Annotated in this window: 60 protein-coding genes (2 of these 60 only partly in view); 31 read left to right on the top strand and 29 right to left on the bottom strand. The window is 73.4% G+C overall.

Translation table 11 applies throughout. The features are described 5' to 3' along the window. The 4 genes from BLASA_RS09970 to mraZ form a co-directional block, all read right to left on the bottom strand. Positions 1-673 carry the start of a peptidoglycan D,D-transpeptidase FtsI family protein gene (locus BLASA_RS09970; RefSeq protein WP_231839601.1) on the bottom strand. Its footprint begins 1,094 nt before the window's first position, so the window shows 673 of its 1,767 coding nt (coding positions 1-673); it begins with the start codon at positions 671-673; its stop codon lies beyond the left edge, outside the window. A gap of 87 nt (positions 674-760) precedes the next feature. Continuing rightward, the gene (locus BLASA_RS25390) at positions 761-1,141 is read right to left on the bottom strand and encodes a hypothetical protein (RefSeq protein WP_014376002.1); all 381 of its coding nucleotides are present in this window, start codon (positions 1,139-1,141) and stop codon (positions 761-763) included. A gap of 225 nt (positions 1,142-1,366) precedes the next feature. Continuing rightward, the gene (gene rsmH / locus BLASA_RS09960) at positions 1,367-2,344 is read right to left on the bottom strand and encodes a 16S rRNA (cytosine(1402)-N(4))-methyltransferase RsmH (protein ID WP_014376001.1); all 978 of its coding nucleotides are present in this window, start codon (positions 2,342-2,344) and stop codon (positions 1,367-1,369) included. Between the two features lie 417 nt (positions 2,345-2,761). Next, on the bottom strand, positions 2,762-3,196 hold the full coding sequence (gene mraZ, locus BLASA_RS09955) for a division/cell wall cluster transcriptional repressor MraZ (protein ID WP_014376000.1): 435 nt from the start codon (positions 3,194-3,196) through the stop codon (positions 2,762-2,764). Between the two features lie 219 nt (positions 3,197-3,415). Here mraZ and BLASA_RS09950 point away from each other — a divergent pair, with 219 nt between their 5' ends. The 3 genes from BLASA_RS09950 to BLASA_RS09940 are packed head-to-tail and all read left to right on the top strand — an operon-like array spanning position 3,416 to position 8,058. Further along, positions 3,416-4,399 carry an AAA family ATPase gene (locus BLASA_RS09950; protein ID WP_014375999.1) on the top strand — a complete coding sequence of 328 codons (984 nt, stop codon included), beginning with the start codon at positions 3,416-3,418 and terminating at the stop codon, positions 4,397-4,399. A gap of 3 nt (positions 4,400-4,402) precedes the next feature. Continuing rightward, entirely contained in the window at positions 4,403-5,746 is a 1,344-nt protein-coding gene (locus BLASA_RS09945; RefSeq protein WP_014375998.1) for a DUF58 domain-containing protein, read from the top strand. Beyond that, complete coding sequence (locus tag BLASA_RS09940; protein WP_014375997.1) at positions 5,743-8,058, top strand: transglutaminaseTgpA domain-containing protein; 2,316 nt, start codon at positions 5,743-5,745, stop codon at positions 8,056-8,058. Before BLASA_RS09945 ends, BLASA_RS09940 begins: the two co-directional genes overlap by 4 nt. A 33-nt stretch (positions 8,059-8,091) precedes the next feature. On the opposite strand, the gene BLASA_RS09935 is transcribed toward BLASA_RS09940, so the two are convergent. The 3 genes from BLASA_RS09935 to BLASA_RS09925 all read right to left on the bottom strand — a co-directional run bounded on the left by BLASA_RS09935 (position 8,092) and on the right by BLASA_RS09925 (position 10,671). Next, the gene (locus BLASA_RS09935; RefSeq protein WP_014375996.1) at positions 8,092-8,499 is read right to left on the bottom strand and encodes a DUF3040 domain-containing protein; all 408 of its coding nucleotides are present in this window, start codon (positions 8,497-8,499) and stop codon (positions 8,092-8,094) included. A 154-nt stretch (positions 8,500-8,653) separates the two neighbouring features. Continuing rightward, entirely contained in the window at positions 8,654-9,877 is a 1,224-nt protein-coding gene (dinB, locus tag BLASA_RS09930) for a DNA polymerase IV (protein ID WP_014375995.1), read from the bottom strand. A gap of 92 nt (positions 9,878-9,969) precedes the next feature. Continuing rightward, the gene (locus BLASA_RS09925) at positions 9,970-10,671 is read right to left on the bottom strand and encodes a hypothetical protein (RefSeq protein WP_014375994.1); all 702 of its coding nucleotides are present in this window, start codon (positions 10,669-10,671) and stop codon (positions 9,970-9,972) included. 160 nt (positions 10,672-10,831) lie between these two features. On the opposite strand from BLASA_RS09925, the gene BLASA_RS09920 reads away from it, so the two are divergent. From BLASA_RS09920 to BLASA_RS09910, 3 genes are all read left to right on the top strand, one after another. Beyond that, entirely contained in the window at positions 10,832-11,164 is a 333-nt protein-coding gene (locus tag BLASA_RS09920) for a BatC protein (protein WP_231839675.1), read from the top strand. 68 nt (positions 11,165-11,232) lie between these two features. After that, a complete protein-coding gene (locus BLASA_RS09915; protein WP_231839600.1) occupies positions 11,233-12,510 on the top strand; it encodes a cupin domain-containing protein in 1,278 nt (425 codons plus the stop codon). Between the two features lie 25 nt (positions 12,511-12,535). Beyond that, on the top strand, positions 12,536-13,513 hold the full coding sequence (locus BLASA_RS09910; RefSeq protein ID WP_231839599.1) for a sucrase ferredoxin: 978 nt from the start codon (positions 12,536-12,538) through the stop codon (positions 13,511-13,513). Positions 13,514-13,537: 24 nt separating this feature from the next. On the opposite strand, the gene BLASA_RS09905 is transcribed toward BLASA_RS09910, so the two are convergent. Beyond that, positions 13,538-14,728 carry an alkaline phosphatase family protein gene (locus BLASA_RS09905; RefSeq protein WP_014375990.1) on the bottom strand — a complete coding sequence of 397 codons (1,191 nt, stop codon included), beginning with the start codon at positions 14,726-14,728 and terminating at the stop codon, positions 13,538-13,540. Next, on the bottom strand, positions 14,725-15,450 hold the full coding sequence (locus tag BLASA_RS09900; RefSeq protein WP_014375989.1) for a methyltransferase domain-containing protein: 726 nt from the start codon (positions 15,448-15,450) through the stop codon (positions 14,725-14,727). Before BLASA_RS09900 ends, BLASA_RS09905 begins: the two co-directional genes overlap by 4 nt. 80 nt (positions 15,451-15,530) lie before the next feature. On the opposite strand from BLASA_RS09900, the gene BLASA_RS09895 reads away from it, so the two are divergent. Together BLASA_RS09895 and BLASA_RS09890 are read left to right on the top strand one after the other, a co-directional pair. Beyond that, a complete protein-coding gene (locus BLASA_RS09895) occupies positions 15,531-15,851 on the top strand; it encodes a type II toxin-antitoxin system Phd/YefM family antitoxin (protein ID WP_231839598.1) in 321 nt (106 codons plus the stop codon). Continuing rightward, entirely contained in the window at positions 15,848-16,225 is a 378-nt protein-coding gene (locus BLASA_RS09890) for a type II toxin-antitoxin system VapC family toxin (protein ID WP_014375987.1), read from the top strand. Before BLASA_RS09895 ends, BLASA_RS09890 begins: the two co-directional genes overlap by 4 nt. 80 nt (positions 16,226-16,305) lie before the next feature. Here BLASA_RS09890 and BLASA_RS09885 read toward each other — a convergent pair whose 3' ends face one another. Then, positions 16,306-16,743: a VOC family protein gene (locus BLASA_RS09885; protein ID WP_014375986.1), complete on the bottom strand. Its 438-nt coding sequence runs from the start codon at positions 16,741-16,743 to the stop codon at positions 16,306-16,308. A gap of 602 nt (positions 16,744-17,345) precedes the next feature. Further along, on the bottom strand, positions 17,346-17,825 hold the full coding sequence (locus BLASA_RS09880; RefSeq protein ID WP_014375984.1) for a VOC family protein: 480 nt from the start codon (positions 17,823-17,825) through the stop codon (positions 17,346-17,348). A gap of 171 nt (positions 17,826-17,996) precedes the next feature. Between BLASA_RS09880 and BLASA_RS25000 the strand changes: the two genes are divergently transcribed. After that, positions 17,997-18,173, top strand: coding sequence for a hypothetical protein (locus tag BLASA_RS25000; protein WP_014375983.1), 177 nt, complete (start codon positions 17,997-17,999; stop codon positions 18,171-18,173). A gap of 88 nt (positions 18,174-18,261) precedes the next feature. On the opposite strand, the gene BLASA_RS09875 is transcribed toward BLASA_RS25000, so the two are convergent. The 8 genes from BLASA_RS09875 to BLASA_RS24995 form a co-directional block, all read right to left on the bottom strand. Beyond that, the gene (locus BLASA_RS09875) at positions 18,262-22,068 is read right to left on the bottom strand and encodes a DNA polymerase III subunit alpha (RefSeq protein WP_014375982.1); all 3,807 of its coding nucleotides are present in this window, start codon (positions 22,066-22,068) and stop codon (positions 18,262-18,264) included. 97 nt (positions 22,069-22,165) lie between these two features. After that, a complete protein-coding gene (locus BLASA_RS09870) occupies positions 22,166-22,663 on the bottom strand; it encodes an SAV_6107 family HEPN domain-containing protein (RefSeq protein WP_014375981.1) in 498 nt (165 codons plus the stop codon). Then, complete coding sequence (locus BLASA_RS09865; protein WP_014375980.1) at positions 22,663-22,986, bottom strand: DUF6504 family protein; 324 nt, start codon at positions 22,984-22,986, stop codon at positions 22,663-22,665. The genes BLASA_RS09870 and BLASA_RS09865 overlap by 1 nt, the downstream gene beginning before the upstream one ends. A 331-nt stretch (positions 22,987-23,317) precedes the next feature. After that, the gene (locus BLASA_RS09860) at positions 23,318-23,623 is read right to left on the bottom strand and encodes a type II toxin-antitoxin system PemK/MazF family toxin (protein WP_041775705.1); all 306 of its coding nucleotides are present in this window, start codon (positions 23,621-23,623) and stop codon (positions 23,318-23,320) included. Continuing rightward, positions 23,613-23,849: a hypothetical protein gene (locus BLASA_RS09855; RefSeq protein ID WP_014375978.1), complete on the bottom strand. Its 237-nt coding sequence runs from the start codon at positions 23,847-23,849 to the stop codon at positions 23,613-23,615. Before BLASA_RS09855 ends, BLASA_RS09860 begins: the two co-directional genes overlap by 11 nt. Before the next feature lie 215 nt (positions 23,850-24,064). Continuing rightward, entirely contained in the window at positions 24,065-24,433 is a 369-nt protein-coding gene (locus BLASA_RS23435) for a DUF5615 family PIN-like protein (RefSeq protein WP_014375977.1), read from the bottom strand. Further along, on the bottom strand, positions 24,430-24,870 hold the full coding sequence (locus BLASA_RS09845; protein WP_014375976.1) for a hypothetical protein: 441 nt from the start codon (positions 24,868-24,870) through the stop codon (positions 24,430-24,432). The genes BLASA_RS23435 and BLASA_RS09845 overlap by 4 nt, the downstream gene beginning before the upstream one ends. Positions 24,871-25,264: 394 nt before the next feature. After that, positions 25,265-25,477: a hypothetical protein gene (locus tag BLASA_RS24995; RefSeq protein WP_041775704.1), complete on the bottom strand. Its 213-nt coding sequence runs from the start codon at positions 25,475-25,477 to the stop codon at positions 25,265-25,267. Positions 25,478-25,530: 53 nt separating this feature from the next. Between BLASA_RS24995 and BLASA_RS09835 the strand changes: the two genes are divergently transcribed. The 6 genes from BLASA_RS09835 (at position 25,531) to BLASA_RS09810 (ending at position 30,557) form a co-directional block, all read left to right on the top strand. After that, the gene (locus BLASA_RS09835) at positions 25,531-25,791 is read left to right on the top strand and encodes a hypothetical protein (RefSeq protein ID WP_014375974.1); all 261 of its coding nucleotides are present in this window, start codon (positions 25,531-25,533) and stop codon (positions 25,789-25,791) included. Between the two features lie 87 nt (positions 25,792-25,878). Beyond that, a complete protein-coding gene (locus BLASA_RS09830; RefSeq protein WP_014375973.1) occupies positions 25,879-26,391 on the top strand; it encodes a YbaK/EbsC family protein in 513 nt (170 codons plus the stop codon). Then, entirely contained in the window at positions 26,388-26,996 is a 609-nt protein-coding gene (locus BLASA_RS09825) for a GNAT family N-acetyltransferase (RefSeq protein ID WP_014375972.1), read from the top strand. The genes BLASA_RS09830 and BLASA_RS09825 overlap by 4 nt, the downstream gene beginning before the upstream one ends. Continuing rightward, complete coding sequence (locus BLASA_RS26265) at positions 26,993-28,651, top strand: phytoene desaturase family protein (protein ID WP_014375971.1); 1,659 nt, start codon at positions 26,993-26,995, stop codon at positions 28,649-28,651. Before BLASA_RS09825 ends, BLASA_RS26265 begins: the two co-directional genes overlap by 4 nt. After that, positions 28,648-29,466, top strand: coding sequence for a carotenoid biosynthesis protein (locus tag BLASA_RS24555; protein WP_014375970.1), 819 nt, complete (start codon positions 28,648-28,650; stop codon positions 29,464-29,466). Before BLASA_RS26265 ends, BLASA_RS24555 begins: the two co-directional genes overlap by 4 nt. Then, complete coding sequence (locus BLASA_RS09810; protein ID WP_014375969.1) at positions 29,463-30,557, top strand: glycosyltransferase; 1,095 nt, start codon at positions 29,463-29,465, stop codon at positions 30,555-30,557. Before BLASA_RS24555 ends, BLASA_RS09810 begins: the two co-directional genes overlap by 4 nt. Here the strand turns inward: BLASA_RS09810 and BLASA_RS09805 are convergent. Then, positions 30,532-31,452: an alpha/beta hydrolase fold domain-containing protein gene (locus BLASA_RS09805; RefSeq protein WP_014375968.1), complete on the bottom strand. Its 921-nt coding sequence runs from the start codon at positions 31,450-31,452 to the stop codon at positions 30,532-30,534. The two genes, BLASA_RS09810 and BLASA_RS09805, sit on opposite strands and share 26 nt — an antisense overlap. Positions 31,453-31,555: 103 nt before the next feature. On the opposite strand from BLASA_RS09805, the gene BLASA_RS09800 reads away from it, so the two are divergent. Then, positions 31,556-32,215 (top strand): flavin reductase family protein, encoded by a 660-nt coding sequence (locus tag BLASA_RS09800; protein ID WP_014375967.1) that lies wholly within the window; start codon positions 31,556-31,558, stop codon positions 32,213-32,215. 22 nt (positions 32,216-32,237) lie between these two features. On the opposite strand, the gene BLASA_RS09795 is transcribed toward BLASA_RS09800, so the two are convergent. Continuing rightward, positions 32,238-33,215 carry a carbohydrate kinase family protein gene (locus BLASA_RS09795; protein WP_014375966.1) on the bottom strand — a complete coding sequence of 326 codons (978 nt, stop codon included), beginning with the start codon at positions 33,213-33,215 and terminating at the stop codon, positions 32,238-32,240. A 98-nt stretch (positions 33,216-33,313) separates the two neighbouring features. Next, positions 33,314-34,012, bottom strand: a complete 699-nt coding sequence (locus BLASA_RS09790; RefSeq protein ID WP_014375965.1) for a CDP-alcohol phosphatidyltransferase family protein — start codon at positions 34,010-34,012, stop codon at positions 33,314-33,316. A 46-nt stretch (positions 34,013-34,058) separates the two neighbouring features. Between BLASA_RS09790 and BLASA_RS09785 the strand changes: the two genes are divergently transcribed. After that, the gene (locus BLASA_RS09785) at positions 34,059-34,856 is read left to right on the top strand and encodes a lipase family alpha/beta hydrolase (RefSeq protein ID WP_014375964.1); all 798 of its coding nucleotides are present in this window, start codon (positions 34,059-34,061) and stop codon (positions 34,854-34,856) included. A 41-nt stretch (positions 34,857-34,897) separates the two neighbouring features. Here BLASA_RS09785 and BLASA_RS09780 read toward each other — a convergent pair whose 3' ends face one another. Both BLASA_RS09780 and BLASA_RS09775 read right to left on the bottom strand, forming a co-directional pair. Next, entirely contained in the window at positions 34,898-36,388 is a 1,491-nt protein-coding gene (locus BLASA_RS09780) for a carboxylesterase/lipase family protein (RefSeq protein WP_014375963.1), read from the bottom strand. A gap of 62 nt (positions 36,389-36,450) precedes the next feature. After that, positions 36,451-36,672, bottom strand: a complete 222-nt coding sequence (locus BLASA_RS09775; protein WP_014375962.1) for a hypothetical protein — start codon at positions 36,670-36,672, stop codon at positions 36,451-36,453. A 211-nt stretch (positions 36,673-36,883) separates the two neighbouring features. On the opposite strand from BLASA_RS09775, the gene BLASA_RS09770 reads away from it, so the two are divergent. After that, positions 36,884-38,653: a SpoIIE family protein phosphatase gene (locus BLASA_RS09770; protein ID WP_014375961.1), complete on the top strand. Its 1,770-nt coding sequence runs from the start codon at positions 36,884-36,886 to the stop codon at positions 38,651-38,653. A gap of 30 nt (positions 38,654-38,683) precedes the next feature. Here BLASA_RS09770 and BLASA_RS09765 read toward each other — a convergent pair whose 3' ends face one another. Then, positions 38,684-39,001, bottom strand: a complete 318-nt coding sequence (locus BLASA_RS09765; RefSeq protein WP_197536284.1) for a type II toxin-antitoxin system RelE family toxin — start codon at positions 38,999-39,001, stop codon at positions 38,684-38,686. Then, positions 38,952-39,224 (bottom strand): type II toxin-antitoxin system Phd/YefM family antitoxin, encoded by a 273-nt coding sequence (locus BLASA_RS09760; protein WP_014375959.1) that lies wholly within the window; start codon positions 39,222-39,224, stop codon positions 38,952-38,954. The genes BLASA_RS09765 and BLASA_RS09760 overlap by 50 nt, the downstream gene beginning before the upstream one ends. A 207-nt stretch (positions 39,225-39,431) precedes the next feature. Between BLASA_RS09760 and BLASA_RS09755 the strand changes: the two genes are divergently transcribed. The 9 genes from BLASA_RS09755 to BLASA_RS09715 all read left to right on the top strand — a co-directional run bounded on the left by BLASA_RS09755 (position 39,432) and on the right by BLASA_RS09715 (position 49,755). Next, positions 39,432-41,411: a type I restriction-modification system subunit M gene (locus BLASA_RS09755; protein WP_014375958.1), complete on the top strand. Its 1,980-nt coding sequence runs from the start codon at positions 39,432-39,434 to the stop codon at positions 41,409-41,411. After that, positions 41,408-42,613, top strand: a complete 1,206-nt coding sequence (locus BLASA_RS24990) for a putative Restriction modification system DNA specificity domain (protein WP_014375957.1) — start codon at positions 41,408-41,410, stop codon at positions 42,611-42,613. Before BLASA_RS09755 ends, BLASA_RS24990 begins: the two co-directional genes overlap by 4 nt. After that, positions 42,613-43,809: an ATP-binding protein gene (locus BLASA_RS09745; RefSeq protein ID WP_231839634.1), complete on the top strand. Its 1,197-nt coding sequence runs from the start codon at positions 42,613-42,615 to the stop codon at positions 43,807-43,809. Before BLASA_RS24990 ends, BLASA_RS09745 begins: the two co-directional genes overlap by 1 nt. Further along, positions 43,806-44,804 carry a ParA family protein gene (locus BLASA_RS09740; RefSeq protein WP_014375955.1) on the top strand — a complete coding sequence of 333 codons (999 nt, stop codon included), beginning with the start codon at positions 43,806-43,808 and terminating at the stop codon, positions 44,802-44,804. The genes BLASA_RS09745 and BLASA_RS09740 overlap by 4 nt, the downstream gene beginning before the upstream one ends. Before the next feature lie 40 nt (positions 44,805-44,844). After that, complete coding sequence (locus tag BLASA_RS09735) at positions 44,845-45,051, top strand: ribbon-helix-helix protein, CopG family (protein ID WP_014375954.1); 207 nt, start codon at positions 44,845-44,847, stop codon at positions 45,049-45,051. Next, positions 45,048-45,416: a type II toxin-antitoxin system death-on-curing family toxin gene (locus tag BLASA_RS09730; protein ID WP_014375953.1), complete on the top strand. Its 369-nt coding sequence runs from the start codon at positions 45,048-45,050 to the stop codon at positions 45,414-45,416. The genes BLASA_RS09735 and BLASA_RS09730 overlap by 4 nt, the downstream gene beginning before the upstream one ends. Beyond that, positions 45,416-48,517 (top strand): type I restriction endonuclease subunit R, encoded by a 3,102-nt coding sequence (locus BLASA_RS09725; protein ID WP_014375952.1) that lies wholly within the window; start codon positions 45,416-45,418, stop codon positions 48,515-48,517. Before BLASA_RS09730 ends, BLASA_RS09725 begins: the two co-directional genes overlap by 1 nt. A gap of 37 nt (positions 48,518-48,554) precedes the next feature. Continuing rightward, a complete protein-coding gene (locus tag BLASA_RS09720) occupies positions 48,555-49,466 on the top strand; it encodes a hypothetical protein (protein WP_041775702.1) in 912 nt (303 codons plus the stop codon). Between the two features lie 70 nt (positions 49,467-49,536). After that, positions 49,537-49,755: a transporter gene (locus tag BLASA_RS09715; RefSeq protein ID WP_014375950.1), complete on the top strand. Its 219-nt coding sequence runs from the start codon at positions 49,537-49,539 to the stop codon at positions 49,753-49,755. 25 nt (positions 49,756-49,780) lie between these two features. Here the strand turns inward: BLASA_RS09715 and BLASA_RS09710 are convergent, their stop codons facing one another. Next, the gene (locus BLASA_RS09710; RefSeq protein WP_014375949.1) at positions 49,781-50,185 is read right to left on the bottom strand and encodes a type II toxin-antitoxin system VapC family toxin; all 405 of its coding nucleotides are present in this window, start codon (positions 50,183-50,185) and stop codon (positions 49,781-49,783) included. After that, on the bottom strand, positions 50,182-50,448 hold the full coding sequence (locus BLASA_RS09705) for a type II toxin-antitoxin system VapB family antitoxin (RefSeq protein ID WP_014375948.1): 267 nt from the start codon (positions 50,446-50,448) through the stop codon (positions 50,182-50,184). Before BLASA_RS09705 ends, BLASA_RS09710 begins: the two co-directional genes overlap by 4 nt. A gap of 243 nt (positions 50,449-50,691) precedes the next feature. On the opposite strand from BLASA_RS09705, the gene BLASA_RS09700 reads away from it, so the two are divergent. Next, positions 50,692-51,345, top strand: coding sequence for a hypothetical protein (locus tag BLASA_RS09700; protein ID WP_014375947.1), 654 nt, complete (start codon positions 50,692-50,694; stop codon positions 51,343-51,345). Here BLASA_RS09700 and metF read toward each other — a convergent pair. Then, positions 51,317-52,213: a methylenetetrahydrofolate reductase [NAD(P)H] gene (gene metF / locus BLASA_RS09695; RefSeq protein WP_014375946.1), complete on the bottom strand. Its 897-nt coding sequence runs from the start codon at positions 52,211-52,213 to the stop codon at positions 51,317-51,319. The genes BLASA_RS09700 and metF overlap by 29 nt on opposite strands. Before the next feature lie 201 nt (positions 52,214-52,414). On the opposite strand from metF, the gene BLASA_RS09690 reads away from it, so the two are divergent. The 3 genes in view from BLASA_RS09690 to BLASA_RS09680 are tightly spaced (each overlapping or abutting the next) and all read left to right on the top strand, a layout consistent with a single transcriptional unit that may run on beyond the window. Continuing rightward, positions 52,415-53,542 (top strand): polyprenyl synthetase family protein, encoded by a 1,128-nt coding sequence (locus tag BLASA_RS09690; RefSeq protein WP_014375945.1) that lies wholly within the window; start codon positions 52,415-52,417, stop codon positions 53,540-53,542. Beyond that, positions 53,542-55,074 (top strand): phytoene desaturase family protein, encoded by a 1,533-nt coding sequence (gene crtI, locus BLASA_RS09685; RefSeq protein ID WP_014375944.1) that lies wholly within the window; start codon positions 53,542-53,544, stop codon positions 55,072-55,074. Before BLASA_RS09690 ends, crtI begins: the two co-directional genes overlap by 1 nt. Next, on the top strand, positions 55,071-55,568 hold the 5' portion of the coding sequence (locus BLASA_RS09680) for a phytoene/squalene synthase family protein (protein WP_014375943.1). The gene runs 456 nt beyond the window's last position; the window shows 498 of its 954 coding nt (coding positions 1-498); its start codon is at positions 55,071-55,073; the stop codon falls past the right edge of the window. Before crtI ends, BLASA_RS09680 begins: the two co-directional genes overlap by 4 nt.

Genomic DNA, 55,568 nt, shown 5'->3' with positions numbered 1-55,568 from the left:
GGCCGTCGGTCGCCGGGAGGGACTCGTCGATGCCCGACGGGATGGGATTGCCCCCGCTGCCGACCTCCACGGTGCGCCGGCCGGGCGTGCCCGACAACTGCTCCTCGAAGGTCTGCTCGATCCCGGCGAGCCCGGTGCCGTCGCTCCCCACGAAGCCGACCACCTGGCCGCCGACGGCGCCGGAGGGGTACAGCCGGACCGGGTCGTCCTCGAAGAGGATGCCGGACAGCCCGAGGTCGGCGATGGCATCGGTCGTCTCCGGCGTCACCTGGGTCGCCAGGACGACGTACCGGCCGTCCGCGGAGAGCTTCTCCGTGAGCTCGGGAACGGGGACGTCGAGCAGGGTGGTCAGTGCCAGGGCCGTGCGGGCCGGGTCACGGACGACGGTCGGGTCGGCCACCACGCGCGAGGCGTCCACGGTGTAGGCCAGCGGCTTCCCGGACCGGTCGAGGACCTCCCCGCGGATGGCCGCGATCGGGTAGGTGCGCAGCCGGTCCTGCTCCGCGGCGCTGGCGTAGGCGGCGCCGTCGATGCCCTGCAGGACCACCAATCGCCCGACGACGACCAGGAGCAGGGTGATCAGGACGACCAGGCCCACCTTGTTCCGGCGGCCGCGCTGGTCGACCGACAGCCCGGCTCCGCTCCGCCGCGTGCCGGGGGCACGGCGGGACACGAAGGGTCCGGTCCCGCCCCGGCCGGGCGACACGGTGCGCGGGGTGCGGGGGCCGGCGCCGGGTCCGTGGACGCTGCTGGGCACGGGTCAGTTCCCACCCGGGACGGCGGCCGCCGGGGCGGGGGCGGACCCGGGAGCCGGTGCGGGAGCCGGTGCCGGCGCGGGCTCCGGCGCGGGGGGCTGCGGCGCGGGCTCCGGCGTGCCGCGCAGGGTGGTGGTGCCCTCCGCGCCGAGCACCAGGTAGCCGGCGACACCGGCGGGCACCAGGCCGGCGGCCACGGCGGCGGCGGCGACGGCGGCCGGGGTGCTGCCGGAGACGACCAGCTGCTCGAGGCGCTGGACCTCCTGGGCCCGGGCGGCGTTGTCGGCGCGCAGCTGGGTGGCCTTCAGCGAGTCCACCGCGATCGCGGTGTTGAGGACGAGCAGCCCGAGGGTGGTCAGGCCGAGGAGGGCGACGACCAGGAGCACGAACGGTGCCCGGCGCGAGCGGAGCGAACCGCGGGCCGGACGGCGCGGCCGCGCAGCGGTTCCGGTCGGTACCAGCCGCAGGTCGGGCCGCGGTGCGGCACGCCCGGCGCCGCGCGCGCCGGTGACGGCCGTGCGTGGCGTGGTGGCCGTGCGAGCCGTGGTGGTGCCGGCGGGTCGCGCGCGACGAGCCCGTGCGGGGCGTGGTGGCGCGCACGGCGGCCCGGGTCACGTCGCCCGCCGGATGCGCTCGGCGGCCCGCACCCGGGCCGAGGCGGCACGGGGGTTGCCGGCCGTCTCGTCGGCGCCCGGCGCCTCGCCGCCGCGGGTCAGCAGGCGCAGCACCGGCCCGTACTCGGGGAGCGGCACCGGCAGCCCGGGCGGCGTCCGGTCGGCGGCTCCGGCGGCCAGCGTCTGCTTCACGATCCGATCCTCCAGGGAGTGGAAGGTGAGGGCGGCGACGCGACCGCCGACCGCCAGGGCGTCGATCGCGGCCGGAAGAGCCCGCTCGAGGGCGCCCAGCTCGTCGTTGACCTCGATGCGCAGGGCCTGGAAGGTCCGCTTCGCCGGGTGCCCGCCGGTCCGCCGGGTGGCGGCCGGGATGGACTCGCGGACCAGCTCGGCGAGCCGGGCGGTACGGGTGAACGGCTCACGGGCCCGCTCGCGCTGGATCACCGCGGCGATGCGGGAGGCGAAGCGCTCCTCGCCGTAGACGCGGAGCACGCGGGCCAGGTCGGCCGGGGCGTAGGTGTTCACGACGTCGGCGGCGGTCCGCGGCGCACCCGGGTCCATCCGCATGTCGAGGGGGGCGTCGGTCGAGTAGCTGAATCCCCGGTCCGGGCGGTCGAGCTGCAGCGAGGAGACGCCGAGGTCGAACAGGACGCCGTGCACCTCGTCGATGCCGAGGCGGTCGAGCACCTCGGGGAGCTCGTCGAAGACGGCCGGGACGACGGTGACGCGGTCGGCGTGGCCGGCGGCCTCGATCCGGCGGGCCGCCTCGGCGCGCGCGTCGGGGTCCCGGTCCAGCCCGACGACCCGGAGGCCCGGATGCGCCGCCAGCATCGCCAGGGTGTGTCCCGCCAGGCCCAGCGTGGCATCGACGAGGACGGCGCCCTCGGTGGCGCAGGCGGGGCCCAGGAGCTCGGTGACGCGGTCGAGGAGGACGGACACGTGCACCGGGGCCGCGGCGGGACCGGTGCTGCTCATCGTCTGCTGCCTCTCGGACGGTCCGGGGTGGTTCCGCGATGGTGCCGCCCGCCGCTCGGCGTCGGGGGGACGCGGCGCGGGCTGTGTGCGGGATCGGGCGGGTGGGGCGCAGGAGGGCGGTGGGGCGCGGTGGGGCCGGTGGAGCGGAGTGGGGCGGCGGAACGCCGGACCTCGCGTGTGTCCGGCCCCGCGGGATCCGCCTGGCGTCGGGGAAGAGCGTCAGGTGGCGTCCCGCGGGGCCGGGAGGGTTTTCCCCGCCGGCGACGGCCGGCGCCACCCGTTGGTCCGTGCGGTCCTCCGCTGTGGGACCGAGCCGCGGGGAAGGCGGCTGGGGCCCGGTCCGGTCGAGCCGCGGGGAAGGCGGCTCGAACGGTTGCGGCGCGGAGGCCGGTGGGGACGGGTGGGGCGTTCCCGGGATCACGACAGCGTCGGCATCCCCTCGCTCTCCATGTCGGCGAAGGCGGCCTCCTGCTCGGCCACGTAGGCGTCCCAGGTGGCGGAGTCCCAGATCTCGAAGCGCGTGTCCACACCCACCACGACCACATCGCGGTCGAGATGGGCGTACTCGCGCAGGCTCGCGGGGAGAGTGATGCGGCCGGTCTTGTCCGGCTCGAGCTCGACCATCGACCCGAAGCTCATGCGGGCGCGCATGCGCGCCGCGGCGGTGTCGGAGGGGGCCATGGCGGCCATGGCGGCGCTCTGCTCGGCGACCCGGGCCATGGTGAGCCCGTAGATGCAGCGGTCCTGGCCCTTCTTGATCACCATGCCGTCGGCCACCTGGTCGCGGAACCGGACCGGGAGCGCGAGCCGGCCCTTCTCGTCGAGCCGCAACTGGTAGCTGCCGACGAACACCGGATCACCTCCCGCATCGGTCCTCCTATGGCTCTGCAGACCCCCGAACGGCCCTGCCTCCCCACCGGTCGACACAGTAACCCACTAGCCCCCACTCGACACCACCTTGGCCCGTGTCGTGACCCACCGCTTCCCCAGGCCCCGACACGACCGCGGGCGGCCGCCGGACCAGGGAGATCACGCCGCCCTCCCGGCGCCGCGGACACGTACGGTGGAGAGGTGACGGAGGCGACACGGTCCGCCGACGGGACGACCGACGCGTCGGTCGACGTCGCCGCAGAAGGCGCACGGATCGCGGCGGGCGTCAGCCGCGTGGTGCAGGGCAAGGACGGGGTCGTCCGGCTGGCGCTGGTCGTGCTCCTCGCCGAAGGGCACCTGCTCATCGAGGACGTGCCCGGGGTCGGCAAGACCACCCTCGCCAAGGCGCTGGCCGGATCCATCGACGCCAGCGTGCGGCGCATCCAGTTCACGCCCGACCTGCTGCCCAGCGACGTCACCGGCGTCGCGGTGTACGACCAGGAGACCCGGGAGTTCGAGTTCAAGCCCGGGGCGGTCTTCGCCAACGTGGTCGTCGCCGACGAGATCAACCGCGCCTCGCCCAAGACCCAGTCCGCCCTGCTGGAGTGCATGGAGGAGCGGCAGGTGACGGTGGACGGGGTCAGCTACGAGCTGGCCCGTCCCTTCATCGTCATGGCCACGCAGAACCCGCTGGAGATGGAGGGCACCTATCCCCTCCCCGAGGCCCAGCGCGACCGATTCACCGCCCGGGTGTCGATGGGCTACCCCGACCCGGCCGCGGAGCTGGCGATGCTCGACGACCGCGCCACCACCGACCCGCTGGCGGCCCTGCGCCCGGTGGCCGACGCGGCCATGGTGCGTGCCCTGGTCGCCGCGGTCGGCCGGCTGCACGTGTCCGACGCGGTGCGCCGGTACGTGGTGGCGCTGGTGGAGGCCACCCGCCGCTCCTCCGAACTGCGGCTCGGCGCCTCACCACGGGCCGGCCTGCAGCTGCTGCGGGCGGCCCGCGCCTCGGCCGCCCTCGACGGCCGCGACCACGTGCTGCCCGACGACGTCCAGGCCCTCGCCGTCCCGGTGCTCGCCCACCGCCTGCTCCTCAGCAGCGAGGCCACGGTCGGCCGGAGGAGCACCGAGCAGGTGGTCACCTCCCTGCTGGGCTCGGTGCCGGTTCTCCGCGGGCGCTGACGCGTGGGAGCCCGTGGCCGCGCGCTGTCGGCGCTCACCTTCCGCGGTCGCTGCCTGGTCGGCGGCGGACTGGTGCTCGCGCTGACCGGCGCGGTGCTGGGCGAGCGATCGCTGGTGCAGCTGGCCGTCTTCGTCCTGGCCCTGCCGCTGCTGGGCGCCCTCACCGTGGCTCGCAGCCGCTTCCGGATGAGCACCCGGCGCACGGTCACCCCGCAGCGTGTGCCGCGCGGGGAGCCGGCGGAGGTGCTCCTCCAGCTGGAGAACGCCGATACGCGCCGGGGCGGTCTCTGGCTGCTCACCGAGCAGGTACCGGCCGCACTGGGCCGCCCGCACCGCTTCTCGGTGGCCGGGCTGGCCCCGGGCGCCACGAGGACGGTGCGCTACCGGGTGACCGGCCGGAGCCGGGGCCGCTACGAGCTCGGGCCCCTGCGGCTGCGTGTCGTGGACCCCTTCGGGCTGGTCGACCGCACGGTCGCCGGGAGCGACACCGCACCGCTGGCGGTGGTCCCCCGGGTGCGCCCCCTGGGAGGTGGCGGTCCCGGCGGCGCGCACGGACGGGGCGGCGACGGGTCGCACCGGGCGATCGCCGTCCACGGGGACGACGACGTCAGCGTCCGGGAGTACCGGCGGGGGGACGACCTGCGGAAGGTCCACTGGCGGGCGACCGCACGCACCGGGGAGCTCATGGTCCGGCTCGAGGAGCGGCCCTGGCGCGCCCAGGCGACGCTGCTGCTCGACACGCGGGCCCGTGCGCACCTGGTCACGCCGGCGCGCGGGGTTCCCCGTGCGGTCCCCGGGCCGCCCGGCGACGACTGCCCTCCCGGCGACAGCCTGGAGTGGCTCGTCGAGGCGGCGGCGAGCATCGGTGTGGCCCTCGCCGAGCGGGGTGCCGCGGTGCGCGTGGTCACCGAGGCCGGCGAGCTGTCGCCGGCGTCCGGTCTCGGCGCCGAGGAGCTGCTCGACCGGCTGGCCGCCGTGGGGCCGTCGCGGCGGGTCGATCTGTCCGCCGCGGTGGCGTCCGCCTGCCGGGCGGCCGGGAACGGGCCGCTGGTCTGCCTGCTCGGTGCCGTCGGGCCCGAGGACGTGGCCGAGCTGGTGCACCTGCGCCCGGCGACGGGCACCGACACCGCCATCCTGCTGGACATCACCGGCTGGGCGGACGCCGGTCCGGGCCGCGGACGGCGCACCGGCCCGGGCGCCGCCCGTGACGCGCTCACCGCGCAGCGGGAGCAGGCCGTGGCGCTGCTGGCCGGCGCCGGCTGGCGGGTGACCACGGCAGCGGCCGGCCAGGACATCGGCGAGGTCTGGGCCGGGGTGGCCGGCGTGCCGCAGGGAGCGCCGTCGTGACCGGGAGCGACGTCCGGACGGCCGTGCTCGCCGCCCTGGCCACGCTCCTGGGGGCGCTCGCGCTCTCCCCCGTCTTCACCACCGGGGCCTGGTTCCCGCCGGTGCTGGCCGTCGTCGCCGCCGTGCTGGCCGGCGGCCTGCTGCTGCGGCGGGCGGGGGCGCGCCTCACCCAGGACTCGGCCGTCCCGCGCGTGCTCGGCGTCCTCGGCCCCCTCCTGGTGCCCGTCGGGCAGCTCCTCCTCGTGGCGTGCGTGCTGACCGCCGCGTTCGCTCCCGACGGGGCCGTCGCCGGGCTGATCCCCACCCCCGAGAGCCTCACCCGGCTGGCCGGGGTCTTCGCCGACGGCACGGCCGAGATCCGCGAGCAGGCCACCCCGGCGCTGCCGCTCACCGGCCTGCTCGCGCTCACCACCCTGTTCGTCGGCCTCGTCGCCGTCCTCGTCGACCTGGTGGCGGTGGTCGGCCGGCAGGCTGCGGCCGCGGGCGTCGGGCTGCTGGTCCTCTTCTGCGTCCCGGTGGGCACCGTCACCGGGGGCATCGGACTGCTGGCACTCGGGGCGCCCGCTGCCGGCTTCGCCGTGCTGCTCTGGGCCGACCAGCGTCGGGCGCTGGGCGAGTCGGCCGCGGAACGGCTCAGCGGCGGCTCCGGTCCTGCGGTGCGCGTCGGGTTCGTGGCGCTGAGCGCGGGCGTCGTGCTGGGAGGGCTCGTGCCGGTCCTCCCGGAAGGCTCGTTCACGACCGGCCTCGGCGGGGGTGGCGATGCCACGGGCACCGCCCTCGACCCGGCCGCGGAGCTGCGGGGCCAGCTGACCCTGCCCGAGGCGATCGAGCTGCTGCGCCTCGACTCGTCGGTCGCCGATCCGGGCTATCTGCGCGCCGTCGCGCTCGACGAGTACGACGCGGCCGAGGGCTGGTCGCTGAGCAACCTCGACGGCGAGGTCTCCATCGCCGAGGACTCGGTGCTGGCGCCGTTGCCGGGCCGCCAGCAGACCCGTCCGGTGACCGCCGACGTCGAGGTGCTGCAGCACGATGACCGGTTCCTGCCCGTGCCCTCCTCCCCGTTGTCGGTGCGGTTCGGCGATGAGGACGCCGACGGATGGCGCTTCGACGCCGCTACCGGGACGGTGTTCGGCCGGGACGTGACCAGCGCGGGGCTGGCCTACCGGGTGATCGCCACCGAGCCGCGCCCCTCGCCGGAGCTGCTGTCCCGCGCGGCGCCCCTGCTGCAGGGCAACCGCCTCCAGGAGCGGTTCACGGCCCTGCCGGAGATGGACCCGAGCATCGGCGAGCTGACCGCCCGGCTGACCCAGGGTGCGGCCACGCCGTACGAGGCGGTACGGCGCATCCAGGCGTACCTGTCCGACCGGGCCAACGGGTTCGTCTACAGCCTCTCCACCGCCCCGGGCACCAGCGGCGACGACCTCGTCGACTTCCTCCGGCTCAAGCGCGGCTACTGCGAGCAGTACGCCGGCGCGATGGCCGTGCTGGTCCGCCAGGCGGGGATGCCCGCCCGGGTGGCGCTCGGGTACACACCCGGGGAGGTGCAGGAGGACGGCACGCGGCTGATCACCAGCGACGACGCGCACGCCTGGGTGGAGGTCTTCTTCCGGGGGCTGGGATGGGTGCCCTTCGACCCGACGCCGATCGCGGCGGACCGGCAGGTGCCCCTGCCGTGGTCACCGCGCCCCTCGGCCGAGACGGAGAACGAGATCACCCCGGCCCTGCCGGTGCCGTCGGCAGCCCCGCGGGCGCCACTGCCGGGCATGGACCGGCTCGCCGAGGGGACGCCGGAAGCCGGCGCGCAGGCGCAGGCGGCGTCGCTGCGGCCACTGCTGATCACGCTGGGTCTGCTGGTGGTCGCTGCGGGAGTGCTGTCGTCCCCCGCGGCGCTGCGCGCCCTGCAGCGCCGCCGGCGGCTGGCCACACCCGGCGCCACCGGCCCGTGGGACGAGCTGACCGCCACCGCCGCGGACCTCGGCCTGCACGTGCACCCGTCGTGGACCCCGCGGCGCGTGGCCGATGTGCTGTCGCTCGCCGTGACCCGTGGCCGGGGCGGGGCATCGGCGACGGCGTCGGTGGAGGCGGTGCGCGGCCTGGCCCGGGCGGAGGAAGCGGCCAGCTACGGACGCCCCGGGAGCGGCGCCGCCGTCCCGGGGCTGCGGGAGACGCTGCGGACGGCCCGCCGCGGACTGGTGGCGACGCAGCCGTGGCCGGTGCGGGTGCGGGCGCTGGTGTGGCCGGCCTCGCTGGTCGAGGGCGCCCGGGCGAAGCTGGCCCGCCGACCCTGGAACGTTCCCGGCCGCCGTCCGTAGCGGACGGCGGCCGGGCCGGGCGACGCGCGGGGGCTACTGGTCGTAGCGGCGGCGGAAGCGCTCTTCGAGGCGGTTCCTCATGGGCTGGCGAGACCCGCGGCCCGAACGCCCGCGAGCGGCGGACGCCCCGCCCCGGTCCCCGGCGGGACCGGTGGTGGGCTCGACCGCGCCGGTGGCGCCGCGGTAGTGCAGCACCCCGAGGACGGCACCGCCGAAGGCGATCAGGAAGCCCAGCACGCCGAGCGGCACGGATTCGGCGACCGCACCGCCGACGAGGACGGCGAAGCCGACGACGACCAGCAGTGCGCCGATCTGCAGCTTGCGGCGGGCCTTCAGACGGCGATCGCCGGTGCGGACCGAGGAAGCGAACTTGGGATCGTCATCGACGAGGGCGCGCTCGATCTGCTCCAGCAGACGCTGCTCGTGCTCGGAGAGCGGCACGTCGACCTCCAGGTGGGCGGAGCCAGTTCCGTCGGGGGGTCCCCCCGACGGTGCCTCCGAGGATACGAGCCGTTTGCCAGCCGCGAAAGGCGACGGCCCCGCGACCCGCCGGGCGGGGTGGCCGATCACTCCTCCGGGCGGGCGAGCCGGCGGATCATGCCTGGTCAGCGGGCCGTCGCCGTGGGGCGGCCGACCGGTGCACCAACGTCGCCGGGCGGACGGCGCCGGCCCCGAACCGGCGGGCGGCGCGGTCGGCGGCGAGCTCGGCCTCCCGGCGGCCGTGCTCGCGGGCCCCCAGCTCCAGCTGCCGGGGCGCCGAGCCGGCCTCCACGAGCCGCTCCGCCCGCACCCCGACCAGCCTGATGCGGGCCCGCTGGAGCCCGAGGGCGTCGTAGAGGCCGCGCGCCGTGTCGTAGAGCTCCTGCCCCACGTCGGTGGGCGCCCCCAGGGTGCGGCTGCGGGTGATCGTCGCGAAGTCGGCGAAGCGCACCTTGATGCTCACGGTGCGGGCGAGGCAGCCGATGGAGCGCAGCCGCCCGGCCGTCCGCTCCGCCAGGCGCAGCAGCTCCCGGTGGATGACGACGGGGTCGTCGACGTCGGTGGAGAACGTCTCCTCCGCCCCGGTGGAGCGCTCCGGCTCGTCGGGGACGACCCGCCGGGGGTCACGCCCCCAGGCGAGCTCGTGCAGGTGGGTGCCCGCGGCTGCCCCGAGCGCCCGCTGCAGGGTCCTGGCCGGCACGTGCGCCAGGTCGCCCACGGTGCGCAGCCCCAGCCGCAGGAGCGTCTCCTCGGTCTTCGGGCCCACCCCCCACAGCGCACTCACCGGCAGGGGGTGCAGGAACCCCATCACCTCCGGGGGCCGCACGACGAGCAGCCCGTCGGGCTTGGCCCGGGTGGAGGCCAGCTTCGCCACGAACTTGGTGCCGGCCACACCGACCGAGCAGGTGATGCCCTGCTCGTCGAAGACCCGTGCGCGCAGGTACTCACCGATCTCCACGGCGTTCCCCAACCGGCGGCCGCTTCCTGCGACGTCGAGGAACGCCTCGTCCATGCTCAACGGCTCGACCAGCGGGGTGATCGAGCGGAACAGTGCCATGACCGACCGGGACACCTCGCCGTAGAGCGCCATGTCCCCCGGCAGGACGGTCGCCGTCGGGCACAGCCGCAGCGCCCGCGCGGTGGGCATCGCGGCGTGCACCCCGTAGCGGCGGGCCTCGTAGGTGGCGGAGGTGACCACCCCCCGGTTGCCGGCCCCGCCCACGATGACCGGTGTACCGGCCAGCTCCGGGCGCCGACGCACCTCGACGCTGGCGAAGAAGGCGTCCATGTCGACGTGCAGGACGGTGCACCCCTCCGCCCGGCCCACCCCCGATCCCACGCCACCCCCCCTTGCTCGAACATGCGTTCGACCAGCAGAAGGGTAGCGGGTGTGCACCGGGCGGAGCAGCCGCTCCGCCCGGCGCGCCGCGGTCAGCCGACGGAGACCCGCTCGGCCTCGGCGTCGTGCTTGCTCGGCCACATCTTGGCGCCGACGACGCCACCGAGGGCGGCAGCGGCGATCGAGAGCCCGAGCCCCAGGACCGCCCAGGCGGCGGCCGACTGCGCCACATTGGACACCTCGCCCGCCGCGATGTCGGGCAGGTTGGCCTGCTGGATGCCGGCCACGTCGGTGACCACCCCGGCCAGCGAGCCGAGGAGGGCGCCGCCACCGAACAGCGTCAGGATCAGCAGGGACACGATCGTCAGCGCCCACACCAGGATCCCGTGCAGCAGCCCGTCGCTGACCCCCCGCCACACCGCCGTGGCGGCCGCGGTCAGCCCGCCCAGGAACAGGGCGATCAGCCCGTTGATGCTGCTCCACAGGTCGGCGCTGTTACCGTCCGCCGGGCCGACGTCCCACAGGCCCAGCGCGAGGGTGGCCAGCTGCAGCAACAGGAACGTGGGCATCGCGACCACCAGGCCGGCCCACACCGGCCCCCACCGGACGCGGTCGCGTCGCGACGGTGCCACGGACACCTCGGTGGGCCGCTCGACCCGCTCCTCCGTGCGGTAGACCGGCGGGGCCGCCGCCGCGCGGGTGGCACCGTCCACCGGCTCCGCCCGGGTCACGGCCTCCTCGCGGATCCCCTCGTCCTGGAAGCCGCCCTCGGTACGTGCTCGACCTTCGGTCATGACCTTCTCCTCTCATCGTTCGTGGTCTCACCGGTCCGGGAACAGGGATGCCCGCGATGTCGGGCGCGCCACACACGCCGGCCCGCCGTAACAGGATCGAGACATCCCGTCGGCCGGCCGGCCGCGAACGCCGAGGCCGGCGCGGACGTGTGGACCGGCCGTGGGCGAGGTACAGCAGGCCTCGCAGGGCCGCCGTCCGGCGGCCCGGTCGATCGGATCGGAGGAGCCAGTGGCGCTCGACGACGAGGACAGGGTGAGCTCGGAAGGACCCGCCGACGGCGGCGCCGGCGACGGCGGTGCGGACGGCGGCGCCGGCACGCCTCCGCTGGGCAACGCGCCCAGTGCCGCGTACGGCAACGGGGACGGCGGTGCCGATGGCGGCGCCGACGGCGGTGCCGATGGCGGCGACGGCGGTGCCGATGGTGGCGCCGACGGTGGTGCCGATGGTGGCGCGGACGGTGGCGCCGACGGCGGTGCGGACGGTTCGGCCTGACCGAGGACCTGGCCGCGCAGGGCCGGGTGGAGCAGCAGCTCCGCCCGGCCCTGCGGCGGTGCACGAACATGGCACCGGAGCTCTTCGGCGCCCGGTACTGGGCGCGCCGCCCGCTGCTCACGCGGGCTGAGGACACCGGCAACTCCTTCACCGACCTCCTGGACCTGCCGGCGGTCGACGAGCTGCTCTCCCGCCGGGGTCTGCGGACGCCGTTCCTGCGGATCGCCAAGGACGGCGCCGTCGTCGACGCCAAGCGGTTCACCACCTCCGGCGGCGCAGGCGCCGAGATCGCCGACCAGGTCTCCTCCGACGCGGTCCTGCGGCTGTTCGCCGACGGAAGCACCGTCGTGCTGCAGGGCCTGCACCGGCTCTGGCCGCCGCTGATCGAGTTCGCCGACCAGCTGGCCGCCGACCTCGGCCACCCCACCCAGGTGAACGCCTACATCACCCCGCCGTCCTCCCGCGGCTTCAGCCCGCACTACGACGTGCACGACGTGTTCGTGCTGCAGGTGGCCGGCGAGAAGCACTGGACCATCCACGAACCGGTGCTCCCCGACCCGCTGCGCACCCAGGTCTGGACCGACCGGAGCGCCGAGGTGGCCGCCGCCGCGGAGGGCGAGCCGGTCATCGACGCGGTGCTGCGCCCGGGCGACGCCCTCTACCTGCCCCGCGGATATCTCCACTCGGCCAAGGCGCTCGGCGCCATCAGCGCCCACCTGACCGTCGGGATCCACTCGGTCACCCGCTGGGCCGCCGCCGAGTCGGTGCTGGACCTGGTGCGCACCCTGGCCGCCGAGGACCGGTCGCTGCGCGGGTCGCTCCCCCTGGGGATCGACCTCGCCGATCCCGACGCGGTGGCCGACGACGTCGCCGCCGTCGTCGACGGGCTGCGGGAGTGGCTGGACCGGGTCGATCCGGCGGAGGTCGCCGACCGCCTGCGCGCCCGCACCTGGGCCCAGGTGCGACCGGAACCCGTCGCGCCGCTGGCGCAGTCGGCCGCGGCCGCGGCGTTGACGCCCGACACGGTGCTGCGGCTGCGGGCGCGGCTGCGGGCCACCCTGCGCGACGGCGACGACGGCCGCATCACGCTGCTCGCCGGCCGGCGCACGCACACCTTTCCCGCGGACGTCCGGCCGGCGCTGGCCGAGCTGCTCGCCGTCGGCGAGCTGAAGGTCGGCGACCTGCCGGGGCTGGTCCCGGCCGAGCGGATCACCCTGGCCCGCCGCCTCGTCACCGACGCGATCGCGACCGTGCCGGATGCGACCGCCGCGGACGCCCCCGCGTCTGCTTCCCCGGCCGGCGGGCACGATGGGGCCCATGGTGGCGCGACCGGGGAGCACCGGTGATCCGGCAGCGGACCCGGTCGGGGGCGTGAGCGACCCGGCCTCCCCGGGACGCGAGGACAACTGCCGCACCGACGTCCCCGCCCGTCCGCCCGGCCGCCTCGACGGCAGCCGCTGCTCGGTGCAGGCCCTGGCCCGCGCCGACTCGAGCATCGCGACGGCGTCGCCGGTGTCCCGCTGGCTGCTGATCGAGCAGCCAGGGCCGTGGGGCCGCCAGGCGCTGCTGGACTCGCGCTTCGACGCAGAGGTCGCGCCGCTGCTCGCCGAGCGGGCCGCGCGTGCGGGCGTGCGGGTGCTGCTGGTCCGCCGTCCCGGGGACCGGCTGGCCGACTCCGGCCGCCGGTGGGGCTACGCCGACAGCCGCCCCGGTCGGGAGGGGCTGTGGTGGTCGGTGCGGTCGTCCGACGCCGACCTGCTCACCGCTCCCTGGGACGGCTCGGTCGGCGAAGCGGCGCCCGGGCAGACGTACCTGGTCTGCACCCACGGCGGGCACGACGCCTGCTGCGCCCTGCGGGGCCGGCCGCTGGCCCGCGCGCTGCCGACGCCCGGGCCGGCCGACGTCTGGGAGTGCAGCCATCTCGGCGGTGACCGGTTCGCCGCGAACCTGCTGGTGCTGCCCTACGGCTTCTACTACGGGCAGGTGCCGGGCGACGGCGGTCTGGTCGTCGCCGCGCACGACCGCGGCCAGGTCGCCCTGCCCTGGCTGCGCGGCCGGGCCGGGGTCGCCGCCCCGGCGCAGGCGGCGCAGCACTACGCGCGTGAGGAGCTCGGCCTGCTCGGCGTCGACGACCTCGCCCCGCTCGGCGTGACCCCGCTGCAGTCGGACGGCGCGGAGGCCGAGCGGTGGGAGGTGACGCTCGCCGGGACGGCCGGGTCGGTCGTCGTCGTCACGGTGGAGAGCCGGCCCGCACCGGAAGCGGTGCGCCTCACCTGCCAGGCCGTCCGGCCCGGGCGGGTGCGCACCTGGCACCACCTGGCGCTGGCCACCCGCCGATCCGACCCCTGAGGGCAGAGCTGGCCATTTCTGCCCTCAGGTGAGCGCGCGACCGCGGGCGGCCAGGAGCGGGATCGCCAGCTCGGTCGCCGTCAGCGACCCGTGGTAGGCGGCCAGCCGGCTCGGTCCGGGCTCGTGCCGGGAGCTGATCAGCGCCCAGCTGCCCCGGGCCAGCGCGACGACGTCGCCGATGCGCGCGGCCAGTGCGTCGTCCACCACGCCGAAGACACCGCTGGCGACGGCCTCGTCGCGGCCGACCACCCAGGCGCGGTCGCCGAGGACGCCCCGCCAGCGGTCCAGGACGTCGGCCGCCGCACCGGGCTCGGCGTGCACGTAGCGGGCCCGGGGCTCCCCGGCCAGCAGGCGCACGCCGTCGGCCAGGTCCGGCTCGTCGTCGAGGTCGAGCCGGGTGTGCGCGGGGACGTCGAGCATCCCGTGGTCGGCGGTGACCAGGAGCGCGGCGTCGTCGGGCAGTTCGTCGACGAGCTGCTCGACGATCCGGTCGACCAGCGCGAGCTGGGCGCGCCAGCTGGGCGAGTCGACGCCGCGGACGTGGCCGGTCAGGTCCAGCTCGGCCAGGTAGCCGTAGACCAGCGCCCGGGGACCGGCGTCCAGCGCGGTCCGCATCAGGGCGGTGAGGTCCCCCGGCCCGACCGCGCCGGTGTAGTTCGCGCCGCGGTAGGCGGCCTCGGTGAGCCCCGAGCCGGCGTAGGCCCAGGGGCCGACCGCCGTGACAGCCACCCCGTCGGCGGCGGCTCGCTGGAAGACGGTGGGCTGCGCCATCCAGTCGGCCGGGTCGGGGTCGTCGGCCCACTGGGTGTGGTTGAGGGTGCGATCCTCCCCCGGCACGTCGGTGATGAACCCGAGGATCCCGTGGCTGCCCGGCGGCAGCCCGGTGCCGAGGGTGGTGAGGCTGACCGGCGTCGTGCTGGGGCAGGGCGCCTGCAGTTCGCCGGCCGGGCTAGTCATCGCGGCCAGGGTGGGCGCGAGCCCGGCGTGCGCCCGGATCAGGTCGGCGCCCAGGCCGTCGACGAGCAGCACCGCGACGCGGCGTGCGCCCTGCAGCGCGGTGGTGAGGCCGAGCGGGTCGACCGGCAGGTCCCCGCGCGGAACAGGGGCGCCGAGCGCCGCGGCGACACCGGGCAGGACGTCGGCGAGGGTGGCGGCACCGTAGGACGGCCGGTGCAGGTCGGGCGGGAGCCCGGCGTCGTCGACCGGCCGGGTCACGGTCGGGTGGCCAGCAGATGCAGGCCGGCGGCGACCTCGCGGTAGGGCGAGGCGCCGGCGAGCGCGAGCTCCAGGACGCGGACGTCGGCCGGGTCGGCGCCGGAGGCGGCTTCCAGCAGGTCGGCGACCACCGAGACGCCCCGCCAGGCGCCGGCGTCCAGGCCGGCCCCGTCGACGAGGGCGAGCAGAGCGTCCGGGGTGAACCGGCGGCGCACCGGACGGCCCGGGATCGGCCCCCGGTCGGCCAGCAGCGCCAGTGCATCGGCGGGGTGGCCGGCGAGGGCGCGGGCGAGCACCGCACCGGCGCGGTTGGCGACGGCGAGGCTGACCTGCCCGCCGGACCGAACGGCGCCGGAGATCTCCCGGAGGGTGACCGCGGGGTCGTCGACGACCTCGAGCACCGAGTGGCACAGCGCGAGGTCGTAGCCGCCGTCGTCGGCGAGGACCTCGTGCAGCAGGTCGCCGTCGCCCTGGACGCCGCGCACCCGCTCCCCCACACCGGCGGTCTGGGCACGGCGGTGGAGGGTGGCGAGCGCGTCTGCGCTCGGGTCGACGACGGTGACGGTGTGGCCCAGGCGCGCCAGCGGCACGGCGAACATGCCGCTGCCGCCGCCGACGTCCAGCACACGTACCGGGGTGCCGGCGCCGACGAGCGGGTCGAGCGCGGCCCACACGGCGGCGGTGCGGGCGGGCAGCTGCTCCGCGGTCGGTTCGGTCGGCACCTCAGCGAGCCTAGTGGCGGGCGACTCCGGGCACCGGCTACTGCCCGTTGCGCCAACCTGGATCCACTGTCGCTGGTCGCGTGATCGCGCGCCGGAATACCTTCCTCGACGAGCTTGGCCAACCTTGGCCAAGATGCGCTAGCATCTGGGTCGTGCTCGTCAATGTCGGCCAAGCCAAGACGGATCTGTCCAAGCTGCTCGCGCGGGTCGAAGCCGGCGAGGACGTCGAGATCGCCCGCGACGGCGTCCCCGTGGCGCGGCTGGTGCGGATCGACCGGTCCTCATCGCCCGGGGCGCGCTTCTTCGCGGCCCGTGGCGCCCTTGCCGGCCGCATCTCGCTGGCGGACGACTTCGAGTTCACCGACGCCGAACTCGACGACATGCTGGACGAGCCGACGTGAGGCTGTTGCTGGACACGCACGTCGTGCTCTGGGAACTGGGGGGAACGCGACGCGTCTCTCGAACCGCTCAGGAGGCGATCGAGCAGGCGACGGAACTGTTGTTCAGCGTCGTCTCCTTCGCGGAGATCGGCGTGAAGGCGGCGATCGGCAAACTGACGGTGCCGCGGAACCTGCATGAACACGTTCTGCGCAGTGGCCTCCAGGTCCTTCGCCTCGACTCCACTCATGGCCTCGCGGTCGCGGATCTACCGCTGCACCATCGTGACCCGTTCGACCGGCTGCTCATCGCGCAGGCTCGTTCCGAACAGCTGACGATCGTCACCGCCGACCGCCGCATCGCCGACTACGACGTGCCGTTCATCGACGCCGGCTGAGGTTGGCGTCCGTCGGGCTGGCACTGTCCCGCAGGACGATCCCCGGACGGGCATGCGTCCGCGCGACTGCCGACGGGCTGTCAGCTCTTCTTGAGCTCTTGAGCGAGCATCACGATGATGCCGCTGGGCCCGCGGACGTAGGTGAGCTTGTAGACATCCCCATAGGTCGCCACACCGCGCAAGGGGTGGCAACCGTGACGCGCCGCTATCTGCAGGGTGTGCTCGAGATCGTCGACCGAGAAGGCGACGCGGTGCATCCCGATCTCGTTCGGCAGCGTGGGCTCCGTCTCGATCGCGTCGGGGTGGATGTACTCGAAGAGCTCGAGTCGACCGTTGCCGTCCGGCGTCCCGAGCATGGCGATCTTGGCGTGGTTGCCGTCGAGGCCGACGGCGGTGTCGCTCCACTCACCGCGCACCTCGTCACGGCCGAGGACGGTCAGCCCGAGGTCGGTGAAGAAGCCGATCGTGGCTTCGAGGTCGCGGACGGCGATGGCGACGTTTTCGATCTTGATGGGCATGCGCGGCACGCTACCGAGTTGCCTCGCGGACGCCGGGCGCCGTCGCCGCGGATCGTCTATCGGTACGACTGCCGCAAGGTCGGGCCAGGATGGGTAACCAGCGTTAGGCGCGGGTCTGGGTGACGGGCGAACCGCACAAGCGCATGCTGCGTCCCATCCCACCGCCGATCCCCAGTCACATGACCGCGAGCCAGTCGGAGCAGTTCACGTCGCTCTCGTTCCAGGTCCACACGTCGCCGCTGCGCTTCCCGCACGCAGTTCGTGTCCCCGAGCTGCCCACGTCGTAATGGATGAGGGCAGTGTCCGGGTCAGGCCACTGCCAGCAGTTGGGGGACGTGAACGGGGAGCAGTACGCCCGGTCGTGGCGTTCTGACCCACCGATCCGCATTCCTGTCCTACAAGGCGAACGTCATACGGGACCGTGCATGTCACCCTGGGTAGGACTGATCGGGCAGACCGTAGGACCCGCCCGGTGCAGATGCCCGCACAGGGGCGCCTACCGAGACGGACGAGCACGACCTGGATCGGGTGAGGTCGTGGATGAGGGCAGCCCCGTTGTCGACGACGACGAGGGCCTCGACCGCGACGCTCCGTCGTTCCGGTCAGGTGGGGACGGCGTCGGCGGCCCGCTTGATCTCGGCGATGTCGATGCGGCGCATCTGCAGCATCGCCTGGGTGGCCCGCTGGGCGCGACCGGGCTCTGGATCGCTCAGCAGGCTCATCAGCTCGGTGGGGGCGACCTGCCAGGAGACGCCGAAGCGGTCCTTGAGCCAGCCGCACATGCTCTCCTCGCCGCCGTCGGTGAGCCGATCCCAGTAGTGGTCGGCCTCCTCCTGGTCGGCACACATGATCTGGAAGGAGATGGCCTCGCTGTGCGGGAACTGCGGGCCGCCGTTGAGCGCGACGTACTCCTGCCCGTCCAGGGTGAAGCTCACCGTCATCGCCGTCCCCTCGGGCATCGGCATGTCGGGGCCGTAGCGCGAGACCTCACCGATCGAGGAGTTCGGGAAGATCGTGGTGTAGTGCGCGGCCGCCTCCTCGGCCTGGCCGTCGAACCACAGGCACGGGATCTGCTGGGGCATCGGGGGTCCTCCTTCGCGCTCCGGCCGGTTGCCGGTGTCAGGGAGTAGACGGTCGCTGGCCGGCGAACTCATCGGCCGGCGCGCGCTCCGGGCGGCGGGATGATCGTTTAGCGGTTCGCGGCTCCGGGGCATCTGTTCTCGGTCAGTGCTTCCGACGACCGAGGAGTTCCCATGGTCAGGTCCACCCGTCCGCGCCTGCTCCGCACGACCGCCGCCGCGCTCGCCATCACCGCCGCCTCCTTCACGACGGCCGCCTGCGGCGACGACGTCGTCGACGACGGGGTCGAGCAGAACATCGAGGAAGGCGTCAACGACGTCGAGGAAGAGGTCGAGGACGCCACCAACTGACCACGGCTCAGCCCGGCGCCGACGTCGGGATGGCCCCCTCCCGGGCACCGCCCCGAGCGTGCGAGTGTGGGGAAGAGGGGATCCTTCCTCAGTGACCCGAGCTGCCCGGGCTGGAGTGCCAGAGCTTCCGGGGCGGCCCCGACGCGGCCCGCCGCGCGGCGACCTTGGTCTCGTCGCCGGCGGGCTTGATGTCGGCGTACGGCGACATCCGGAACCCGGTCGGGTGGACGAGCACCGGCCGCACCATCACCGGCCGGGAGTTCCGGGACGCGGCGGCTCCGGTTATCGCCTGCTCGGTGTACGCATCGCCGTCCCCCACCCGCCCAGCCGCCATCAGCTCGGCGACCGACTCCAGACCGCCGGCCTCCCACGCCTCGTGCAGCGCCGGCAGCTCCCAGGCGCCGGTGGCCCGCAGCGACATCCCGCGCGGCCCGGTGCGGCGCAGCACCCCCCGGATCACCAGCAGCCACGAGTGGAAGACCGTCGCGGCGTAGGGGCCCTGGGCGTCCTCGAAGAAGGTCGAGTCGGTGCACCCGGAGCCGTCGTCGAGGGTCACGAACACCACCCGCTTGCCGGAGCGGATCGGCGGCGTCTGCGTGGCCACCTTCACCCCGGCCACCAGCACCTCCGAGCCGCTGCGGCACCCGAGCAGCTCCCCGGCCGGGACCGCGCCGATCGCGGACAGGAACGGCCGGTAGAAGTCGATCACGTGCCGGCTGGCGTCCAGCCCGAGCACCTCCAGCTCCGCGCGCACCAGCTCGGCATCGGTGAACTCGGGCAGCCCGCTGCTCTCCGCCCAGGAAGGCCCGGCGGCCTGCCCGTCGGACTCCTCGCCGGAGATGTCCATGCCGATCTGGCCCATGCCCATCAGGTCCAGGCTCAGCTGCCCGTCGGAGCCGGCCCGAGCGCCGCTGCGGCTCCACCGGTCGAGTTCGCTGATCTGCAGCAGCAGGTCCCGCCGGGTCACCTGCCGGCGCCGTCGGGTCGGCCGGCCGGCCTCGCGGTCGCGCATCCCGAAGCCGTAGAGGGAGTCGAACCCACCGGCCAGCACCAGCCGCTCGACCACCGGCCGGGACACCGACGCCCGCGACCAGAAATCCGTCAGTGACCGATAGGGCTGCCCGGTGACGATCCGGGCCACCTCGTCGTCGGAGATGCCCTTCACATCGGCCAGCGACAGCCGGATGCCGTACCGGGACGGGTCGGGCATCGCCACGGGCATCCACTCCGGCCGTCGCCAGCCGTCCCGATCGAAACCCTCACCCTCCACTTCATCCTCAGTTCTGATCGCGTCCTCGCTGGTCAGCCGCTCGACGCGGTAGCTGCCGGCCGAGGCGTTGACGTCGAGCCCCAGCACCCGGACGCCGAAGTTGCGGGCGTCGTCGAGGATCAGCCGCTTCGGGTACATGCCCGGGTCGTGGGTGAGCACCCCGGCCAGGAAGGCCGCCGGGTGGTGCGTCTTCAGCCACGCCGACTGGTAGGTGGGCAGCGCGAACGCCGCCGCGTGCGCCTTGCAGAAGCCGAACGACCCGAAGGACGCCAGCACCTCCCACACCCGCTCGGCCACCTCCACCGGGTAGCCGGCGGCCAGCGCCCGCGGCACGAACCACGCCCGCACCTCGGGATGGGCCTCCTTCTCCCCCAGCGCCCGGCGCACCTCGTCGGCCTCGGCCAGCGTGCAGCCTGCCATTCGGGACACCACCTGCAGCACTTGCTCGTGGAAGACCACCACCCCGGCGGTCTCCGCCAGCGCGAACTCCAGGTCGGGGTGCGGGTACTCCGCGTCCCGCCAGCCGTTCCGGGCCATGAGGAACGGGGTGACCATGTCGCTCTTCACCGGCCCGGGCCGGAACAGCGAGATGTCGATGACGAGGTCCTCGAACGTCTGCGGCCCGAACTTGCCGACCAGCTCGCGCTGCCCCGGCGACTCGATCTGGAACATGCCCAGCGTGCGGGTGCTGCGGATCAGCTCGAACGTCGTCGGGTCGTCCCGCGGAACGGCGTCGATGTCGACGGTCTCGCCGTCGACCCGGGCCACCTCGTCGAGGGCGTGGGAGATCGCCGACTGCATCCGGATGCCGAGCAGGTCGAGCTTGAGCAGCCCGAGCTCCTCGACGTCGTCCTTGTCGAACTGGCTCATCGGGTAGCCGAGGTAGCTGCTCTCCACCGGGGTGCGGTCCAGCAGCGTGGCGTCGGACAGCAGCACCCCGCAGGGGTGCAGGGCGATGTGCCGGGGCAACCCGTCGAGCCGGGACACCAGGTCGAACAGCAGGTCCAGGTCGCCGGAGCCGCCGGTCCGCTTCGAGCCCAGCCGGCTGGCCCGCAGCTCGGGCAGGTCGCGCAGCGCGGCGTGCACCTGGTTGGCGCGGATGTGCGGGAACGCCTTGGCGACGGCGTCGACCTCCGCCTGCGGCAGCCCCAGCGCGGCGCCGACGTCGCGGATCGCGTGCCGCACCCGATAGGTGTCCATCATCGAGATGCAGCTGACCCGGTCAGCGCCGAACCGGTCGATGACCGCGTCGTAGACCTCCATCCGGCGCGCGGACTCCACGTCGATGTCGATGTCGGGCAACTGGTGGCGCAGCGGCGAGAGGAACCGCTCCATCAGCAGCCCGTAGCGCAGCGGGTCGACGTCGGAGATGCCCAGCAGGTAGGTGACCAGGCTGCCGGCCCCCGACCCGCGCGCCGCAGCGCGAACCCTCAAGCTCTTGATGAGGTCGACCACGTCGGCGACGGTGAGGAAGTAGGACGGGTAGCCGAGCCGGCCGATCACCCCCAGCTCCTCCTCGAGCCGCTGCCGCACCCGGGCGGTGGGGGCCATGCCGCGCCGGCCCAGCCCGGCCTCGCAGCGGGCCCGCAGCACCTGCGCCGAGCTCATCCCCCGCTCGGCCGGGGTGGTGACGACGTCCAGCTCGGGATACCGGACGCTGCCGATGCCCAGGTCGCCGGCGATGTCGACGGCGCACTGCTCGGCCAGCCGGGCGGTGCGCTCGAGCAGTCGCAGCGCCGCGTCCCGGTCGGGGCCGACGAGGTCCTCGGCGACCTCGGTCATCTCCTTGCCGGACTTCAGGTAGCCCTCGGCCGTCGTGCGGTCGACGTGGCGGGCACCGAGCGGCACCAGCCGCCGGGCGGCGTCGAGCACGTCGGCGGTCGGCGCGTCCAGGGCGTCGACGTGTCGGACGGCGTTGCTGAGCACCACCGGCACCTGCTGCTCGGCGGCGAACCGCAGCATCGCCTGGGCGCGGGAGCGGTCCCCCCGGCCCCGGTGGTGCACCACCTCCAGTGCCAGCCCCGGGCCGAAGACCGCGCGCCAGGCGTCCAGCTGGTCGGCGGCCAGATCGGCCCGGCCGGCCAGCAGCGCCCGGCCCACCGGCGAGTCGGGACCGAGCAGCGGGACCAGCCCGAGAGCGTGCTCGGCGGCGATCGCCAGCGAGCTCACCGGCTCCCCGCGGGTGCCGCGCAGGTGGGTGGCGCTGGTGAGCCGGCACAGCGACCGCCAGCCGGCACCGTTCCGCGCCAGGAAGGTGACCCGGGGCAGCCGCGGGTCGACGGTCGCCCCCCCGCGGGCCGGGGCCCGGCGGGCGGACGCCGCAACCCGTGCGCGCGGAGCCCGCGCTGCGGTGGGGTCCTCTCCGAGCACGTGCGCGAGCGCCGGCGGGACGCTGGTGCCCAGCGCCGGCGCTACCGCCAGGTCGACCCCGAAGATCGGGCGGACCCCGGCCGACCGGCAGGCCAGCGCGAACTTCACCGCGCCGTAGAGCCCGTCCCGGTCGGTCAGGGCCAGCGCGGACATACCGTGCTCGGCGGCGCGGGTGACGAGATCGGCGGGGTGGTTGGCCCCGTACCGCATGGAGTAGCCGGAGGCGACGTGCAGGTGGACGAAGGGGTCACTCACGCGGCTTCCTCGCTGTCCCCCGCAAGCGGGAGGTGCCCCCAGCTCGTCAACCGCATGACCGTGACTGCTCTGTCTCCCGGTGAGCTCGCAAGCTCGCTCACTTCCGGGACCCGGCGGACCGGGACGAGGCGCCACCGACCACGTGCGGCCGCGGATAACGGGGCGACTCGGGGAGCGGCGTGCTGCCCAGTGCGGTCTCGACCACGGCGAGGAAGGCTCGGACGTCGCGGACGAGGTCGTCGGCCTGCCGCTCGGTGACCGCCCGGGACAGCCCGGCCTCGGCCGCGGCGCGCTTGCTCGCGCCGGCGGCGAAGAAGGTGGCCCACTCCCCCAGCTCGGGTGCGACCTGCCCGAGCAGGACCCAGGCGCTGCGCGGACGGCGGCGCCCGCTCTCCGGCCGGGTGCGGGCGGCCAGCACCGCGGCGGCGGCACGCAGCGCCGCGAGGTGGGCGGTGGCGTACCGCTCCCGCGGATCGGTGGCCGCGGCGGCCTCGATCAGCCCCCGGTGCGCCTGGTCCAGCAGGGTCGCGGCAGCAGCAGGCAGCGCCGGGGGCAGCGGCAGCTGGTCGGCCGGCACGGCGCGGGCGGCGCCCATCAGTCGTGCACCCGCACGAGCCACCACCGGTTGCCCGAGGCGTCCCACGAGATGTCGTAGACCCCGGCGAAGCTCATCCGGGACCGCCCGGCCCGGACCGCCTCGACCCGCCAGACCTCCCGCGGCGCCACCAGATCGGCGGAGGCGCCTCCCGCGTCGGCATCACGCAGCCACCACGGCGCCGTCTCGATCCAGGAGTCGAGCAGTTCCCCCACCTCGTACCGGGACTGGCCGCGCCAGAACTGCACCGGGCCTCGCGGACCACGCTCGACCTGGACCTCTTCGCCGGCCCGACCGACGACCTCACCGAGCACCCGACTCATGACAGACTCCTCCCGCACCCGTCGCGCCGGTCCGGACCGTGCCGGCGGGCGGGGAAGGACCCGGAAGGCACAGGAAGCGACGCTGTTCGAACGCTTGTTCGAACGAGTCCAGTACATCCGACCCTCCCGCCGTCGTCAAGCTGGACGCACCGCCGGCGTCGAAAAGGTGCATCGCCGCGAGCGACATCCCACGGCCATGCCGCACCCGACGGCCGAGGCCACCGCTCGTGCCAGCGCGCCGATCGACGTCTCCGCGGGAACGTGGTCACAGGCTGACCCTCGATGACGTTCCCGCGGGAACGTCTCGGCGCAGAGCCCCCCGGTGAGGGTTCTACAGATCGAGGATCAGGGAGAGGGCCTCACCGACCCGCTGCATCTCATCGAGGGTCAGGAAGCCGGCGAGCTCAGTGAGGCGGTCGACATCGACCGTCGCGAGTTGGTCACACATGACCAGGGTCTGCTGATCGGCGATCTCCACGACCGGCCGGAAGCTGGTCTTGCGGGCGCTCGTGCTGGTGAACGCCACGACACATGTGCTCAAGGTCAGCCAGTCCGGCTGCAACACGACTGCATATCGGCGACCTTGCTGTTCGTGCCCTCTGCCACGCGCCGGCAGCCGGTAGACCTCACCCCTCACGCAGGGCAGCCATGTCCTGCTGGATGGCTCGAACCTCGGCGAGGTCGAGCGGGTCCTCCTTGATGGCGCGGGCTTCTGCGGCCGCGACCTGACGCCGCTCGTCGCGCCGCATCGCCTCCAGAGCGGCCCGGATCACCTGGTCGGCGCTCTGACGCCGCGAAGCGCCCAACTGCATGAGCATGTCGCGGGTGCTGGTCTGGACCTTGACGGTGGTGGTGTCACCCATGCTGGCAGTCTACTCAAGGTAGACGACTGATTCGTTCCAGGAGCAGGGCGCGCCCCTCACTCCTCGGCGCCAATCAGTTCTCGAACGGCGGCAGCCAGCTCGGCCCGTGCCGCGGAGCGTGATCCGCTCGTCGCAGCGGATCGCCGCACCCGGTTCCTGGCACGTTCACCACGCTTGCGACTCCGCCGCACCAGCCCGGACCACCGCTCCGTTTCTCAATCGCTCGCGGACCGCAGATACACGATCTCTCCAGGACCTGGCAACGATGAGGTCTCGGCGGCGGCGGTCAAGGCGGTGACGAGGGCGCCGATGAAGCCGCGGTTCTGTGGAAAGGCTTGCCCGGTCACCATCACGATCCCCGAGTGCTGGCGCCCCTCGGTCAGCGACCGCTGATGCAGCCGCACGAAGTCGCCGACATTGACAGTCACGACAACTCGGCCGTCCACGCGAGCGAGATCGAGCACTGCATCGTCCGGCACAGCACGGAAGTCGGCTCGTTCGGCGACGGCGATCGCGTCGAACCCCCGAGAGCGCAGTTCCTGCGCGACTCGCGGACCGATCATCTCGTCCAGCAGCAGCTTCACCGGCGGAGCAGTGACGTCTCCCGATCTGCCGCGGTGGCGCACTCGCCCTCCACCCGGTCGGCATAGGCGACCAGTGCATCGACTTCCTCGGGGTAAGCCCCCCAGTAGTCCAGCGCCATGCGGATCATCCGGCGGGGGACACCGGTGTTGTCCTCGAGCATGGCCATCAGCTCCTCATCGGAGAGCTCCGGCTCGGCACTCCGCGCCGCCTTCACCGCCCGGATGACCTCCCAGACGTCGGGACCCCCGACGACGGTCGCGCGCCGCCCGGTCGGCCCCTCCCGGAACAGGATCCCTGGGTGCTCGTCCATGCGAAGGCCCTCGTCGACATACCTCGCCGCAACCGCCGAACGGGTCAGACCCGGGTGCCGGGCGACATAAGACGCCAGCCGAGCCGTCACGGGCGCGTCGAACCGGATCGAGGTGGGCGTCGTCATGCACTACATCGTAAGTCGCCGTAGCCGACGCGACCAGTGTGGCAGCAACAGCTCCGATAGAACCGGACCCTCACGTCACCCCTCGTCATGGTCGACCCCCACCGCCTGAAATCGTCCGGGTCGGTCAGGGCGGTGAACCCATGCAGCTCTACCGGCCGTCCTCCTAGACCACGTACACGTCAATGGCGAGCCGGGATCGCACCCATGCCGGCACCCGCTGCGCGGCGGGCAGGGCGGTGTCCGGGACGACGACCGCGTAACGGGCGCGCGGCCCCGGCTCGTCGGTCGGTGATGTTGTCGATCCGCCGGTAGCCGTCAACCACATCACCCTCGTGGACGCGCGTTCGGCCGCTGATCGACCACAGCGGCTCCACTCTTGCCGATCGAACGCATGTCAACGTAACATTGACATGCGGAGATCGCCGGGAGCGCCCGGAAGCACGGCATCGCGGAAGCCGACATCCTCCACGCCTGGCGCAACGTCTACGCCGCCGCTGAGCAGGAGTACGACGGCGAGATCCGCATCATCGCCATCGGTCCCGCCCGCGACGGTGCCTTCTTGGAACTCGTCCTGGTCCCCGCCGATGAACCCACCCGGATCATCCATGCCGACAACGCCCGCCCGACCTTTCTCTCCCGACTGAACCTGAGGTGATGAGCATGCCCAAGGCCACTGTCCACGACGAGGCGACCGCCACCGAGGAGTGGCTGGACAACCTCGACCCCAGCAAGCTCGACTTCCGGGACGCCACCCACGTCCGGCGGATCATCGCCGCCAACGAGGATCTGGCCGCCGCCGAGCACCGACTGCGCGAAGCTGTCGCCGATGCGCGTGCGGCCGGTGACTCCTGGGTGATGATCGGTGCCGCGCTCGGCGTCACCAGGCAGGCCGCGCAGCAGCGGTTCGGCGCGCGCGACTGACACCGTCGATCAGACAGCCGTACCGGCCTGCTCTCCGTCCCGGGCCACCAGGGCGCACGCGTCCCTGGCCGGTGGCAGGATCGACGCATGAGCCCGCCGGACCACCCACGGGTCACCGAGGTCGAGCAGCTGCTCCGCGCGGCCGGTGCCACCGGCCAGGTGCGCCATCTGCCCGACAGCGCCCGCACCGCCGCCGCAGCCGCCGCCCAGCTCGGCGTGCCGGTCGGCGCCATCGCCAACAGCCTGGTGTTCGACGTCGGCGGCACCCCTCTGCTCGTCCTGACCAGCGGCGGGCACCGGGTCGACGAGGTCCGGGTGGCCGAGTTCCTCGGCGTCCCGGCGCTCACCCGGTCCACCCCCGAGTTCGTGCGGCGGCACACCGGCCAGGCCATCGGCGGCGTCGCGCCGATCGGGCACCCCGAGCCGATCGGCACGCTGGTCGACGTCGAGCTGGCCCGCTACCAGGAGGTGTGGGCGGCCGCCGGGCACCCGCACACGGTCTTCCCCACCAGCTACGACGAGCTGCTCCGGCTCACCGAGGGCACCCCGGCCGAGGTGGGGGCTGCGACCGCCCCTACGGCGGGGGTGTTCACCCCGTGACCGACACCCGGCCCACCTCCCGCATCGTCGAGCTCCCGCCGTCGTGGATGCGCGAGCACATGCACGAGGTGCTCACCGTCTACGGCCTGGCGATGGGCTACGACTCGGGCGTCGTCGCCGGCCGGTACGGCTACGCCGTCCAGCACACCGAGCGGCCCGGGTTCCGCGCGGTGGGGGCCTTCGCGCAGACCGGGACGGGTGGGGGCGAAACGGCCGAGCGCCTGGTCGGCTTCGGCTACGGCTACCTCGTCGCCCCCGGGCAGTGGTGGCACGACCAGGTGCGCGCCGCTCTGGACCGGCGGACGGCGAAGAAGTGGCTGCCCGGCGCCTTCGAGGTCTGCGAGCTGCACGTCCACCCCGACGCGCAGAGCCAGGGGCTCGGCCGGCAGCTGCTGCACGCGCTCGTCGAGGGGCTGCCGCACCCGGTGGCCCTGCTCTCCACCCCCGATGCCGACACCAAGGCCTTCCGGCTGTACCGCGCCGACGGGTTCGTCGACCTCGCCCGCGGCTACCACTTCCCCGGCGACTCCCGGCCGTTCGCCGTCCTCGGCGTGAAGCTGCCGCTGCATCCACCCGCCCCCTCCGCGACGAACTCCCGGGCGTGACCTCACCCGCCGTCCCGCCCGAGCCCGTGGACGTCGTCGTCGTCGGCTCCGGCCACAACGGCCTCGTCGCCGCCTGCTACCTCGCACGCGACGGCCTCTCCGTCGAGGTCGTCGAATCCGACGAGGTCCTCGGCGGGGCGGTCTCCACCGTCGAGCGCTGGCCCGGGGTGCGGGTCGACCGCGGTTCCAGCGCGCACGTCATCGTCCGGCACAGCGGCATCGTCGAGGAACTGGACCTCGCCGCCCACGGGCTCCGCTACATCGACTGCGACCCCTGGGGCTTCGCCCCCGCGCCCGCTCCGGGCGACGCCGGACCCGACGGCCGGCCGCTGGTCTTCTCCGTCGACCTGGACGCCACCTGCGCCTCGATCGAGGCGGCGTGCGGCGCCACCGACGCCGCCGCCTACCGGCGGTTCGTCGCGGTCTGGCAGCCGCGCAGCCGCGCCGTCGTCGCCTCGTTCGGCCGGGCACCGTCGGCCGGCGGCCTGCTCCGTTCCTTCTGGCCGCTCGGCGCGCCCGCCGAGGGCCGCGCCCGCACCCCCGGCGGCGAGCTCGCCGTCGACTTCCTCGGCTCGGGGGACGCGCTGCTCGACCGCTGGTTCACCAGCGAGCGGCTCAAGGCGGCGCTGGCCTGGTTCGGCGCCCAGTCCGGCCCGCCGATGTCCGAGCCCGGCACCGCGGCGATGGTCGGCTGGGTGGCCCTGCTGCACGACGTCCCGCCCGGTCACCCCGTCGGCGGCTCCGGCGAGCTGACGCAGGCACTGCGGCGGCGGCTGGAGTCCGACGGCGGCCGGGTCGTGCTCGGCGACGGCGCGGCACGGCTGCTGGTGGACGACGGCCGGGTGGCCGGGGTGGAGACCCGGTCGGGGCGGGTGGTCCGCGCGCCGGCGGTGGTGGCGGCCTGCCACATCGGCGTCACCCGCGAGCTGGCCGGCGACGCCGCTCCCCCGGTGCTCGCCGACGCCGCCCCGCCGATCGGCAACGGCTTCGGCCTGGTCGTGCGGGCCCTGACCGACGCACCGCCGTCCTACCCGGGCGTCGCGGCGGCCGACGCGCTGCAGGGCCTCCAGCTGCTGTGCACCGACCGCGGCCAGCTGGCCGCCGCGCACGGCGACTGGGGGGCCGGCCGGGTCCCCCGCGAGCCGGTGCCGCTGGCCATGTCGTTCTCCGCCAGCGACGACACCCTCGCCCCGCCCGGGCAGCACGTGGTCACCATCTGGGGCCAGTGGTACCCGTACGCGCTGGCCGACGGCGGCGACTGGGACGCCCTCGCCGACACCGAGGCCCGGCGGCTGGTCGAGGCCGTCGACCGCTACGCCCCCGGCTTCACCGCCTCCGTCCGCGAGGTGCACGTGCAGACCCCGCTGGCCCTGGAACGCGAACTGTCCCTGCCGCGTGGCAACGTCATGCACGTGGAGATGGGCCTGGCCAGCATGTTCGCCTTCCGGCCCGCACCGGGGCTGTCGGGCTACCGCGTCCCCGGCCTGCCCGGCCTCTACCTCGCCGGCGCGTCCACGCACCCCGGCGGCGGGGTCTCCGGCAACTCGGGGCGGACGGCGGCACGCACCGTGCTCGCCGACCGCCGGGCGCTGCCCCGCGCCCGCGCCGCGGCCGGCCGGGCGCTGCGCCGGTGGCGGATCGGGGCGGCGGAATGACGGCCGCGGCCACCCACCTGGCGGTGCCGCCGGTGCGCCGGGCGGTTCCCCTGGTGCTGGCCGGTGCGCTGGTGGCGACGGCGATCGCCTACCCGCTGAGCTCCGGAGCGGCCCGGGACGTCGTCTCGTGGACCATCGTGCTGCTGGGCTCGGCGCTGTCCGTGGCACACGCCGGGCTGAGCCGTGGGGCCCGGACCGGTGCCGGGGTGTTCGTGCTGGTGGCCCTCACCGCCGTCGTCTTCGAGTCGATCGGCCTGGCCACCGGCTATCCCTACGGGACCTACACCTACAGCGACACGCTCGGCCCGACCGCGCTGGGCGTGCCGTTCCTGGTGCCGCTGGCCTGGCTGATGATGGCCTGGCCGAGCTGGCTGCTGGGCGAGTTGCTGGCCCGCCCGGTCCGCGCCTCGTTCCGGCGGGCGGCCCGCATCGCCTGGGCGGCCGCGGTCTTCGCGGCGTGGGACGTCGTCCTCGATCCGCAGATGGTCCACGCCGGCTACTGGACCTGGGCCGACCCCACGCCCGGCCTGCCCGGGATCGGGACCGTGCCGCTGACCAACCTCGCCGGATGGCTGCTGGCGGGCGCGGTGCTCATGACCCTGCTCGACGTGCTCGTCGGCCGGACACGGGTCGGCGGATCCCCCCGGGTGGGGCCGGCCGCCCCGCTGTTCGCGCTGGGCTGGATGACCCTCGGCGGTGCCCTGGCGCACGCCGGCTGGCTCGGGCTGCCCGGTTCCGCGGCCTGGGGCGCCGGTCTCGGCGCGGCCGTGCTCGTCGTCCTCGCGGTGCAGCACCGGCGCGCGGGGCGCCGGTGAGCGGGCGCCTGCTGGGCACGCTGACCGGCCTCGCCGTCGCCGGCGCCGCGCACGCCGCGGTCAACGCCGCGCTGTTGCGCCGTCCCCCGGCCGGCCCCCCTGCGGTCGCCCGTCCGGTCACCGTCGTGCTGCCCGTGCGCGACGAGGCCGACCAGGTGGCGGGGTGCCTGGCCGCCCTGCTCGACCAGCGGGGCGTCGACCGGTTCCAGGTCGTGGTGGTCGACGACGGCTCCACCGACGAAACGGCCGACGTCGTCCGTGCGGTCCACGACCGTCGGGTCCGGCTGGTGACCGCTCCCCCGCTACCGCCCGGTTGGCTGGGCAAGCCGCACGCCTGCGCGGTCGGTGCCGCCGAAGCGGAGGGCGACGTGCTGGTGTTCGTCGACGCCGACGTCCGGCTCTTCCCCGATGCGGTCGCCGCCGCGGTGGCGGTGCTCGACGCACACGGGCTGGACCTGGTCTCCCCCTGGCCGCGCCCGCTCGCCGTGGGCCCGGCCGAGCGCCTGGTGCAGCCGCTGTCCCCGTGGCTCTGGACGACGACGCTGCCGCTCCGGCTGGCCGAGCGCTCGCCCCGGCCGTCCCTGGCCGCCGCCAACGGCCAGTTCCTCGTCGTGCGGCGGGCCACCTACCAGCGGGCGGGCGGGCACGAGGCCGTGCGGGGCGAGGTGCTCGAGGACATCGCACTGCTCCGGGCGGTCAAGCGGGCCGGCGGGCGCGGTGGGCCGATCGACGGCTCGCGGCTGGCCGCCTGCCGGATGTACGAGGGCTGGCCGGCGCTGCGGGACGGCTACGCCAAGTCGCTGTGGGCCACGGTCGGCGGGCGCCCGCTGGCCGGGGTAGCCGCGGCGGCGGCGCTCACCGCCGTCTACGTCGTCCCGGCGGTGGCGGCGCTCGGCGGGTCGAGGGTGGGCATGATCGGGTACGCCGCCGGCGTCGCCGGGCGCGTGGCCGGCGCCGTGGCAAGTGGCAGCCGGGCCTGGCCGGACGCCCTGGCGCACCCGGTGTCGGTGCTGGCGCTCGACGCGCTGATGGCCCGGTCGGTCCTCGGCCGTCGGCGCGGCACGCTCACCTGGCGGGATCGGCCCCTGTAGGCCGTCCCGCCGGCTCCCCCGCCACGGTCCGGACGACCTCACGCGCCGCGGCACGGCCCTCGGGAGCCGGGACCAGTGGATAGACGTGGACGGCGCCCTCGCAGGTCACGAGGCGGAGCCGGGCACCGTCGGCCGTAGCGCGGTCCCGGAGGAGGAGGGCATCGGGCAGGCAGATGTCGCGGGTGCCGACGTAGAGGTCTATCGGCGGAAGATCAGCGAGGGATCCGTTGAGCGGACTGAGCCGTGGCTGGGTCGGGTCGTCGCCTCCGGCCCACGCCCGCGCCGCCTCGTGCAACCCGGCCGTGCTCAGCCACGGATCGCGGGCCTCGACGGCAGGGAGGTCGGGGTTGCTCAGGGTCAGGTCGAGCCACGGGGCGATGAGCACCAGCCGGCCCGGCTGCGGCAGCCCGACGTCGCCGAGGGTCTGCGCCAGCCCGAGCGCCAGCCCCCCGCCCGCCGAATCGCCCACCATGCTGATCGCGGGCGCCTCGACGTCGGCCACGAGCCGTCGGTAGACCTCGGTCAGGAACGGATACGCGTCCCGGTAGGTGTGCTGCGGGGCGAGGCCGTAGCTGGGCACCTCCACGCGCACGCCCGCGTCGGCCATCCGCGAGATCAGCGCCCAGTGCTGCGGGGAGATCTCGCTGATGTAGGCGCCGCCGTGGAGGTAGATCGCGGCGCGTCCGGCAGGCCGGTCCCGCGGAGCCACCGTGTGACAGTCGAAGCCGCCGACCCGGCGGGTGCTGACCGCATGCCGCTTGCGCAGCTTCGCGGGCGGCTCGGACGGCCCCTTCGGCCCCGCCACTCGTGCGCGTCCCCGTTCGGCCGTGCCCATCCGCGGCTTGTAGGCCAGGCGCAGGACCGCGGCGATCGCCTTCATCTGCAGGCTGCTCATCTGGGGATCCCTCTCCCGTCGTCCGGCGGCTCGCGACACCCTAGAGGGCGGCAACACCCGCCCCGCCTGCGCGCCGGAGGCCGTACCCGGCGACGATGGGCCCGTGACCACCCCCGAGCAGCCCCGGCCGCGCACCTCGTTCGACCCCGCGGGGATGGCTGCCGGCGCGTTCTACCGCGTGCTGAACTCCGTCGTCGTCCCCCGGCCGATCGCGTGGGTGTGCAGCCGCTCGGCCGACGGCGTGCACAACCTGGCGCCGCACTCCTTCTACACCGTCGCCTGCGTCGACCCACCGATCGTGCAGTTCACCTCGGTGGGGCGGAAGGACTCGCTGCGGAACGTGGAGGCCACCGGCGAGTTCACGGTGAACCTCACCCCCGAGCCGCTGTTCGAGCAGGTCAACGCCACCGGCACCGACTTCCCGCCGCACACCAGCGAGGCCGAGCAGGCCGGGGTGCTGCTGGAGCCGGCCGAGAAGGTGTCGGCGCTCCGGGTGGCGGAGTCCCCGGTGAGCATCGAGTGCGAGCTGCACGCCACCCTGCGGCTCGGTGACAGCACCGTGGTGCTGGGCCGGGTCGTGCACATCAGCGTGTGGGAGTCGGCCGTGCGCGACGGCCGGCCGCGGATCGACGAGCTGCGCCCGCTGGCACGGCTCGGTGGCAACGAGTGGGCGACCATCGGCGAGGTGCGCGAGATCCCCCGGATCCCGCACCACCAGTGGGAGGCCGATCCCACGATCGGCGAGCGCCTCCGCCAGCAGTAGCTCCGGCGACGCCCGGCCGGGCTCAGCCGGGCAGGTGGGCTGCGACCTCGTCGGCCGCCTCGGCGCCGAACGCCTCGGCGAAGCGGGTCATAAAGCTCTCCCGCGGCAGGTCGTACTCCTGCGTCCCGATCACCTCGACAGCGGCGGTCGCCACGGCGGAGCCCAGCTGCGTCGACCGCTCCAGGCCCAGCCCCCACATGCGGCCGGCGATGAAGCCGGCCCGCAGGGCGTCGCCGCCGCCGGTGGGCTCGACCGGCTTGGTCTCCGGCACGGCGATCACCGTCAGCGGCTCGTCGCCGGCCCGCCGGACGAGAACCCCCTCGGCGGCGCGGGTGGTCACCCAGGTGCCGACCTGGGCGAGCACCTCGTCGGCCGTCCAGCCGGTCTTCTGCAGCAACAGGGCGGATTCGTACTCGTTGGTGAACAGCAGTTCGGCGCCGGCGACCAGGTCGCGGATCATCTCGCCGCCGGCCCAGGCCAGCTGCTGGCTGGGGTCGGCCGCGAAGGCGTAGCCGCGGTCCCGGCACTCCTGGGTGTGGCGCACCATGGCGGTCGGGTCGTTGGGGCCGACGACGACGATGTCGGGAGCGCCGATGCGGTCGGCGACCGGCGCCAGCTCGATCTGCGAGGCCTCGGCCATCGCCCCCGAGTAGAACGAGGCGATCTGGTTGTTCGCCTCGTCGGTGGTGCACACGAAGCGGGCGGTGTGCTTGAGCTCCGACCAGCGGACGCTGCGGGTGTCCACGCCGTGGCGGGTCAGCCAGGCGTCGTAGTCGGCGAAGTCGTTGCCGACCGAGCCCACCAGCACCGGCGAGAGGCCCAGCAGCCCCAGCCCGTAGGCCATGTTGGCCCCGGCGCCGCCCCGGTGCTGCACCAGGTCGTCGACGAGGAAGGAGAGCGAGACGTTCTCCATCTGGCCTTCGACGAACTGCTCCGTGAAGCGACCCGGGAAGGTCATCAGGTGGTCGGTGGCGATGGAGCCGGTGACGACGACGGGCACGGAGGCTCCTCGGGGGCTGGGGTCGGGCACCGCACACCCTAGGTGCCGCCCCGGCGCGCCGTCGTCCCCAGGCCTTCCGGTACCGGGCCGGAACCCGGTCAGTCCGGCCCGGGGATCGGAACCGGCCCCGGGCCGGCCAGCTCGCCGCGCAGCCACCGTCCCAGCTGCGCCGTGCCCAGGGCGCCGAACAGCACGCCGACCGCGGCCCCGGTGGTGACCACCAGGCTCGCCCCGTCCAGGCCGGCCACCTGGAGGCCCGACACCATCCCCGCGCCGGCGAACGTGAGCGCTGCCATGGCGACCCGGGTCGGCCGCTCCCACAGCGAGATGGGCCCCGTCCGGTGCACGCCGGCCTGCCCGGCGCGGGCCCGCAGGTAGTCGGGCAGCCAGCACAGGGCCCCGAAGCACACGGCCAGCCAGCCGGGAGCCCCGGCGGCCCACAGCGCCGCCGCATAGGCGGCCTCGGTCAGCCGGTCGACGACGGAGTCGAGCACGAACCCGCGCTGCGAGGCCCGTCCGGTGCCGATGGCGAGTGCGCCGTCGAGGCTGTCGAGCAGGCCGGAGAGCCCGACGAGCAGCCCGGCCAGGACCAGCCAGGCACCTCCGGCGGCGGCCGGCGGCACCGCAGCCGCGGCGACCACCGCCCCGGCCGCGGTCACGGCGACCGGTGGCAGCACGGCGAGCGGCCGGGCCAGCGTGTGCGCCAGCGACAGCCAGCCCCGCACCAGCGGCGCCTGCGTGTCGGCGCCGCCGTGCCACCGCGACCAGGCTTCGAGGTACTCCTCACGACTGAGCACCGCGCCCCCTCCCGGCCGTCCGGTCCGCACCAGGGAGAGTAGGGCCATGCGCACCGCTGCCCGGAAACGCCGGCTGCTGCTGATCCTGCTGGCCGTGGCACTGGTCGGCGCGGTGGCCATCGCGGCCGCCCTGCTCACCCGGGAGGCCGGGCCCTCCCCGGTCGAGGAGATCGCGGCGGAGGAACCGGGCCCGGTGCTGCTGGTTCCGGGGTACGGCGGCCAGACAGCGGGCCTGCAGGCACTGGCCGACCGGCTGCGCGAGATGGGGCGCGACGCCACGGTGGTGCCCCTGGCCGGCGACGGAACCGGCGACCTGCGTGAGTCTGCTGCCGCCCTCGACGCCGCGGCCACCGCCGCCCGCGCACGGACCGGGGCCGCGAGCGTCGACGTCGTCGGCTACTCGGCCGGCGGGCTCACCGCGCGGCTGTGGGTCGCCGACGGCAACGCCGGCGTGGTGCGCCGGGTGGTCACCCTGGGAACTCCGCACCACGGCACCGGTGTCGCGTCGCTGGCGGGCCTGTTCGCCCCCGACCGCTGCCCGGAGGCCTGCCGGCAGATGACGCCGGGCAGTGAGCTGCTCGCCGAGCTGGACGCCGACGAGACACCGGACGGCGTCGACTGGGTGTCGGTGTGGACGACGCAGGACCGGGTGGTGACCCCGCCGGACTCCGCCCGCCTCGACGGGGCGCTGAACCTGGCCGTGCAGTCGGTATGCCCGCAGCGGCAGGTCAGCCACCTGCAGCTGCTCGGCGACCCGGTGGTCCAGAACATCGTGCTGGCCCAGCTGGCGGCCGGGGATCCGGTCGCTCTCACGGCCGAGGACTGCGCCCGGCTGGACGGCTGATCGGGCGCACCCCCGGAGACTCCGCGGGTCCGCCGGCCGACCTACCGGACGCCGTCCCACAGCCCGCGCTGTTCGGCACGCGGGTCGGGGACCACCCCGTCGAGCCGGCCGAACGCCTGCACTGGCCGCGTGGCCACCTCGTACGCCGGCCAACCCGGGTCGCCGGTCCGCACGAAGGCCACCCAGGCGGCGTGCACCGCGTCCGCCAGGGCCTGCGGTGGCTCTGGCCCGGCCAGCGGCTCCACCCCCTCGCTGGCCAGCGTGTCGAAGACGAACGCGAGCTCCAGCGCATGGCACGCCCCCAGCCGACCGTCGAACTGCGGGCTGGGCCAGGTGAACTCGTACATGAACGTCCGCCCCTGCGCACCCGTCCGCGCCTCCGCGAGACGGGCCGCCGGTATCCGGAAGAACCAGTCGGTGGCCGCCTTGACGAGCAGCTCGCCGGGCGTCGCCGATGGCGCGTCGGCCCGGTAGGCGTCGATCGCGGCGTCCGCGGCCACGCCGTAGCCGGCCAGCGTCAGGCGCAGCAGGTCCTCGTTCACCAGGTCGACCAGCCCGTTGGGCACCAGGAAGAGGGTGTGCTCGTCGGTGTTGGTGCCCACCAGGACGTCGACGTCGGCGCCGGCGCCGGCCGCCACCGCCGTGATGGGCAGGGACGGCAGGACGTCCCCGTCGATCACCGGCTCGAAGACCATGGAGTTCAGCGTGATCTCGCCCCAGCGCGCCGGGTCGGGCACCGTGGCGGCTTCCTGCGACAGCGCCTGCTGCGCCGCCAGCAGCTCCGCGATCGGCACCCCACCCAGCGCTGCCCGGGTGCACGGCACACCGAGCCGCTCGGCCAGGTACCCGGCGACCCGTCTCGCCGTGCCCGACGACAGCGCGTGGTGCCCGGCTCCGCTCTGGGCGACCGCCCGGCGGAACAGCCCGGTCGCCCGCGGCATCGACAGCAGCGATGTCACACTCATCGCGCCCGCCGACTCCCCGGCGACGGTCACCTGGTCCGGGTCGCCACCGAACGCGGCGATGTTGTCGCGAACCCACTCCAGCGCCGCCACCTGGTCCAGCAGCCCACGGTTGGCCGGGCCGTCGTCGTCGAAGTGCAGGAACCCGTCGACGCCCAGCCGGTAGTTGATCGTCACCAGCACGACCCCGTCCCGGGCGAAGGCGGTGCCGTCGTACTGGGGCACCGCACCGGAGCCGTTGACGAACGCCCCGCCGTGGATCCACACGAGCACCGGCAGGCCGCTCGCCGCGGGGTCCGGCGTCCAGACGTTGAGGTTGAGCACGTCCTCGCCCGGCACCACCGGCTCGGGCAGCAGCAGGTGCACCGGGGCCGGGTAGGGCGGTTTCGGCGCGGTCGGGCCGTACGCGGTGCAGTCGCGGACGCCGTCCCACCGCGGGGCCGGCACGGGTGCGGCGAAGCGCAGGTCGCCGAAGGGTGGCGCGGCGTACGGGATGCCCTTGAAGGCGACGGCGGGGCCGACGGCGCTGCCGCGGACCGTTCCTGACGTGGTGGCGACTTCCAGCTGCATGTCCCGGGTCTATCGGACCAGCGCCCCGGCGTCGACCCGAGGACCCGAGGTCGACCGCGGGCCTACCGCTGCCAGGCCGGCTCGGACCGCTGCTCGTAGTGCTCGGTGGTCCGTGCGAGAGCGGCGCACACCTCGGCGACGGTCTCGAACAACGCCTGCGCCTTCGGATCGTCGATCTTGCCGACGTCCTCGCGGGCATGCTGTGCGACGTCGTCGAGCATGCCGCGCAGCTTGATGGTGTGGTGGCGGGGGTCGTTCTCGTCGTACCGGTCGCGGTCGGCCATCGTCGTGGTCCTCTCTCGGCGCAAAACCCGTTCCTTCCCGCCCACCGCGATCATCACGCACCCGCGGCGGCCGCTGGACCGCGATGCGACCCTCAGAAGTGCCCCGGGCGCCGATCGGCGCGGACGACTCCGCCCGGCTGAACGGCTGACCGAGGCCGTGGAGCGATGCCCGGCACCGCCCGACCGGGGCCGGCAAGGGATGATCGACGCCATGAGCTGGGACCGGATCCGTTCGCCGCAGCGTCTGGCCGCCGTGGCACGGAGCCGCCTGCTGGACACGCCACCGGAGGCCGAGTTCGACCGGCTCACCCAGCTCGCCCGCACCCTGCTGTCGGCACCGTTCGCCTTCGTGACCGTCGTCGACGACCGGCGCTCGTACTGGAAGAGCTGCCTCGGGGTGGACCTCCCGCCCGGCGCCCCGCCGCAGAACACCGTCGAGGAGTCGTTCTGCCAGTACGTCGTCAGCAGCGGCGAGCCGCTGGTGCTGGCCGACGTCCGGGAGGACGCGCGCACCCGCGACAACCCCTCGATCGAGTCGATGGGGGTGGTGGCGTGGGCCGGCTTCCCCGTGCGCACCCCCGACGGCGAGGTGCTCGGCACCTTCTGCGTGGTCGACACCGAGGTGCACGAGTGGAGCGAGACCGAGGTCGCGATGCTCGCCGACCTTGCCGCGGTCGCCTCCGATCAGGTCGCCCTGCGGATCGCCGTCGCTGACGCCGAGCGGCAACGGCGGCGCGCCGAGCTGCTGGACCGGTCCGCCACGCTGCTCACGGCCGGGCTCGAGCTCGATGACGTGCTGGCCGCCGTGGGCGCGCTGGCGGTGGACGCGCTGGGCGACCACGCGGCGGTGCACACCGTGCAGCCGGGCGGGGTGCTGCGCCTGGCCGTGGTGCGCTCCAGGAACGGATCGCCCCGGCCGGCGCGACGGTCACCCGTGCGGATCAGCACCGATGACCAGCGGGGTCCGGGGCGGGTGGCGGCGACCGGCCGCAGCGAGCTCGTCACGGACGTGCCGGCGACCCTCGGATCGCTCGGCGAGCCGGTGCGCCGGGCGGCCGAGGTGCTGGGGGCGGTCAGCTCGGTCAGCGTGCCCCTGCGGCCGCCCGGCGCCGAGGTGCTCGGCGTCCTCACCGTCGTGCGAACCGGTGGCTCCCCACCCCACGACGCCGGCGACGTCGAGCTGGCCGAGGTGATCGCGGGACGGGCCGCGCTGGTGCTCGACAACGCCCGGCGGTTCAGCCAGGAACGGGACTTCTCGCTGCGCCTGCAGGAGGCGCTCCTGACGCCCCCTCCGCAGCCCGACGACCTCGCGATGGCCGTCCGCTACTCACCGGCGGAGCGACGGGCAGCGGTGGGAGGCGACTGGTACGACGCTTTCCTGCTGCCCGACGGCGCCACGGCGCTCGTCATCGGCGATGTCACCGGCCACGACCGGACCGCCGCGGTCGCGATGGGGCAGCTGCGGGGGCTCATCCGGGCCATCGCCTACGACACCGACGCCGCCCCGGCCGAGGTGCTGGTGCGCAGCGACATCGCCGCGGCCGGGCTGGAGATGGCCACGACCGCGACCGCCCTGGTGGCCCGGATCGACCGGCCGGACGCCCGCTCCGGCGACCGCGTGCTGCGGTGGTCCAACGCCGGCCATCCGGCGCCGGCGCTGCTGGACACCGAGGGGCAGGTGCGGCTGCTGGACACGAAGCCGAACCGGATGCTGGGCGTCGAGCCGACGGTGGAGCGGGACGAGCACACCGCCCTGCTCACCGCGGGCCAGACGCTGCTGCTGTTCACCGACGGGCTGATCGAGCGCCGGGGCGCGGACTACGACCAGGGCATCGCCGCGCTGCTGGAAGCGCTGGCCGGCCTGCAGGACCTGCCGCTCGAGGACCTGGCGGACACCCTGCTGCGGCGCCTGCAGCCGGCCGTCGCCGAGGACGACGTCGCCCTGATCGCCGTCCGGGTCATGCGGCGCGCGCCGTCCTGACGGACGTCGTTCCCGTCCGGCACCGGCGGGTCACTGTGGTCGATAGGCATCGCGACGGTGATCGATGCCGAGGACGACGACTTCGCGCGTGTCCTCCCGCACGCGGTAGAGCACCCGGTAGGTGCCACGCCGCGCCGCCCACACCTCGGCCAGATCACCACGCAGTTGCTTGCCCATCCACTGCGGGCGTTGGGCGGGCGCTGTGGTGAAGAAGTCGACCACTGCAACGGCGACTGCCTCGGGAAGCCGCTCGCTCGGCGCCCACCGAGCCGGCGGCGTGAGGACGAGTTCGTACTCCTCATCCCTCACGGCGAAGCCGGCGAACGGCCTCGACACCGCGGACGACATCACCGCGGGCGTACGCGGCGTCGGCCTCGCGGATGTCCGCGAGAGCCTCCGAGTCGCTGAGAACCGAGAGCGCCTCTTCGAGCTGGGCAAGATCCTCAGGGCTGATGAGGACGGCCGCGTCCCGGCCGTTGCGGGTGATCGTCACCCGCTCGTGCTGGTGCTCGACCCGGTCGACGACTTCGGACAAATGGTCGCGGACGGATCTGAGGGACTCGACGGTCACGGCCACGATCGTGGCGCCGGAGGCTGAGCCTGTCCATGCCGCTGGGACAGGAGACGTTCCAGCGGGAACGTCTCCTGTCCCACCAGCCGCGACCGTCCCGCCCCGACCGGGCACCTGAGACACCGGGGCGACGGCGTCCGGTAGACCCTTCACCGTCGGCGTGCGAACAGGCAGAGTCGGCGGCGAGTAACGGAACGGGGCAGGTACGTGGACGGGTTCGAGGGCAAGGTCCAGTTCGTGTGGCAGGTCGCCGACCTGCTGCGCGGTGACTACAAGCCGGCGGAGTACCGCGGGGTGATCCTCCCGCTGCTGGTGCTGCGCCGGCTGGACGCCGTCCTGGAGGAGAGCAAGCCGGCGGTGCTGGCTCGCGCCGAGCAGCTGAAGGGCGTGACCGACAACCCCGACGTCCTGCTCCGGGACGCAGCGGGGGTGCCGTTCTACAACGTCAGCCCGCTGACCTTCACCAAGCTGCTCGACTCTCCCAACAACCTCGCCCAGCAACTGCGCGCCTACATCGGGGCCTTCTCCCCCGGCGCGGCGCAGGTGCTGGAGAAGTACCGGTTCGACGAGCAGATCAGCCGACTGGACGACGCCGGTCTGCTGTACCTGGTGCTGGGCAAGTTCGCCGACCTGGACCTGCGGCCGGAGGTCGTGCCCAACCACGCGATGGGCTACATCTTCGAGGAGCTGCTGCGGCGCTTCTCCGAGCTCTCGAACGAAACTGCCGGTGAGCACTTCACCCCGCGCGAGGTCATCCGGCTGATCGTCAACCTGCTGTTCGGCGAGGACTCCGACGTGCTCACCGGCACCGCCCCGGTGCGGTCGATCTACGACCCGGCGTGCGGCACCGGCGGCATGCTCAACATCGCCGACCAGTACCTGACCCGGCTCAACCCGAAGGCCCGGCTGGAGATGTTCGGCCAGGAGCTCAACCCCGAGACGTGGGCGATCGCGCGGTCGGACCTGCTCATCCAGGGCCAGGACCCGGAGCGGATCGTGCTGGGCAACACGCTCACCGCCGACGGGCACGCGGACAAGCGCTTCGACTACCTGCTGGCCAACCCGCCGTTCGGAGTGGACTGGAACAAGTCCGCCGCCGCAATCAAGGCCGAGGCGGCGCAGCCCGGCGGCAGGTTCAGCGCCGGCCTCCCCCGCGTCTCCGACGGCAGCCTGCTGTTCCTGCAGCAGATGATCGCCCGCATGAAGCCGGCGGAGGACGGCGGCAGCCGCGTCGCGATCGTCTTCTCCGGCAGCCCGCTGTTCGCCGGGGCGGCGGAGTCGGGCGAGAGCAACATCCGCCGCTGGATCATCGAGAACGACTGGCTCGAAGGCATCGTCGCGCTGCCGGACCAGCTCTTCTACAACACCGGGATCAGCACCTACGTCTGGATCGTCACCAACCGCAAGCGCCCCGAGCGGGAGGGCAAGGTCGCGCTGATCGACGCCCGCGGCGAGTGGTCGAAGATGCGCAAGTCGCTCGGCGACAAGCGCAAGTACCTCGACGACGCGCACATCGAGGAAATCACCCGGCTCTACCACGACGCCCCGGAACTCACGGACGCCGACGAGCGGGTCAAGGTCTTCCACGACGACGTGTTCGGCTTCCGCCGGATCACCGTCGAGCGCCCGCTCCGCCGCCGCTGGATGGTGACCGAGGAGACCGTCGAGCAGGTCGCCGCGGCCAAGCCGGTGGTTGCCCTGTCCCTTGGGGACGACGACGCGCGGCGGACCCACGACGCCCTGCTCGGCGCTCTGTCCGACCTGGTGGGGACGACGGAGGACACCGAGCCGGCCTTCGTGAAGTTGCTGCTCAACGCCTGCACCGCACGGAAGCAGATCGGCCTGCCGCCCGCGATCAAGAAGACCGTGCTCGCGGCTGCGGCCGTCGCCGATCCGGCTGCGCCGGTGGTGACCGACAAAAAGGGCGAGCCGCTCCCCGACCCGGACCTGCGCGACAACGAGAACGTGCCGTTGACCGAGGACGTCGACGAGTACGTCGAGCGCGAGGTGCTGCCGCACGTGCCCGACGCCTGGGTCGACCACACTAAAACCAAGATCGGCTACGAGATCCCGTTCACCCGGTTCTTCTACAGGTACGTCCCGCCCAGGCCGCTCGCCGAGATCGACGCCGAGTTGGAAGCGGTGGAAGCCGAGATCCGCCGGGTGCTGGCAGGGCTGAAGCGATGAACGCCTTCCCGCTTCGGCCCGTCTGGGCGGTGGCCGACGAAGTCCGCCAAGTGATCGATCCTGCAGACGTTGCTGGAGATGTCGTCCACTACAACATCCCGGCACTCGAGGCGACCGGCGAGCCGACAGTCGAGCCCGCCAGCGATATCAAGTCGGGCAAGCTTCTCCTGCGGGGCGATGAAGTCATCATCAGTCGCCTAAACCCCCGGAAGAGCCGGGTCGTACGGACTCGGCCACACAGCCTACCTATTCTCGCCTCGACGGAGTTCGTTCCGCTACGTCCCGTCGGCTGCGACGCGCGTTTTCTGACCTACTGCCTGCTCTCCGAGACGACCCGCCAACTTCTTGACTCCGAGGTTCGTTCCGTAACGCGCAGCCACCAACGCGTCGACCCCTTGAATATTTCTCGACTGGCGATCCCGAGTCCTGAGCTTGATGAACAGCGACGGATCGCCGCATTCCTTGATGATCAGGTCGGACGACTCAATACCGTGATCGATCTTCGGGAACGACAAGCGCGACTATTAGAATCGCGAGCAACGGCCCATGCCGAATCACTTCTGCGACCCGCACAGGGGTGGGTCGAAGTGCCGGCACGCCATCTCGTCAGCGAGGTGGCTGTCGGCATTGTGATTCAACCGGCGGCTCTCTACACCCACTTCACCGACGGTGTGCCTGCGGTTCGAGGAACCGACATCTCCCCTGGACTCATGAACCCTGAGAACCTCATCCGCATCTCACCCGAAGGGCATGCGGCAAACCAACGTTCGAGGCTGCGGTCCGGCGATGTACTGGTCGTCCGCTCCGGGCGAGCAGGCGCTGCCTGCCGGGTTCCCGAGTGGCTGGTGGACGGTAACTGCATCGATGTGGTCATCGTTCGCTCGGGCCCCGGGGCCGACGCTGGCTACCTCGAGCACAGCATTAACTCGCCGAGGGCGCAGGAGTCCATCTCTGAGCACTCGACGGGAGCGATCCAGCGCCACTTCGGAGTCGAAGCAATGCGGGCACTTCCACTGGTGCGGCGCCCGGTCGCCGAGCAGGCCGCAATCGCCGCGGAGCTCGACCGAGGTCGTAGAGAGCATGAGCGCGCCGTGAACCTGGTCGATGCCAGCAAGGGGAAGCTGATCGAACGTAAACAGGCGCTGATCACCGCCGCGGTGACCGGCCAGTTCGACGTCACGACGGCTCGGGCGGTGGCGTGATGGCCGACGAGTATGGCCGCATGACCGAGGACCTCGCGGCCACGCTCGGCCGACAGGAGACCGCAACCCTGGAGTTCAAGCGGGAGGCGACGAACCGCGACGCCATCCGCGAGGCCATCTGCGCGTTGGCCAACGACCTGACCGGCGCCGGCGGCGGCGTGCTGCTCATCGGAGTCGGCAAGGATGGCACGCCACATCCGGTGGACACCGGTGACGAGGCTCTGCTCGCGATCACGAACCTGCGAGATGACGGGAAGATCCTCGACCGCCCCAGCATGGTGGTCACCGCAGGGATCTACGGCGGGGAGCCGGTCATCCGGGTCGACGTCCACGCCAGCAGCAGCCCACCCGTTCGGGTCAACGGAATCGTGTGGGTCCGCCCCGGGCCGTCCACCCGTCGGGCGACAGCCGACGACGAACGGGTCCTCAGTGAGCGCCGGCTGTCCTTGGCGGTGCCTTTCGACTCCCGCCCGGTGCTCGGCAGCTCTCTCCGCGACCTCGATGCCGAACTCCTGCGCTCGACGTACATCCCCGCCGCAGTCGATGCCGACGTCCTGGCGGACAACCACCGCCCCTTGGTAGAGCAGCTGGCGAGCCTGCGCCTGTGCACCTCGGACGGGGTGCCGACGACCTGCGGGTTGCTCGTCGGCGGCTTCGATCCGTCGGCTCACCTCCCGGGCGCCTACGTGCAGTTCGTCCGCTACGACGGGCCTGAAGCCGACGCCCCGGTGGTGGACGAGGAGGAACTGCGCGGCAACTTGGTGAACGCCACCCGAGCGCTCGAATCGCTGCTCACGAGCCACGTCCACACCCGGCTACGGGATGCCGGCGGCTTCCAGGAGGAGAGCTGGCCGGACTATCCGCTCGACGCCCTGCGCGAGCTCACGGTCAACGCACTGGTGCACCGAAACTACGAGTCGTCGAACGCGCCGACTCGCGTGTCGTGGTTCACCGACCGCATCGAGATCGTCAATCCGGGCGGCCCCTACGGACAGGTGCGGCCGGATAACTTCGGTCGCGTCAACGACTACCGGAACCCGTCCCTCGCGGGCGCGATGAAGACCCTGGGTTACGCCAACCGGTTCGGCCGCGGCATCACCCGTGTGGCAAGCGCCCTGCAGCGAAACGGCAATCCATCCGCCGAGTACGACATCACCGACGCATACTGGGCAGTCACCGTCCGGAGGATTGAATGACGACGCTTGCCTTCTTCAACAACAAGGGCGGTGTCGGCAAGACGACCCTCGCCTACCACCTGGCCACCATGATGAGCCGGCTCGGGCAGCGAGTCCTCGCAGTGGACCTCGACCCTCAGGCGAACCTCACGGCACAGTTCGTCGCCGAGGACGAGCTCGAGGGGTTGTGGGCCGAGGGCCAGGACGCGGCGACAGTCGCTGATGCAGTCAAACCCATCGTCGAGGGGCTCGGTGACGTCAGCCGCGTTCCGCCCCGTCCGGTGGAAGAGCGCCTGTGGCTGCTGCCGGGGGACCTCGGCCTGAGTCGCTTCGAGGACAACCTCGCCTCAGCCTGGCCCCGTAGCTTCACCGGCGTCGACCCGGCCGCTGTACGCACCACCACGGCCTTCCACCGCATCATCGAGGCGGCAGCGCAGGACGTGTCCCCCGACGTCGTCATCATCGATGTCGGGCCCAACCTCGGCGCCATCAACCGGGCGGCACTGCTGGCCGCTGACCACGTTCTCATCCCACTCGGCGCGGACCTGTTCAGCCTCCAGGGCCTGCGGAACCTCGGCCCCACGCTGCGGGATTGGCGCACCACGTGGCAGCAGACGGCTCTGCCGCGGATACCGTCCGGGATCAGCGCGCCGACCGGACGCATGGAGCCACTCGGCTACGTCGTGATGCAGCCGAGCATGCGCCTGGACCGCCCGGTGCGGGCTTACGGCCGCTGGTTGCGCCGCATGCCCCAGGTCTACGCAGAGGCTGTACTGGGTGACCCGGCTGCTGCGTCGCCCGACAACGAGATCGCCACGGTGCGCAACTACCGCAGCCTGATGCCACTGGCCCACGACGCCCGAAAGCCCATGTTCGATCTGCGCGCGGCAGACGGCGCCGTGGGCAGCACACAGCGCTACGTCGCGCTCTGCCTGCAGGAGTTCACCACCCTGACGCAGGACGTGCTGACGCGCCTCGAGCTGCCTTCAGCGTCGACCGCAGGAACTCTGGCGTGATGGCCGGGCGCGTAGGTATCAGCGTGATACCGTTCCGGCCATGGCGATGACCTTACGACTGACCGACGAGGAGACCGCCGCGCTGCGCGCACAGGCCGAGGCCGAGAAGCGGTCCATGCAGGACGTGGCCCGGCAGGCCATCCGCGACTACACCGCGAAGCAGAGCCACCAGGCGCGCGTCGCGGACGCCATCGCCTTCGTCATGGAGCACCACGAGGGCGCGCTCCGTGAGCTGCGCGACTTGTGACGGAGTATCTGACCGCGGATGATCTGCTGACCATCGCCGAAGCAGCTATCGGCGGTCGGGCAAAGGTGCGGGATGCGGGACTCCTCGCTTCAGCGGCGGCCCGCCCGCAAGCCACGGTCTTCGGCGACGACGCCTACCCGAGCGTGCACGAGAAGGCAGCGGCGCTGCTGCACGGCTTGGCCCGCAACCACGCGCTGGTCGACGGGAACAAGCGCACCGCGTGGGCCTCGACCGTCGCCTTCCTCCACCTCAACAGCGTGGAGAACCGGGCGCCGCAGCCCGAGGCGGTAGAGCTGGTGCTCGCCGTCGCCACCGGGAGGCTCGACGACGTGCAGGAGATCGCCGAGCGGTTGAGGAGCATGTGATGGCCGGGCACACCGAATCGGACTTCGAGGCCGCGATCGAGGCCCACCTCCTGCAGCACGGCTGGCGGCACGGCTCCCCCACCGACTACGACGTCGCCTTCAGCCTGGACCCGGTCCAGCTCGTCGAGTTCGTGCAGGAAACCCAGCCGAAGGTCTGGGCGAACCTCACCCAGCAGCACGGGGCGGCCGTCGTCCCCAAGGTCGTGAAGCGGATCGCCGACGAGATCGACGCACACGGCGTCGTCCAAGTACTCCGCCGTGGGGTGAAGGAGCGCGGCCAGCGCATCCAACTCGCCTTCTTCCGCCCCACCCACGGGCTCACGCCCGAGCTGGTGGAGAACTACGCGAGAAACCGGCTGCTCGTCTACCGCCAGCTGCACCACAGCGAGAGCTCACCGCACCAGTCGCTCGACCTGATGCTCGCCGTCAACGGCATCCCGGTCGCGACCGCCGAGCTCAAGAACCACTTCACCGGCCAGACCGTCGAGCACGCCAAGGCGCAGTACCGGGACCCGAAGCAACGGAATCCGGCCGACCGGATCTTCGCCCGCCGCGCGCTGGCCCACTTCGCCGTCGACCCCGACGTCGTCTTCATGACCACGAAGCTCGACGGCCCGAAGACCGTCTTCCTGCCGTTCAACCAGGGTTCGGACGGCCCGGGGCGCAAGGGCGGCAAGGGCAACCCGATCAACCCGAAGGGCCACCGCACCGCCTACCTGTGGGAGCAGGTGTGGGCACGCGACACCTGGCTGGACCTGCTGCACCGCTACGTGCAGGAGGAGGTGACCAAGCAGGGTGGCCGCAAGGTCCTCTTCCCCCGCTACCACCAGTGGGACGTCGTCGAGCGGCTCACCGCGCACGCCGCCGTCCACGGCGCCGGGCAGAGCTACCTGCTGCAGCACTCCGCCGGCTCGGGCAAGTCCAACTCGATCGCCTGGCTCGCCCACCGGCTGGCCGACCTGCACTCCCCCAGCGATGCCGCGGCCCTCGCCCCGGGCGCGCAGACCGGCACCGACGAGCTGGTCTTCGACAAGGTCGTCGTCATCACCGACCGGCGGGTGCTCGACACCCAGCTGCAGGCCACCATCTCCGGCTTCGAGCACGTCCAGGGGCTGCTGCAGCGGATCGACCAGGACTCCCAGCAGCTGAAGGCCGCTCTCGCCGACGCCAAGACGAAGATCATCATCACCACGCTGCAGAAGTTCCCGGTGATCGCGAAGGACGCCGCCGTCGTCGGCAAGCGGGTCGCGGTGATCGTGGACGAGGCCCACTCCTCGCAGTCCGGCGACGCCGCGCAGGGCCTGAAGAAGGTGCTCGGCGGCAGTGCGTCCAACGGCGCGGATCCGCTGACCGCCGCCGAGGCCGAGGCCGCCGGCGCGGAATCGGCGCAGGCCGACGACCAGGATCTTCTCGTCTCAGCCGTCACCGCCGCCGTGAACTCCGCGAACCCGGTCGCGGAGTCCGCCGAATCACGCGGTCGCAGCCCGAACCTGTCGTTCTTCGCCTTCACCGCGACGCCGAAGGGGAAGACGCTTCAGCTGTTCGGCACGCCGCGCGACGAGGCCGGGACGACGGTCTACGAGCCGTTCCACCTCTACTCGATGCGCCAGGCGATCGAGGAGGGCTTCATCCTCGACGTCCTGGCCAACTACGTGACCTACAAGCGCTACTACCGACTGGCCAACGGGCTGACCAGCGACGACCCCGAGGTGGAGAAGGGCAAGGCGGCCGTGGCGCTCGCCCGGTTCGTCGACCTGCACCCGTCGAACCTGGACCAGCGTGCCGAGATCATCATCGAGCACTTCCGCACCGTCACCGCGGGCAAGATCGGCGGCAAGGCCAAGGCGATGGTCGTGACCGGCAGCCGCCTGCACGCCGTCCGCTATCTGGCCGCCGTCCAGCGGTACCTGGACAAGAAACAGCTCACCGGCATCCGGGCGCTGGTCGCCTTCTCCGGCAGCGTCCTCGACTCCGACGTCCCTGGCGACCCGGTCACCGAGAGCGGACTCAACGGCTTTCCAGAGACGCAGACCAAGCAGCGCTTCCACGACGAGGGCCAGCTGCTGATCGTCGCCGAAAAGTACCAGACCGGGTTCGACGAGCCGCTGCTGCACACCATGTACGTGGACAAGAAGCTCGAGGGCGTCAAGGCGGTGCAGACCCTGTCCCGGCTCAACCGCATCCACGCCGGCAAGGAGGACACGTTCGTCCTCGACTTCCGGAACACCGCCGAGGAGATGCGCGCGCAGTTCGCCCCGTTCTACGAGACGAGCTGGACCGAGGAGACCGATCCGAACCTGCTCTACAACCTGCAGACCCGGATCGAGAACCACCATGTCATCGACCCGGAAGAGCAGCAGAAAGCGGTGACGGCGTTCCTGCTCGGCAACTCCGCGACGCACGCCACCGTGTCGGCCAACGTCGATCCTGCCGTCCTCCGCGCCGGCAACCTGCCCGAGCACGAGCTGGCCGACCTGCGCGACGCGCTGAAGGCCTTCGTCCGCGCGTACGCCTTCCTCGGTCAGGTCATGAAGTTCAGCGACGACGAGCTGGAGAGCCTCTACCTCTACGGGAAGCTGCTGCTGGCCAAGCTCAAGGAGTCCACCGGCGGCGGGGGCTCGATCGACCTCGGCGACACCGCGCTGGAGTTCATCGGCCACCAGGCCGGCACCGTCACCAGCGGCAGCAACGCCCCCGGGGAGAGCAGCGGCGAGATCGAGAGCTTCACCGGCGAGGGCCGCGGCGGCACCCTCGAAGAGGCGCTCATGATCAAGCTCTCCGAGCTGATCCAGACGTTCAACGCCGCGCACGGCATCGACCTCAGCCAGGCCGAGAGCCTGCTCATCTACGTCGGCGTGCCCAGCCACCTCTCCGACGACGAGGACGTGCAGCAGCGGGCGGCGGACAACACCGAAGAGCAGTTCTCCCTGACCATCCGGAAGGACGACATCGCCGGCGCGCTGTTCCAGAACCAGGAGAGCTCGAACAAGCTCCTCAAGGCGCTCCTGGAGAACGAGACCTTCGCCGACGCCGTCCAGAAGATCATCAGCACCGAGACCTGGAAGGCCGCCCGCCGCAAGCATGCAGAGGCTGCCGCATGACCCTCCGAAGCAGCGAGCACCACGGGAGACGGAGAGCATGAACCCTGTGCCGGAGGACCGCGAAGCGCTGTGGCCAAGTCGTCACCTCACCGATGGCCGTCTGGTCATCCTCCGGGGCACGGAGAACCCACACCAGACCGGTCAGTACGCGACTCCCGAGTGGGTGGAGCAGGTGCGCGACTGGGCTCTCAGCCTCGACTGGCTCGCGTGGTGCGGCCGTGAATGGTTGCGCCTCAGCACAGGACAGCAGTGGGGCATCGGCGTCCTGCTCTTCTTGTTCACGGGTGGCATCGCCCTCCTGCTGCCATTGGCCGGCGTCCTGCTGCATCGGTACCGCGAAGACCACCCTCGGGGTGAGCAGCCTGTGACCGCTGCTCCGGTCTCGCCGGAGGCGACTCTTGCCGCGTGGGACACGACCGAGGCACGGGTCGCCGGTGCCGCGAGTCGAGCCTGGCTCGAGACCATGCGCGAGCCGGCGTGGCATTCCCCTTTGCTCGCCCAGAGCCGCGCAGCCTTCGACGGACGGGCCGAGGTCGACCAGATCATCGACCTGGCGCTGCGCATCCGTACCGCTCGCGCCTCCCTCGGAGCACGACCCACCGGACCCGCCGCGGAGTACTGGGACCGCCAGCACGAGGCGCTGGAAGGCGCCGCCCGGCAACTGGGGCAGCGGGCCGACGCGCTCATCCGGTACCGGGACCAGGCCGCCCAGTTCTCCGCCGAACTGCAGCAGCTGAGCGAACTCGAGCGCCTCGAGCGCAGCGCCGCGGAGATCGACGGGCTCACCGCGGAGACGGCATACCCCTCGGGCCGGGGTGATGCCGGCATGCAATCGCTCACCGAGGAGATCGCCGGCATCCGGATGGCCATGACGGAGCTGGTGGATCTCATGACCCGGACCCGAGCACCACTCGACCAGCCACCCGACCCGATGCCGGGCGCGCGGTAACCGCATCGGCGCGACGACGGTTCGCTGAGCAGCAGAAATCCAGCTTCGGCTTGCAATCCGCGACGTTCGAATGAAGAACTTCGCCTGCGTAGAGGTCCACCCCAAGACCAAGAAGCTCCTGGTCGACGTCAAGGTGAACCCCGACGAGGTGAAGGTGGACAAGGAGTTCACTCGCAACGTGCGGGACCTGGGCCACTTCGGGACCGGCGACCTGGAGATCACCATCGGGGGCCCGGAGGCTCTCGCCAAGGCCTACGAACCGATCGCGAAGAGCTACGAGGCCAGCTGAACCGCCGGCGCCGGTCGGACGGTGATCAGCCGACCGGCGGAAGAGCCGGCGTCGCGTCCGTATGGCCGAAGTCGTCGCCCTTGAACAGGAGCGGCTTCCCGCTTTCCATGGCGAGCGCATAGGCGAAGCAGTCCCCGAAGTTGAGCCGCGCCGCGTGCCCGCTGCCTTTCCCGAAGTCCCGGTAGGCGGATCGAGCCACATGCGCCTGGTCGACCGACACGGGAACGATCTCCAGGCTCATGACCTGCAGCAACTCGTCGAAGCGTCGCCGCGCGACCGGGTCCCGCGTCGCATCGACGACTATGGCCGCCTCGAGATAGTTGGCGGCTGACATCTGCGGAGCGGTATCCGCGGCGAGCGCATCGATGAACGCCTCGGCGTCGGGCTCGTCACGGATGATGGCGATCAACGCCGATGCATCGACGATCACGCGGGCATGCCGGCGTCGTCGTACAGGAGGTCGCCGTGCTCGACGGTCGCCACGTCTCCCCGGAATCGGGGCGCGATCTCCTTGGCCACAGCTCTGATGCGGGCTGCGCGGTGCGCGGCCGTGTCCACCGGCGAGTCGACCTGGAGGCGGGCCAGCTTCTCCCGTAGGGCCTGGGCCACGGCAGCGGTTATCGACGTCCCGGTGACGGCGGCGACCCGACGCGCAAGGTCCTCCACCTCGGCGTTCTTGATGTTGAGACTCATGGTGGAAACCTACAATTCTCCTCCACCCTTCCACCACGACGTAGGAGGTGCCGCAGCGGACGGGCAGCAGCGTCCTTCGCTCGCGCCGCGACAGGTCGCCATCCTCGCGTTGTGGTCGCCGTCCTCGCGCTGCAGCACGAGGTCGGCAGCGGCACGGTGAGGATCGCGGTCACGAATCGCTCGTCGCCGGCAGAACGGTCACCAACGCATGTGCCGGGCGCCCTGCCGGGTACGGCGTCGCGCATGGCCCCTCCTCTGACCGACGCCGTCGTCGTCGACGTCCTGCGCCGGGTCGACCGGCTGCTCACCCCGCTGGCGACCCGGCTGGGCCGCCCACCGTCGCTGTCGCGGGCCGAGCGCGACCACTGGTGGGCCGAGCGGGTGTCCCGGGTGGCGGCGGGGGTGTCCGCCGCGCCCCGGCTCGCCGGGAAGCTCGCCGACCTGCTGCCGCTGCAGAACACCGTCGGCACCGCGGTGCAGTCGCTCGTGGTGCTCGGGGTGGCCGGGGAGCACGGCGTCGAGGCGCCGGCCGAGCGGATCTCCCTGCTGGCCCGGGTACTCCTCGGCCGGGAGCTGCCGCCGGAGCAGGTCGAGCCGCTGCTCGCCCGCACCAGGGGGACCTACGCGGAGGGGACACTCGGCCCCCGCGAGGAGCGCCGCGGGGCCAAGGGCGCCGCCCGCACCCTGTGGCGCGCGGCCCGGCTGCTCGCCCGCATCGACGACGCCCTCGACGCCCGGCCCAAGGGCCGGTTGTTCGCGCGCGGCGTGTCGAACCTGCCGGTCGTCGGCGTGCTCGGCGGTTATGCCGCCGAGCGCGTGGCCCTGCGCCGCGCCGCCGCGCGCGCCGCGGACCTGCTCGAGGGCAGGCTCACGACCGGTCGGGGGCGAGGTTGGTGAAGACCTCGCGCGTCGCCGTCGACCGGTTCATGGTGATGAAGTGGATGCCGGGCACGCCCTCGTCCAGCAGCCGCCGGCACAGCTCCGTGGCCACCTCGACGCCGTAGGCGCGGACCGCGGCCTTGTCCTCCGGGCGCTCACCGTCGAGCTCGGCGAACCGCTCGACCAGGTCCGCCGGGAAGGCCTGACCGGACAGTTCCACGATGCGGGTGATCTGCCGGACGTCGGTCACCGGCATGACACCGGCGATCAGCGGGACGTCGCAGCCCCGGGCGACGACCCGGTCCCGCAGCCGCAGGTAGTCCTCGGCCCGGAAGAACATCTGCGTGACCGCGAAGTCCGCCCCTGCCCGGCACTTGGCCACGAACATGTCGACGTCGGTGTCGACGTCCGGTGACCTCGGGTGCCGCTCGGGGAAGGCGGCCACGCCCACGCAGAAGTCGCCGATCGACCGGATCAGCTCGACCAGCTCCGCGGCGTAGCGCAGCCCCGCGGGGTGGGCGATCCACTCCGCCTGCGGGTCGGCACCGGGCGGGTCGCCGCGCAGGGCCAGCAGGTTGCGGACGCCGGCCGCCGCCAGCCGGCTGACCACGTGACGCAGCTCGGCGACGCTGTGGTCGACGGCGGTCAGATGTGCCAGCGGCGTCATCGTCGTCTCGGCGGCGATCCGCTCGGTCATCGCGACGGTGCCCTCGCGGGTGGAGCCACCGGCCCCGTAGGTGACCGACACGAACGACGGGCGCAGCCGCTCGAGCTCACGCAGCGCCGTCCAGAGCTGCTCCTCCCCCGCCGGCGTCTTCGGCGGGAAGAACTCGAACGACCACGTCGGGCGGCCGGTGGCGAGCAGCTCGCGAACGGTCGGGGTCACGGCATCCGAGGGTACGGCGGCCGTCCGCGGACTCCCTCGGCCGTACCGCGGAATCTCCGCCGTCGAGGTGCATCCGCGCCCGGACCGGGCACCGAAGAGGCCGTGAACCGCAGACCTCGGACGGGAGCAGCGATGCAGTGGAGCACGGCAGGCACCCTGCTGGTGGGGCCGCGCCCCACCGTGTTGGGCGATACTCACTCCATGACCGCAGGGGCGCAGCAGCGCGAGTCCGCCCGCCCCGCACCTCCGTCGGACGCCGCCGACCTCGACCGGCTCCGGGCCGCCGTCGCCGCCGCGCTCACCGACTTCCTCGAGATGCAGCGGGCCACCCTCGCGGGCATGGACCCGAGCCTGGTGCCGGTCGTCGACGAGGTCCGCGCGGTCGCCGAGGGCGGCAAGAAGCTGCGCCCCTCCTTCGCCTACTGGGGCTGGCGCGGCGCCTGCGGCCAGGGCCTGGGTACCGCTGAGGACGACGACGCGGTGCTCCGCGCGGTCGCCGCGCTGGAGTTCGTGCACGCGAGCGCGCTGGTGCACGACGACGTCATGGACGCCGCCGGAACGCGCCGGGGACGGCCCACCACGCACATCGGCTTCGCCGACCGGCACACCACCCACGGCTTCTCCGGCGACCAGGAGCTGTTCGGCGTCGGCGCGGCCATCCTCGTGGGCGACCTGGCGCTGGTCTGGTCCGACGAGATGCTCCGCTGCTCCGGCATCTCCGAGGCCGCGCTGGGCCGCGCCCGTGCGGTCTGGGACACCATGCGCACCGAGGTCACCGCGGGCCAGTACCTCGACCTGCTGCGCGCCGCCGGCGGGCTCCCCGGCTCCGACGGAGCGCTGACCGTCGCCCGCTACAAGAGCGCCGGCTACACGGTGCAGCGCCCGCTGCAGCTCGGCGCGGCGATCGCCGGGGCGGGTCCCGCCGTCGTGGAGGCGTTCGCCGCCGTCGGCCTGCCGCTGGGCGAGGCCTTCCAGCTGCGCGACGACCTGCTCGGCGTCTTCGGCGATCCGGAGATCACCGGCAAGTCCGCCGACGACGACCTGCGCGAGGGCAAGCAGACGCTGCTGGTCGCGCTGGCCGAGGAGGCGACGGACGACGCGGGCCGCGGGCTGCTCGGCCGGCTGCTGGGCAACCCCGACGCGGGCGCCGACGACTTCGCGGCCCTGCGCGAGCTGCTGGTGGTCACCGGCGCCCGCGACCGGGTGGAGGAGCGCATCACCCGGCGCACCGCCGAGGCCCGCGAGGCCATCGCCGAGGCGCCCATCGCCGACGACGCCCGCGCCGCGCTGGACGCGCTCGCGGTCGCCGCCACCACCCGTACCGCCTGATGGTCCGCCGCGTCCCCGGGCGCACCGACCGGGTCGTCGTCGTCGGCGCGGGACTGGCCGGGCTGGCCGCCGCGCTCCGCCTGCGCGGGGCCGGCCGCGAGGTGACGGTCGTCGAGCGCGGCGACAGGCCGGGCGGGCGCGCGGGCCGGGTGGAGCGGGCGGGCTACGCCCTGGACACCGGCCCCTCGGTGTTCACCGCACCGGAGGTCCTCGCGGACACCCTCGCCGCGGTCGGCGAGAAGCTCGAGGACCGGCTGACCATGATCCCCCTGGAGACCAGCTACCGGGCGCAGTTCGCCGACGGCAGCCAGCTGGACGTGCACGCCGATCCCGACGCCTTCGCCGCGGAGGTCGCCGCGCTGTGCGGTCCGGGCGAGGCCGCCGCCCTGCGCCGCTACCTGGCCGACCTGGCCGAGCTGTACCGGCTGCAGCTGACCACCTTCATCGACCGGAACCTCGACTCCCCGCTGGACCTCCTGGGCCCGGAGCTGGTGACCCTCGCCCGGCGCGGTGGGTTCGACCGGCTGTCCCGGCACGTCGGCAGGTACTTCGGCGACGACCGGCTGCGCCGGCTGTTCAGCTTCCAGGCGCTCTACGCCGGCGTGAGCCCGTTCCGGGCCATCGCCGCCTACGCGGTGATCGCGCAGCTCGACATCGGCGCCGGCGTCTGGCACCCGGCCGGCGGGATCGCCGCGGTACCGCGCGCCCTGGCCGACGCCGCGGCCCACGCCGGGGTCGAGTTCCGGTACGGGCAGGCGGTGGCGGAGCTCAGCGCGGCCGGCGGCCGGGTGGACGGCGTCGTCCTGGCCGACGGCGACCGGCTGCCCGCCGACGCCGTCGTCGTCACCACCGACGCGCCGCACACCCTGGTGCCGGGCCTCCGCGGGCCGCGCCGGCCGGTGTACTCGCCGTCCTGCGTCGCGCTGCACCTGGGCGTCCGGACGGAGCTGGCCGGCCAGGCGCACCACACGATCAGCTTCGGCGCCGCGTGGGAGCAGGTGTTCGACGAGCTGACTCCGGGCGGGCGGCTGCTCGGCGGGGGTCCCGGGGCTCGGCGGGGGAAGATCATGAGCGACCCGAGCCTGCTGATCAGCATGCCGTCGGTGACCGACCGCTCGCTGGCCCCGGAGGGCGGCCAGGTGCTCAGCGTGGTCGCCCCCACGCCGAACCTCGACCCGCGCAGCGGCGGCAACCCGCACCTGGACTGGGACGTGCTCGGCCCGCGCTACCGCGAGGAGCTGCTGGGCACCCTGGAGACACGCGGGTTCACCGGCGTGACCGACGCGATCGAGGTGGAGCACATGGACACCCCGCTGACCTGGGCCGCGCAGGGCATGGCCGCCGGCACCCCGTTCGCGCTGGCGCACACGTTCGGCCAGACCGGCCCCTTCCGCACGCCGACGCTCCCCCGTCGCGGGCCGGAGAACGTGGTGCTGGCCGGCTCCTCGGTGCAGCCCGGGGTCGGCGTCCCGATGGTGCTGATGAGCGGCCGGCTGGCCGCCGAGCGGATCACCGGGCCGGTGGGACGGTGACGGCGCTGCGGCCTCCGGGCACCCAGGCGCACCGCCAGGAGCAGCTGCGGGCGGCCTACCGGCACTGCGCGTCGATCGCCGCCGAGCACGGCAAGAGCTATCACCTGGCCACCCGGCTGCTGACGCCCGACCGCCGCCCGGCGGTCCACGCGCTCTACGCCGCCGCCCGCGTGGCCGACGACCTGGTCGACGTGCCCGGTGCCGACCCGGCCGGCGACCTGGTGGAGTGGTCCCGCGCCGTGCTCGCCGAGCTGGAGTCGGGCTGGTCCGACGACCCGGTGCGGCTGGCGCTGGTGCACACCTACCGCCGCTACGACATCCCGGTCGAACACCTCGTCGACTTCCTCGCGGCGATGACCAGCGACCTCGACGTCAGCGGCTACGCGGACCTGGCCGCCCTCGACCGGTACATGTGGGGCTCGGCGTCGGTGATCGGGCTGCAGGTGCTGCCGGTCCTCGGCACCGCGCCCGGGGTGGCCCGCGAGGAGGCCGCG

The sequence above is a fragment of the Blastococcus saxobsidens DD2 genome (assembly GCF_000284015.1).
Classification (GTDB): Bacteria; Actinomycetota; Actinomycetes; order Mycobacteriales; family Geodermatophilaceae; genus Blastococcus; species Blastococcus saxobsidens_A.
This window is presented reverse-complemented; position numbering and strand designations above follow the sequence as displayed.

Coding starts and splice junctions, on each gene's coding strand:
- BLASA_RS09770 (WP_014375961.1), top strand. CDS start 36,884: ATGAGCTGGGACCGGATCCGTTCGCCGCAGCGTCTGGCCGCCGTGGCA.
- BLASA_RS09915 (WP_231839600.1), top strand. CDS start 11,233: ATGGCACCGGAGCTCTTCGGCGCCCGGTACTGGGCGCGCCGCCCGCTG.
- BLASA_RS09830 (WP_014375973.1), top strand. CDS start 25,879: ATGAGCCCGCCGGACCACCCACGGGTCACCGAGGTCGAGCAGCTGCTC.
- rsmH (WP_014376001.1), bottom strand. CDS start 2,344: ATGAGCAGCACCGGTCCCGCCGCGGCCCCGGTGCACGTGTCCGTCCTC.
- BLASA_RS24990 (WP_014375957.1), top strand. CDS start 41,408: ATGAACGCCTTCCCGCTTCGGCCCGTCTGGGCGGTGGCCGACGAAGTC.
- BLASA_RS09740 (WP_014375955.1), top strand. CDS start 43,806: ATGACGACGCTTGCCTTCTTCAACAACAAGGGCGGTGTCGGCAAGACG.
- BLASA_RS09725 (WP_014375952.1), top strand. CDS start 45,416: ATGGCCGGGCACACCGAATCGGACTTCGAGGCCGCGATCGAGGCCCAC.
- BLASA_RS24995 (WP_041775704.1), bottom strand. CDS start 25,477: ATGGATGATCCGGGTGGGTTCATCGGCGGGGACCAGGACGAGTTCCAA.
- BLASA_RS09845 (WP_014375976.1), bottom strand. CDS start 24,870: ATGACGACGCCCACCTCGATCCGGTTCGACGCGCCCGTGACGGCTCGG.
- BLASA_RS09700 (WP_014375947.1), top strand. CDS start 50,692: ATGGCCCCTCCTCTGACCGACGCCGTCGTCGTCGACGTCCTGCGCCGG.
- BLASA_RS09775 (WP_014375962.1), bottom strand. CDS start 36,672: ATGGCCGACCGCGACCGGTACGACGAGAACGACCCCCGCCACCACACC.
- BLASA_RS25000 (WP_014375983.1), top strand. CDS start 17,997: ATGGTCAGGTCCACCCGTCCGCGCCTGCTCCGCACGACCGCCGCCGCG.
- BLASA_RS09705 (WP_014375948.1), bottom strand. CDS start 50,448: ATGAGTCTCAACATCAAGAACGCCGAGGTGGAGGACCTTGCGCGTCGG.
- BLASA_RS09785 (WP_014375964.1), top strand. CDS start 34,059: ATGCGCACCGCTGCCCGGAAACGCCGGCTGCTGCTGATCCTGCTGGCC.
- BLASA_RS09835 (WP_014375974.1), top strand. CDS start 25,531: ATGCCCAAGGCCACTGTCCACGACGAGGCGACCGCCACCGAGGAGTGG.
- BLASA_RS09720 (WP_041775702.1), top strand. CDS start 48,555: ATGAACCCTGTGCCGGAGGACCGCGAAGCGCTGTGGCCAAGTCGTCAC.
- BLASA_RS09745 (WP_231839634.1), top strand. CDS start 42,613: ATGGCCGACGAGTATGGCCGCATGACCGAGGACCTCGCGGCCACGCTC.
- BLASA_RS24555 (WP_014375970.1), top strand. CDS start 28,648: ATGACGGCCGCGGCCACCCACCTGGCGGTGCCGCCGGTGCGCCGGGCG.
- BLASA_RS09880 (WP_014375984.1), bottom strand. CDS start 17,825: ATGCCCCAGCAGATCCCGTGCCTGTGGTTCGACGGCCAGGCCGAGGAG.
- BLASA_RS09780 (WP_014375963.1), bottom strand. CDS start 36,388: ATGCAGCTGGAAGTCGCCACCACGTCAGGAACGGTCCGCGGCAGCGCC.
- crtI (WP_014375944.1), top strand. CDS start 53,542: ATGGTCCGCCGCGTCCCCGGGCGCACCGACCGGGTCGTCGTCGTCGGC.
- BLASA_RS09885 (WP_014375986.1), bottom strand. CDS start 16,743: ATGCCCATCAAGATCGAAAACGTCGCCATCGCCGTCCGCGACCTCGAA.
- BLASA_RS09765 (WP_197536284.1), bottom strand. CDS start 39,001: ATGTCGTCCGCGGTGTCGAGGCCGTTCGCCGGCTTCGCCGTGAGGGAT.
- BLASA_RS09715 (WP_014375950.1), top strand. CDS start 49,537: ATGAAGAACTTCGCCTGCGTAGAGGTCCACCCCAAGACCAAGAAGCTC.
- BLASA_RS09855 (WP_014375978.1), bottom strand. CDS start 23,849: ATGGGTGACACCACCACCGTCAAGGTCCAGACCAGCACCCGCGACATG.
- BLASA_RS09805 (WP_014375968.1), bottom strand. CDS start 31,452: ATGAGCAGCCTGCAGATGAAGGCGATCGCCGCGGTCCTGCGCCTGGCC.
- BLASA_RS09735 (WP_014375954.1), top strand. CDS start 44,845: ATGGCGATGACCTTACGACTGACCGACGAGGAGACCGCCGCGCTGCGC.
- BLASA_RS09865 (WP_014375980.1), bottom strand. CDS start 22,986: ATGAGTCGGGTGCTCGGTGAGGTCGTCGGTCGGGCCGGCGAAGAGGTC.
- BLASA_RS09925 (WP_014375994.1), bottom strand. CDS start 10,671: ATGACCGAAGGTCGAGCACGTACCGAGGGCGGCTTCCAGGACGAGGGG.
- BLASA_RS09870 (WP_014375981.1), bottom strand. CDS start 22,663: ATGGGCGCCGCCCGCGCCGTGCCGGCCGACCAGCTGCCGCTGCCCCCG.
- BLASA_RS09690 (WP_014375945.1), top strand. CDS start 52,415: ATGACCGCAGGGGCGCAGCAGCGCGAGTCCGCCCGCCCCGCACCTCCG.